We start from the raw sequence: 49,025 nt of genomic DNA, 5'->3' as shown, positions 1-49,025 counted from the left end.
CACCTGTAGGGTTCGCCTCCAATGCCGCTAACCTAGTCTCATGATTCTGCACAGTGGCAGCTAATGCATCGTGCAAATCCTTCAGCGCCTTACCTTGCCTGGCATCTAGTACCTTACCTGCTGTTGCCTGATCCAGGGCATTGTAAATAGCAGCGGTGCTGATCTTATCGGTTGTGATCGAATCAATCAGCGCCTTGTTTGCTTTGATGTAGTCGCTGATCTCCTTAATGCTGTCCAGGTTCAGGTCATCCCCGTTCAACAATGCCTGAAGCCCTACAATTTTGTTGTAGAGCTTCAGCAGGGTATCGTCTGGTGATCCGTCTATGATCTGTGCTTTGGCAGCATCGATGTCTGTCTTTGAAGCTTTACCTGCCAGTGTCGTTTGTAGGTTCTCAACAGCGGTGATGGGAATCTTATCCTCTGACTTGTGCCAGAAGCTGTCAAACCACTCTGAAAACTGTGCTGCCGTGGGTTTTTTGCCGGTGGCGAACCAGTCTTTTAAAACGTTTCTTAAAACCATTTTAACAGTCTTTAATTGCCTGTGTACTCAATGAACATCACCACTCTGTAAGGGTTGAGCAGCGAGAATGGCTGGTTGTTCCCGACAGGCGAGATAGTGCCGGAAGAGATCACGTTCGGCTCGTTCAGGTAATTGTCGTTATCAGTGCCTCCCACTGTCTGATTTCCTGACGAGGAGGCCTTTTTGAGCAGTTGGTTAAATGATCCGTTGGCATGGTCGTGAGCAGGGAGCTGGCCAGTGGTCAGGGTGTGCTGCTTGTTACCGCCTGTTTTGCCTACTGTGTCAAAATCTACCTGAGCCGGATCATAACCCATCGGCAAGCGGCCTCTCCAGTCCACTACTTCAGCCCAACCAGGAGGAATCAGATTCGCCGGTTTCTTCCAGAGCACCATGCCGCCCCGGTGCTCCACGCCGTTCACATCTTTAACCGCTAAAAAAGGGGCGGCTACTTTCTCCAGTCTTTCGAGCCTGGCCAGTACGCCTTCCGAAGTGTTCTTTTTGAAGTTAGCCCACAAAAGGTTTGTCACGCCGTCATCGCCAAACGTGGCATGCCTGCGCACGATGGCCGGGTATGCTGATCCATCTTCGTAGTTCAGGCTTTCAGCTGCTTCCACGATCACCACTTTGTCTTGCTTGGCACCACCGAGAAAAGGCAGAATCTCACCGTTGATCACGACTACGCCGCTATCCACGTTGCCGCCGTTCTCGGCACATCCTGAAAGCACGTAGGTCTGGCCGCCCAGGTGAGCACCGTTTGCCGCTGTAAGTATGGAGTCCTGAAGGAAGGCCAGTATACCCTGGTCAAAAGGGAAGCCGCCTTGCTGGGTGAAGTCTATCTGGTTCATATTCTGTAGATGGTGTAGCGCTTGCTGGCTAGTTTATAAAAATTAACAAGTGATCTGAGTTCGTACATGTTGGAGGCCGTCAGCGGAACAGCATTCGGCACCCAAACAATAAAGTCGACCCCGGTATCGGAGTAGTCGTTTCGGTTATGCAGGTGAAGGGTTCCCAGTGCTTTGGGCTTATCCTCTTCCTTTGTATAAATAAAGAGTCTGTCCTTTGTGTAGCCATCGGTAATGTAAATGCGACGCAAAGCATTGTCGAACCTGTCGTTGAGCACCTTTTGCATGCTCCACACTTCCGGGCCGTGGTTGATTTTATAGATACTGGCATCCCGGTACTTCAAAAACTGCTCTGCCAGCTGAATAACAGGAGCGCAAAGCGAACGGAGCCAGGCATAGATTTTAGCCTTCCTCAAAAAACTGGGAAGGAGCCAAAGGATCAGCTTATTAAAGTCAATGTTATACATACTCCCTGTAGGTTATCTTAAGGTCAGCGTCGTCTACTCGTAAATGCCCGGCATCAGGCACATACCGCTCATCTATCTGGGTGTAAGGGAGCAGGCCATACTTTGCCTGGGAGGTTTTGATAACAGGGAACACAACGCCGTCCACTTTCTTAAGCTCATCAACCAGGCGGGTATTGGCAAACTCCCCATTGAACTCAAGCGACTTTAAATACTGTTTAATGGCGTTTTTAACAGGCTGCTGATCAGCGCCGTCAATTCGAGCCCCATCAGCACGCAACACAAGCGGGTTATACCAGATTTCCAGTTCAAGCTTGAGAGAATCATGCTCCAGGCTCTCTGCCGTTACCTTAACACCAGCGTCCTTTCTTAATTCTATGTATTCCTTGAAGGCAGCCACCTGATCCGGGCTCATGGGCTCGAATTCACCGTTTACCTCTGTTACCGCTTTGATCCTTAACCTTCCATCTATTTCGGTCACAGCGGCCTGCTTCACGATTCTGCGCTCATCTATCTGCTGCTCTGTCAGGCCTGTGTTGTCATACTCGCCGGTGTCCGGTACCAGGTTCTGCCCATATTGAAACTCAAGGGCCATGTCTCGGTACCAACGCTCTCCATGTGGCTTTTTGGTGGCGATGATCTCATCCACTTCCTCCTTATGCAGGTCGAAGAGCTTCTCGAGCGACCAGATCACGACCGCCGTCACATAGGCCCAAAGCTTGTATATAGCCACTTTGCTTTCACTGGAGAGTGCGTCCAGTTCAGAATGAAAGCTTTTCTCCAGCATGATCGCCTGGTAAACCTGATCTATAGTCCGTGCCATTTTTAACTTACTCTAAATGTTTCTTCTATTATCCAGTAGCCAATGCCTTCCAATGTCTCCGGAAGAGGCTCACCGGTGTTTCCTATGTTTCCTGTGTTAACTCTGATGCTGTGTGCCCTGAAGTAATCCACCATCGGCTTCTTTGCGTCCAATATTTCGGGGTAAGGGAAAAGCCTTTGCCCTGGGGCGAGTTCCTGCGTGATCGGGAAACCGTTACTGTTTGAAAATTCAAAGAGCAGGTCCAGCGAGCCATACTCCTGCAGGCACAGGTCCAGCAGGCTTTGCCCTTCAGAAACTATTACTGTAAACTTGGGAGCCTTCTTATCAAGAGAATCCGAGTTGGGCAGCTTGATGTCGACAGGAACGGCCTGCACTTCCTGCCCTGGTACCAGCTGATCGGTAATGGAGAACCCGTTACCGTTGGCAAAGTCAAACAGCGCCTCCAGTGTACCATACTGCTGAAGGCATAAGTCTACCAGGCTCTGTCCTTCAATGGCTCTCATTCGCTCCCGTTGTCTTTGCTTCCGTCGAACTCAAACCACCGGTTGAACTTCCGGAGCACGAAGCCCGCGATAGTCTTTGTCTCTTTATAGCCCAGGCACCCAAGGTTCTCCATCCAGCTAATAAAGAGCTGGAAAACGATGCCCATAAAAACCGTATAATAAAGCCACAGGAAAGGGTTGATCTCAAAGCCGAGAATTTCCGGTACCAGCATCTTGATGGAAAAGGCGTGCAGTATCATCACGATCACCAGGTAAGTGCCGATCTTCAGCAGCATGCGTCCGAACTTCCGGGACTTGAATTTTTCCCCTTTTACTTTCATGGATACCTTGAGCCCGCTCTGAAACTCTGCCACGATGAGAAAGACAAAGGCAATGCACACTGTCAGATCCAAACCGGTCTGATCTTCGAGAAAGAGCCTGAGCCCTCCCAGGAGCATGCTTAGCTTTAGCCAGAACCCGTCTATTTTAAAGACTGTGGTGCCATAATCCGTCATGTTCTTGTAGCCAAAGCCCTTCAAAACATAATTAACCTTTTCCATTTACCTTGGTGTTAAACTTTATAAATTCCTTTATCTGCTCATAGTCTTTGCCATCCTGGGCTAAGCTGCCTTTGATGATGGTCTGTATTTCCTGCTCACTGGCCTTGGAGTTAATCAGCCGGACCAGGTTAGGGGCCAGCGTGGGATCACTTCGCAGATCACCCGTGTTCAGCCTTAGTATAATGCCCACTTCCTGCATGTCGCTTTCCCCGTCAGCAAAGTCCCCGTTCTGCATAAGAAGGTCATCATCCGAATCGAGCAGTATGTCGTTGTTCATGATATGGTGTGGTTAAAAACGCCTGTAACAGCTCCATTCGGAGCCAGCAATCCGTTGGTATACTTCACTTCCGCTGACTTCACATAGGCTTCCAACAGGTCGCCCATTCTATCAATGAAAGCATCAAGGGCCGCATCCTCGCCATCGTTGCTATCCCTGGCATCTTTGTAGAGCTGCTTTAAATCCGCTTTGAGTGTTTGCGTATCCAGTGCCATGTTAATTTGTTAAAAGGGTATTTAAACGCTGTTTTAATGCCAGCAAACCCGGCTTGTTCATGGGTGCGTAAATCTTGAGCACCTCATCGATCAGGCTGTCGAGTATCTTTTTCAGGCTCTCATTCTCCCGTGACAGCTCAAAGCCCTCCGGAGCCATGATCAGCTGAGAGCCGGTCGTAGCGAAAGCCACTTCCTCTATTTCCTCGGCATCGATCAGGAAGGTGGCCGCATCCTGGTTCTCGATCAGCCCGATCAGGCAGCTGGTGCCCGCTTTAGGCTTTCGGTAGAAAGAGCCCAGGCCCAAACTGATATCATGAAAGTCAAGATCATCGGTAAGGCCCTTAGCTGTCATCGTTTTCTTATCCCAGTCCACCGCGCCAGCCTCCACCCAGCACGTTTGCACCTTCACATGGCTCTTTGCTTTCTGGCTCAGTGCACTGGCCAGCTTATCTATGTTGCTGCCATTGCTCATACTGCTTTGTCCCCGAGTTTAATTTCCTGCCGAAAGCCTTCCTCATCAAAGAGTTTCTCCACTCCTTCAATGTAGTAGCTCCCGTTCCTGTCCGGATAAAGGGTGCTGGTCAGCTTTGCCTTCCAGCCATTCAGCACCCGAGGCTGGCCGAAGCCTGTGATGCTCCCATCAAACCCGTCCTGCTTTCTTTTCTCATAGTCAAGCTTTGCCAGCTTCTCCAGCTCCGCCTTCACTTCAATGTTATAGTAAGTCAGATCCAGCCGGTCCCCGCCGTCCTCGCCAATCTCAAAATCCAGTTTTTTGCCATTCTTCAGAATGCTGATGGCTTTGATTTTAACCAGGATATCCTCCTTGCTGCGGTAAGTAAGGCCGTTGCTGACCAGGTTGCGCTCCAGGTGAAACTTCACCAGGGGCCTGCCGGTGTTCCTGGCGTAGTACTTGCCGCAAACCAGCTCTTTCCCGTTCATGTAGGAGTACAGGTTGAATTCCTGCTTCAGTTTCTCCAGCACCTGGCCTACCGTTGTTTTCGCCAGACGAAGCCCCCCAAGCTGCACGCCTTCCAGTGCGTCGATCTGATAGCCCGGGCAAATGGCCTTCAGGAGACCGTCCAGTGTGACAGATGCCGCACTGAAGTTTACCGGTATGCGCTTCACCTTCCACATCTCATCCTCACATTTTATCACTATCGGGATGTCGGCAGAAACACTGGCCACATAACCCCGGAACTCTTCCTCTAACTGGTCATCGTAACCCAGGCTGATGATGACCGGATCACCAAGCCTAAAGACATTTTTCACGTTAAACCTGTCGAAGTAACTTACCTTTCTAGGCAGGGTTATCTCGGCTCTGCCGGTCAGCTCCTTAAAAGTGCTTTTGATGTAGACACTGCTAACTTTCCTCAATACAATCTCTTCCTTCCTGTAGGAACTGGCAGGGAAAACGATCTTGGTGACCATCACTCTCATAAGATCATCTTTAGGTCTTCGTCTGATTCGCACTCTAACTCAAAAGGTATCACGCCTGGCTTTCCTTCCAGCTGCTGAAAGCGCGCTTCATTGATGGAGAGAGCCAGTATGTTCTTTTCAAAGAAGAGTGATCCTATCACATTCACGCTACCTGCTACCTGCTCCCATTTCAACAGCTCCTGCTTTTGCTCCACGGCAGTCTTGGCGAACTTGCGGGTGTTGTCATCCAGGCAAAGGCCCCGGATACGGATTCTCCAGTCATCAAAGCTATAGAGCTCCTTCACAGAGCCATTGCCGCCATTGATGGGTGTTTTCTTGATAATTTTCGCCCTGCTGAAATCCACGAGTGTGGCAGCTGGCATCATAAAGTCTGACAGGTTAAAATTTTCTAGTTCACCACCGGGAGTGAATCTTTTATAGCTGCCCCCTTTGAAGGTGAAAGGGTACACGATAGGAGTTCCCATCCAGCTTATGGTTCTCTGCTCTGCCTTTACTACAAGTTCAGACTCTTCCTTCATTTTAACCCCTATAAAAGGGGAAACTTCATTTTGAAAGTTTTCGATAGAAGGGTCATAGCCTTTGCCCTCACCGAAAGTGAGCTTATCCAGGTTCACCGGGTTAGGCAGGAAGACAGGGCTGTTAACGCCGAATGCCAGGGAAAATAACTCAGATAAATAAAATCGTCCGTCCATTATAGTTCTATTGCGGCATCCCTGAGCCTGTCATTGATCACACCAGCCACCTCATCTGCTATCTTGCGCACATCAAGCTTGCTGCTCACGTTATTGAAGTAATTCTTTATTTCCAGGTTCATCGTGATTGCCTTACCGCCTCCTGATCCGGAGATAGAAAGGCCATCCTTTGAACCTTTGCCCTCGTCTGTGTTAACAATGCCATCCAGTACCGGGGAGTCTGTGGGGCCGAATGTCTGGGCGAGCAGGCTCTGATCGGAGCCCTTCTCCTGCTGCGAGTTGGCGAAGGATGCCACACCGTCTGCTTCGCCTTTTCTGTATTGCTCCACTACTCCCTTCGTCAGGCCTCCTTCTGCTATGTACTTACCTGCTGAAACAGCCATCCCAACAGGTGTGAGTTTTAGCACAGCCTTGGCGGCATCCATGTACCGGCCTTCCTGCACTGCTGAGATCGCCTCTCCGATGGGGGCAAAAACAGCTTTAAACAATCCTGCGATGTTGGTGAATACCTGCTTGAACGTTTCCCAGAGACCAAAAACAACTTTCCTGAAACCTTCCGACTTATCCCAGGCGACCATGATCCCGGCGACGAGCGCGGCCAAGCCGATCACCACCAGCCCGATCGGGTTGGCACTCATGGCGGCATTCCAGAGCCACTGGGCACCGGCTGCTGCCTTGGATGCCGCATTCTGTATCCAGGTGACGGAGCTCAGCATTTTAACGAGCTCTATCGTGCTGGTTAGTCCTACTGCCCCCATCGCAAAGCCCTGCACATAGGTTGTGGACTCACCAAATGTCGTGGCAATGCTGGTCTGCAGGTCGGCCAGAAAACTGTTCATCCCTTCGTTGGCCTGCTGCACCGACGGAATGTTCTCAGGATTCATATCTACTTCGCTCAGCCCCATGATAAAGCCTAGACCGGCATCTTCACCCGCTCCTTTAAAGATATCGGTTAGCGCCATTTGACGGGCTTGCACTGTTGCCGTTTGCATCGCCTTGCTGATCATCTGAGCAGCCTGAAACGATGTTTTATGAGCAATGTCTTCTACTTTTATGCCTATTCCCTCGAGAGCTTCAATTTGAGGTTTACCCAATTCATTCAATGATAGACCTGCTTCTTTGATTGCATCAAGAGCTTTGTCACTATAGACTCCATCCTGAGCGGCTTTTGCCATAATAGCAATACCCTGGGCTGCACTAATTCCAGCTTGCTTCATCTGTGGCCCATACTCCTTCAGCTGATCCAGCATGTCCCTGTTCAGGTTAGCCCCTTTCTGGAAGCCCTGATCAATCAGGTTCAGCGCCTCCTCAAATGGGATCTGCATTTGCTTGGACACGGCGTTTGCGGCCCTGGCGATATCCTCACCGCTTTCGTTATAGACTTTCGCCAGGCGGTGTGCCTGTCCGGTCATCTCCTCCAGCTCATCCCCGGTGGCCCCGGTCATCCGCTGGATATTGGTCTGCAGGTCCCGGATCTCATGGGCAAAGTTCAGAGCGTTCACCGCCTTCTCTGCCAGCTCCGCAAACTGGTTGATGCCAGTAATAGCAGTCTCCCAACCTTTTTTATTATCAAGAAATCTATCTTGCGCCTGCTCTAAATCTCGAATATCGGCCTCGGCACCCTCCAATGCCTGCTGGTAGCCTTCCAGTTTCCGGGTTGCCTTCGCCACCTCGGCACCTGCCTCTGCCCATAGTTTACCAGGAGCTATGCCACTCATGGCATCATCCAGGTCATGTACTACCTTTTCCTGCTCCTTTATTTTTTCAATAAGCTCTTTGCGGTGCGCCTTCTCTTTCTCCAGAGCTACTTTAGTGTCCCGCTCATTCAGATGAACGGCGGCATTCACGTCTTCAATGGCCTCTTCCATCACATTGGTGGCAGCCGTGATGTTTCGCATCGGTGCCGTGATGCGGTCCACCAGGTTCAGTATCCAGTTGGTTTCAGTGTTGGCCATGTTTATTCTTTTTCCCCGTAAAGCGCGGTGAGCAGCTCACCCAATACTTTCCTCAGGTTATTTTTAAAATTCGTGTTATCGATGTGGCGGACAAACTTGTACTCCTCCACCAGCTTTGCCCACTCCGAAAGAGAAAGCGACTCCGGGTCTACCTTGTAATGATACCTGAGAAGGGCATTCCACTTGGCATAGGCGAAGTCGCTTTCTTCACTGGTTAAGAGCCTGCTGGAGGTTAAAGCTTTTTTACAGAAACTTCCGTTTTCCTTACCAGTGTGTTGATCTCCTTGAGCAGGGCTGAGTAAACGCTGCCTGATTTCTGCATGATCTCCATATCACCACCCAGCACGCAGTTGGAGATAAGCACCTTGTTAGAGGAGATCACGTTCTTTGCCACCCCGTGCTGCCCCACCAGGTCCAGCACGGTACGGTCCGGCTCGATGATCACAAAGCGTGCGGTCGTACCGTCTTCGCGTTTGATAGTCGCCACTGCCAGGCTGTCCTGGCCATGTCTTGCCTTCCAGTCCTGAATCTGCTCAGGAGTGATCTCGGCATATGTCTGCGGTTTCGTCTCTTTCATGATTCTTAGATTACATTCCAGTCAATGTGTGAGCAGATCAGCTTGTACTCGGTGCTGATGGAACCGTCGCCGTTTTTCACGTCCACGCCTCGGTTGGTGAACTCACAGTTCCGGATGCGGTCCGTGGTGATCCTGCCGTCCGGCAACTCATACTGCACGGTGATGTCAAAGGGGGCGATGTCCTGAATCCGCTTGCCAGGAGGCAGGGAAAGCTGCAGGGCGTTTATCTCCTCTTTGTAAAGGCCCAGTGAGCACTGCGGCTCATAGTTGCCCTCCCCACGCCCGATGGGCATTCTGCCCGCACCCCGAATGTTCTCCTTGGCTACCTCATCGTCATACTTGATGGATGAGATGCCTTCCAGATCACGGCCCATCGCGTTGGTCGTGATGCTGTTCCACCCGGTCATGCGACCGAACTTGTTGATTATAGTAGGTTGATTCATCTGCTTAAACTTGCTTTGTTAATCCCAGGTCCACTTCAAACTCGTGCACAATGTCATCCGACACCACGCTGGCGGCTATCACCAGGGGGCTGCTCTCACTGAGCACCTGTTTCGGGTTGATGTACACGCCAAAGCCGCTGATCTCCTCTGCAGCAGTCATTTTCTCAAGTGCCGCGCTCAACAGGCCGCTCCAACGGGAGATCGTGGTTGACTTGATGTAGCCGGTGGTCGGGTCTTTCTTCACCACTCCCTTCACCTCTGGGAGCAGGGTGCTCCGGATAAGCCTTGCCGCCTTGTTCCAGACGCGGTTGCGCTCTATATAGGCGTAGTCGCTCGCCTTCTCAACGGCGGTAGGCGAGGAGTTGAAGAAGATGCCGTCATACCCGTCATAGCTGCCCGCATAGATATAGCCTTTGCCGGTAAGCGCTTTCCGGTCTTCCGGAGAAAGGGTGCTTACCTTTGTGCCGTCGCTCAGGGCTGCGGACTCCCAGCGCTTCAATGCGCCCGATGTCAGCGGATAGTCTGCTTCGCCTTTGCGGCCGGAAGGCTTCCGGATGATGTTCACAGAACCAAGGTTCTCGTTCACGCCCCTTACAGCCAGCATTCCCAGCACCGCGCCCATGTCCGCGTACTTTTCATAAGCGGGGTCAAGAGCCGCTATTCCCGGGTCCTGCGCAACGCTTACGCTCACATTTGGAGCGATCTCCGTGCGCAGGTCCGGGTAGTCCGCTATGGCTAGCGGGAGTGCGCCTCCAACACCCTGTAAAATAACGAAGTCCAGCAAACGGTGCTCTGCCCGGAAGGCATCGATCACGCCTTGCACAGGCTCTGCCTCACTGGCCAGTGCGGCTACGGTTTCCACCGTGCCTGCGATGCCCAGCCCTTTCACATCTTTTGCCTCACGCAGCGCAGCCTTTACGGCGGCATTCCCGATGATAGCGGACGGTGCGGCAACCGGTGTCAGGATCAGGTAGAGCCTCGCCTCCGGGGCAAGCCTGAAATACTCGGTGATGCTGTGATAAACCAGCACCCCGTTGTTGGCATCAAAGGACTCATTTAGCCCGAGTGCCTCGGCATCGCCCGGCTGCAACAGCTCGTAAGGCTTGTGATGCTCGACACCCACCGGCAGGCTGGCCAGGGCAATCGCATAGACCAGAGCCAGGATGTTATCCGTGCTGTCGTTGGTGCCGCCCAGGCCTCCGTTTCTCTTGTTTATACTTACTCCTTCGAAACTCATTATGCAGTCAGTTTAGCGATTTGCTCCTCGATTACTTTCACCGCACCCACGCGGTTCGGGCCTGCCACCTCTTCCAGCAGCAACGCCTGCAGCTCCTCCACGCTCTCCATCCCTGCCACAAGCTCAGAGAGCTGCTTGATCGTCAGGACAGGCGCTTTGGTTTTGCCGTTTGCCTCCTCTGTTTCAGGGGCGGCTTCATTCTCCAGCTTGTAAACTGTCAGGCCCTTTCCGGCATGCAGCTCGGCCCTGTTCTGCAGCAGGAAGAACTGCCCGTCGGAGGTGGCAAACAGCTTGTTTACCTTCAGTTTATTAAAGTGGCTTTTCGCTGCTTCCTGCAGCTCGGCTTTAGAATATCTTTTCATGGGATGGTTTGATAAAAATGAACACTGCTACAATTGTCGTCAGTCCCAGGGCTATGCCACCTATCGTGGCCAGTGCCTTCAGGTACCAGGGGGTGTACCTGACCCGCTCCGGGGGCAGCTGGGTGACTCGTTCCTTTTGCTCTTTTATTAAGGTGTCCCTGACCCGGGCCGCTATACTGAGCGAGTCGCACCGGCAGTCTACCTCCAGCTGGTCGTTTACCTTCCGGATCGTGACATTCGCCTGTCTGTTCCGGGCCGTGACGGGCTCTTTAAAAGCCTTTGCAATGTCGTTTAAAGGAACAGAGACAGTAGCAGCCGCACCAGGCGCCGTGATCGTCGTGTCCCGTTGGATGACGCTCTTTTCGATCGTCACCTTCTCGGTGATCTGCCGCTCCCGGGGCTCTGCCGAGCGGCACGAGAGCAGGCACATGGCCAGCGCCATGAATAAGAAGAACAGGTTTTTCATATAGTTAAAGCTTGATGTTGAGTTTAGCGGCTGTCTTTGGCCCGACGACCCCGTCTGCCAGCAGCCTGTTTTTACTTTGGAAGGCGATAACAGCCTCGTGTGTCTTTTGCCCGAACACCCCGTCTGCCACAAGTTTATAGCCATGCAGACTCAGGGCTTCCTGGATTACCTTTGCAGTGCTGTCCTTGATGAGCGGATAGTTGAGTTTGTAGACGATGCCCGTAGGCCTGACACTGAGTTCCTTGCCAAGGCTTTTGAGCCAGTCACGCACATCGAAGCACGGGCAGTGCTTTATCCACTCCCATTCCTCCAGGATGCCGTTGCCGTTCTTGTCGGTGCTGAAATCGCGGTGGCCCAGCACGACAGCGTTGGGGAACTGCTCTTTGTACTTCAGCACCAGTGCGAGCTGCGCCCGCTTCTGAGGCACGGTCCTGTTATCAACTGCCTTGCCCTTTGCATCCACACCGCCTATGTAGCTGATATGGATACTGGTGGCATTGTAGCCCGCCACGCCATTGGATGGCTGCTCCACCGGCACCAGGTCATGCACGGTGCCGTCAGCGGCTATCAAATGATGATAGCCCTTTTGCTTCCAGTTGAGCACCTGCTTCCAGTACCGCTCAATCTCGGCTAGCTTCTGGCTTTGCGGCCCTGCCGTGCAATGCAGCACGATGTATTTGATCTGTCTCATGTTTGCCTTTTAACAGGAAGGGCTGTGGCTATACCACCACAGCCCTTCCTATTTCCATTAAATCAAAGAACTACTAAGCCACAGCGCCTGATACAATGCCGCCGAAGCCTTCGTCTTTTATGGCACAGGCGATAAAGTACAGCCTGAAGCCGATGGTGTTGCGGCGGTTCTCCGGGTCTTTCTCCGCCTCACGGGCGTAACGCTTCACAGAGCCGGTGGCCTTCACCGCATTCTTGTTGTAGAATGCCACGGAAACCTGCTTGCCAGCGCCTACCGCTCCGTAAGCGTCTTTTTTCCAAACACCGCCCACGTCTTTCGTGTAAGTCGGGGAGTAAACCACGCTGTAGAGCTTGAAGCCAGCCAGGTTCGCCGTCAGCTTGCCTTCCGCCGGGTTGCCCCACACTTTCTCCCTGTTGGCATCCTCCAGCAGCAGGTCGTAGTAGTGCTCGTTTGAAAGCACCAGCACACGGCCAGCCAAAGGCACCTTCAAGTCAGAGAGTTTTTTGCCGAAATTGATAAGGTCCGCCGTGATCAGGCGCTTGCGACCGGTGCCATCGTCCGGGCCTGTTGTCTCCAGGATCGGGGTATCGGCCGTACCCTCAGCCACCGCTATACTGTATAAAGCATGTACCGCCGTCTGATCTTCCAGCTCCTCACGGTGCTGTACCTGCACGTCATTGAGCTTCTCGTAAGGCAGCGCGTACAGCTCGTCATCCGACACCGTGGTGTTGGTGGTGTCATACTTGTTCAGGGAGGCAACAATGAAGTCATCCTCACGGTTGTTGCTCACGATCGGGTACACCTGGTTGTTGATCAGCACCTCCGGAGCAGCGCCCTGGCGTGGTATCTTGATCACATCGTTGTTCACCCAGCCTTGTTTCGGCTTTAGCTCTCCCAGCCAGGAGGTATCATGTCTGAATTTCTTGATCAGCTCTTTTTCGGCCAGCTCATTCTGTAATTGTGCCATGCTATGTATCTATGTTATATGCGTTGCTAATTGATTTACTTGCCGCCGAAATAAGCCGCCTCCAGGCGCTTGGCCTGCTCTGGTTCGTCTTTCAGCATGTCCTGGTAGGCCTGCGGGTCTTTGTCCAGGTAATCTTCCAGCGTCCAGTTCTTGCGCTCCGGGCTGCCGCCACTACCACTCGGGCTCAGCTCCGCCGACAGTTTGCCGATCGGGGACATCGCCTCCAGAATAGCTTTGGTGCTGTCGTAGTCAGCCGTGGCCAGTTTCACGAAATGGTCCTTCTGGTCAGCCTTTATTTTCTTGTCCTCCAGAATGGCCTTGTTAACCAGCGCCTCTACTCTGGCGGCTTTCTGCTCTGCCTCTGTCTTGACAGCATCGGCGGAGGCATCGGCTGTTTTCTTTGCCGCCTCAGCCGCTTCGATGATCTGTTCATCGGTGGCATTTGCGCTCAGGCCCAATGCCGCGATTAGTTTTAGTCTATCCACTTCTTTATTGATTTTTATAGGTTGTGCTACTTGGGGGATCACCGGCGCGTCGCAGGCTTCCAGAAGGGCTTTGTCCTCAGCTGACACGGCAAGGTCTTCCGTGTCCTCGATCGCATTGATGAGGCCGCGCTTCAACGCTTCCTGCGCCGTGAGCCACAGGTCACCATTGGCCCACAGGGCCTCCACTTCCTCCTCAGTTATGCCCATCTTCTTGGCATAGCTGCTCTTGTAATCCGCCGTGGTATTCTCCAGCAGCACCAAATCAGCCTTGATGCTCACAAGGTCGCCGTATGTACCGAGTTTGGGGCGATGTAGCATGAACTGGCTGTTTGGTTTTGCTGTAGAATGAAAGCGGGCAAGCAGGTAGGTGGCAGCCGATGCGGCCACAGCCCCTACTTTTATTTCAACTGAGTCAAATCGTGCGAGCTCGTTGGCAATCTCAGCGCTCTCAAAGCAGTTGCCGCCCCGGCTGTTGATGTACACCTCGGCGGAGGTCACCCCGGCACTGATCCCCGTATCCACGATCTTCCTTACCTCATGGGAGCTCGCATCGCCGTAGTCGGAGATTGTATCCACTATCCTGATGAATGCCTTCCCCTCGCGGGATTCCGCTGTTACCTGTGTTACATATTTCTGCTTTGGTTTAGCCATTGTGCTTTGTCGCTTGTTGCTGTTCGAGAGTCCAAAAGTGGCAGCAGAAGGGAAGTAAAAAAAATCGGCATCCCATTTCAGTAAGTTTCACGGTCTGATTTGGTAGGATTCACGGTCTGATTTGGAATTGCGATTGGCGCAGGTCATGCCCCGTTTGCACCTTTGAATAAAAGAAAGGACAAATGGCAAAGGAAAAAGAGCGTCGCATAGCGCGTGACATGTTTGTCAACCGGGGCAAAAACGGTAAAGAAATAGCCCAGCTGCTGGAAGTGTCAGAGAAGACGGTTAGCAGTTGGGTATCTAAGCATGGCTGGAAAGCAGAGCGGGATGCCCGTGTTAACTCAGCGCCCAACGGCCTGGAGAACATCCGCCGGGTGATCTCTAACCTGGCGGAACAGCGGCTCCAGATCGATGAGCAGCGAAAGGAAGCGTTGGATGCCGGAGACCAGAAAACGGTGTTCCTGCTCGACAAAGATGCCGCCTCCCTGGCTGACCAGGTGAGCAAAATGAACAAAGCGCTGGAGAGTATGGATAAAAACAACCGCATCTCCCTGAGCGTGTACCTGGACGTGATGGATGACCTGTTTGCTTCTTTGCGTGCTTATGACGAGAAGCTTTACCTCCTGACCCTGGATTTTCAGGAAGGCCATGCCCAATTCATTAGTAAAAAGCTCGGCTGATGAAGAAGAAGGATAAACTGGCTTTAGAACAGTACCTCAAGAAGCTGGAATTAATACGCTCAGCTTCCTCTGTCAGCGCCTTTGAAACGGCAGAAGAGCAGAGAGCAGCCATAGAGCGGAGCAAAAAAGATGTGCCCTTTATGGTGAAAAGGTACTTCCCGCACTACGCGACATCTGAATCCGCTGACTTCCAGGTAAAGTTTGCCAACAAGGTAAAAGGTGATCCTACCATCAAGGCATTTGCCCAGTGGGGTCGTGGCCTGGCAAAATCCGTCTGGTGCGATGTGATCATCCCCTTCTGGCTTTGGATAAACGACGAGGCCCATTACATGGTGCTGGTAGGCCAGAACCTGGATAAGGGAAAGCAGCTGATCGGGGATTTGCAGGCAGAGTTCGAAGCAAACCCACAGATCATTAAAGACTTTGGCGAACAAAAGCTGGACGGTTGCTGGGAATACGGTGATTTCCGGACGAAAGGCTGTAGTAAGCATGGCCTGAAATCCTTTATAGGTAAAGGAGCCGGTATCGGGCAAAGTGTCCGTGGCCTTAGAATTGGCTCACAGCGCCCGAACCTGTGTGTCGTTGATGATATTGAGACCCAGGAAACCATTGCCAACCCGAAGCGACAGGATAAATATGTCAACTGGGTGAAGCGGGATCTAGGACCTACTATGGATGGGCCGAGGCGACGCTTGTTATACTCCAATAACAAGTTTGCGCCCCGAATGATCCAGACAGAGCTGCAGGCCCAGCAGCCGAACTGGTATGTGAGCCATGTGCCGGCCTATGATAAAGTTACCTATGAGCCCGCCTGGAAAGGAAAGTACGACAATAACTATTACCGCTGCCTGGAAGAAGAGTATGGCAGGTTAGCCGTACTGGCTGAATATGCACAGGAGCCGCATGTAGAAGGGAAGATATTTACCAAGGAACAGGTTATCTGGGACAAGCTTCCACGCCTTGACCATCTGAAGGCCATCGTGGGCCACTGGGATATTGCCTATGCTGGCAACAGCTCCAGCGACTACAACGCGGTAAGGATATGGGGACTTGATAAACAGAATATCTTTTGGTACATCCAGAGCTTTGTCAAGCAAACAAAGATGGCAGCAGCTGTGCGCTATATCTGTGATGTACAGAAGAACAAGCCGGACTCCGTGATCATACACTGGCAATATGAAGCCCAGTTCTGGAATGACGAGGTGCAACGCACCATTGATGAGGTTTCCAGGGAGATGGGGGTTATGTTCCCGATCATGCGGGTACCCACACCCAGGGGTAAAAAATATGACAGGATTCTGACCATGCAACCCCGGTACCAGAATAACCGCATTCGACATAATTCTAAAATGTATGCGGACAATGACACACAGGAAGGGCTAAACCAGCTTTACGGCATTGAGCCAGGCTATAATACGCATGATGACGCTCCGGATGCGGATGAGCAGTGCATTGCCTTCCTGGAAAAGCACATTAGCGTTGGTACCACTTCCGGAGGCTACCTATCAGGCAAAATTAAGCACCATAACGAACGGATATGAAATACATTACTCTCGATGACCTGACCACCGATGCCTACGAACGGCTGATTGATGAAAGTTCCCAGGATGCGGGAAACACCCTGGACAAAGCCGAGGAAAGAGCGGTTGAGCAGGTGATCACCATGCTGCAGGATAAGTATGACACGGGCCTGATCTTCTCGGAAAGCGAGCCTATCCGGAACATCGTGCTCATCGACATTATATGTAAGCTGACGCTTTACAGGGTTTTAAGGCGCAATGCGGCCCGGAAGGTAAGCAGTGATATCAAAGAGGATTACGCCTGGGCGGTGAAGGAGCTGGAGAAGATACACACCGGCAGGATCAAATTACAACTGCCGCTGCTTACCGATGCCAACGGCAGCGCCGTGAGCACCAGTATGTACGGCAACAACTCTAACAGGGACTTTTACATTTAACGGCCATGAACCCACTGAACAGAATATACCAAAAGATTGAGGAGCGTGTGATCAGCATGGCTCAGGACAGCAGAATACTGGTGGAGGCCGCCATGAGACGTGGCACCGAAAGCTACAGCAGCCAATTAACCTACCAGCCCAAAGACCTGAAGGCGCAAACCCTCCGGGAGTGGAAACAGGCGGTGGCCGCAGCCACCGACCCGGAAGAGCCGAACCGCATGCAGCTGGCCACGCTGTACGATAACCTGATGCTGGACAACCACCTTGCCTCGGTGATCGACAGCCGCATCCTGTATGTGCAGCGCTCCGCCTTCAAACTGGTGGATGACCAGGGTAAGGAAGACCCGGAGATCTCCTGGCTTTTCGAGCGCCCCTGGTTCGAGGACCTGATCCGGCTGGTGCTTATCAGCCGCTTCCAGGGCACGACGCTCATCGAGCTCTTTGAAACCACAACCGAAGGGGAACTGGCAGAAATAGCGGAAATACCGCAGGCGTACTTTAACGCCAGGAAAGGCATCATTACCAAAGAGCCGGGCGAGATCAACGGTTGGCCTTACCGCGAAGGGGCCTTTGCGGACCATTACGTGCAGGTAGGGAAAAACTATGACCTGGGCATGCTGGAAAAGCTGGCGACCATTGTCCTGGCTAAAAAGCTGGGTTTGGGCAGTTGGCTGGACTACATCGAGAAGTTCGGCATTCCCCCCATCTTCATCACCACCGACCGGGAGGATGACTCCCGCCTGAAGCAGCTCTTTGACGCGGCCACCAACTTCCGGAGCAACCACTTTATGGTAGGCCGGGGCCAGGAGAAGTTTGAGATCGGGAACACCGGAGGGGTGGATGCCTATAACACATTCGACAAGCTGATTGACCGGGCAAACAACGAGATCAGTAAGCGTGTGCTGGGTGGCAGCGGCATAGCGGATGAGAAGGCTTTTGTGGGCTCCGCCGAGATCCAGTACCGCCTGGCTAAGGACCGCTATGACAGTGATAAGCTGTTCTTCAAGTATATCTTCAACGCCCATATAAAGCCCCGCCTGATCAAGCTCAGCCCGGTGTATGCCCCTCTTGCCAACCGCTACTTCGAGTGGGATAACACCGAGAGCCTTTCCCAGAAGGAGATCATCGATACGGTCATCAAGCTGGGTACGCAGTATGATATTGATCCGAAGTATATTAGCCAGGTAACAGGCATTCCTATTCTAGGCATAAGGCAGCAAAGCGGCGGGTTTGGGGAGGAAAACCCCGTAAAAAAGTAGATGCCGCCCTGTCGGCCATCAGTCGTCGCTCATTCTGGGCTTCCGTTAGTGCCTGGTACAAAACGGAAGAGCACCATTGCGGCTGCACGCCTGCCCGGGTGGCCCTGCACGCCATTGACCTGACCCAGTGGCAGGAAGCATACAAAACTTTGGCCAGGCAGATGTACGAGGGAAAACTGAAACCGAAGGACCTTAGCCAGGAACTAATCCAGGGCACGTACCAGGAAATCAGCAAGGGTGCGGCAAAAGGGTACGGCAAAGGGTTTAAGGTGATAGGCGATGATGGACAGCCGAACGACACGGTGCTAAAGATGCGCCGGAACCTGTTCAGGTTTTCCGGGGCTAAAAGCTACGCCCAGCTGGTAGAGCTGAATGACAGGCTGGAGAAGGACGGGAAAGTGCGGCCCTGGGAGGACTTCCTGGCAGAGGCGCTGGAGCTGAACCAGGGCTATAATGTGAATTACCTGCAGGCAGAGTACCAGACAGCAAAACAGGCTGGCTACCATGCAGCCAATTGGGAAGTATACGAGCGTGACCAGGAGCGTTTCCCGAACCTGAAGTATAAGACGCAGCGGGATGACAGGGTGCGGGACGAGCACCGCAAACTCGATGGGATCATTGCTCCATTAGGGAGCAGGTTCTGGGACAGGTACTATCCCCCGAACGGCTGGAGATGCCGCTGTTATGTGGTGCAGAGTGCCGAAAGGCCAAGTGCAGAAATCCCCGATGACGTGCCTGAGGTAAAGCCTGAGTTCCGGATAAACGTAGGCAAGGGTGGCCAGGTGTTTAAAGAGAGTGGTAACAGCACCGCCCCATATTTTGCATTGGCCAAAGATGCGGGCATTGAGAAGGCTTTCGAGCAGACGAAGGCCTATGCTCCTTATGAGGTTGTGCACAAAGGCAAGAGCGGTGCCAAGGTAGAGGTGAGCATCTTTGCCGATACAGCTGACCTGGCGGAGAATTTCGAAGCAGCAAAACTGATCGCCGATGAGTTGGGCTTCGCCTCCAGGATCAGGCCCCATGTCAACCTTCCGAAGCACAAGAACCCGGAGTTTGAGATTGACGGCCTGAAAGGTGACCGGATCAAACCTAAAAGCAGGAACGGGGCACGCGCTGCGGCTAATGCCTTCGATGATAAACTGGGTAAAAAGGGACAGCTGCGTGATGAAGAGAAAACATTCCTGATCATAGACCTGAGCTTCCGACTGAGCTCCGGAAACGTGCAGGCCTTTACAAGACAGGCGTGGGCAAGGTTCAACCATTACCAGAAGGTGGAGTTCCTGATTCTCACCAACGGAGGCAAAGCAGCTAAAATAAGCAGGGATATTATAAAGGAAGGGTACTCAGCCTTTGAGAAGGAGGTGCTTAAAATAGCAACGGGCAAATAACCGAAGTCATCTGCCCATTGGATCGGGGTTGGATTGCTCCGCCCCCAGGAGCTCAAATATACGAATTATTTAAACAATAGTTAACCGGCATTTAAATGACGAACCATAGACCGCCTCTGCCTGACTTTGAAGCGCTCTCCAGAAGCCTTTTTGAATCCATCTCGCAGCATGTGGCCGGGCAGGCGATCAGCCATTTCAAAGGCAGTTTCCTGAAGCAGGGTTTCACGGACAGCAGCTTTATTCCCTGGCCAAATAGGCGGGACGACGCAGGCCATAAGCTGCTGCGCCTGTCCAATAGCCTGATGGATGGCATACATGCCAGAGAAGTTACAGCACAGCGGGTAGAGATCGCTGCTGGAGATGGTTTGCCGTATGCTGCCATACAGAATAATGGGGGTGTTATAACCGTGCGCGTGACACCCAAAATGAAAAAGTACTTCTGGTACATGTACAAGTCTACCGGGAAGCAGATGTGGAAAGGGCTGGCTCTTACTAAAAAGCAGGCGCTCACCATCAAAATTCCACAGCGCCAGTACATCGGCAACAGCGAAACATTGAACAAGAACATTGACAAAGCCATTGTGGCAGCCATCGAAACGAATCTCAAGAGCCTAAAATTTAAGTAGCCATGCAAAACTGGAAAGACCTATTCATTGAGTTATCCGAGCTGATCAGCGCTAACCTACCCTCCGTGGAGTGGGTGGACCTGTGGCACAACCAGGTGAACTTCCTGGATGAAGAGCACCCATTCCCGACACCCGCTGTTTTTCTCGGCTTCCGGATACTCAGCACAGCTGATACGGGCCTGAAGGTGCAGCAGGTAAGGCTCCAGGTAGATACCTATATTTATTACGAGACCTTTGCCGACACCTATAAAGGGAGCTGGAACCAGGGGAGCGCCCTTGGCTTCCTGGAACTGCTCAACGATGTGCATAAGTTACTGCACGGTGGCAGCGGTGAGAACTACAGTGAGATGCGGAGAACTGGGTTTGCGCCTGTGGATACGGGAGGAGCCGGTAATCTGTACCAGCAAAGCTTTGAGTGCCTGTTAACCGACTATGCAGCTCAGAAGCAGTACGCGGACGGGGCGATCAGTGACGTAGAGGTACAAAATGCAAAAGGCCCGGAGGTAGAACCATCCGAGCCTTTATTTAGGGTAGATTAGATACACTATTTAACAAACATTATCGATCCTTTTATTTTTAAATTAGGATTATAACGGTCAGCGAAAATAAAACCTAAAGTATCATTCTTATTAATAAAATAAATATCATGTTTTTTATTAGAACGCCATTGGGATAACTTATCTCCAAGTTTGATATCTAGGAATCTGACTGTGTTATTCTCTTCAACATAGAAAGAGACCTTCAGTTTATCCTTAGATTGTACTCCTGATATTTCATACAATTTCAATGCTGGGTCAACTTCCTTTAGGGAGAAACAATCATTTAATTCCTCTTTACTAATTAGGTCATCGCTACCTACGTATGCCGCTGTCATAGTGGCTGTATTGTAACTGCATGTATTATTTGCTTCAGACTCAGAGCAGCTGTATAGAACTATTGAAGCAAGAGCAAAAAAGGTTAATTTTTTTAAAAGTCTCATGTTATACACGGTTAAAGATGATGTTTTCGATTGTTTTGGGGCTTTTGTAAAACTTATCGGCCAGTTCCTGCAGAATAAACTCCTGGCTCCACAGCCTCACGCCATTGCGCTTAACGCCCATCATGCGCGTATACTCAGCCCTGATGGAGTCGTAAAGGCGGATGGTGCTTTCGCGGCGTTTGGTGCGTGTCTGTAGGGATTCCGGCATTGAAGACTGGGTATTAAACTGAAGGAGTGTTTGCATAGATGACTCGGACATGTATTAATATACTCAAATATATTATTATTTAAATTTATTTAAAAGTATATCCCTACATGCCCGAGCCGCTCTAGTACTTCTTCCTAAGCAACTTAACCACATCCCAGGCATCCAGGAGCGGGTCGTGCGTTACGGCTGTGTCTTCTATACCTGCCCGGCGCTTACACTCTTCCAGGCTTGGCGGCTCCTGGTCGTGGAGCAGGTCGGTGTAAAGCATCGCCGGGTCCAGCGTTCTCCGCTTCAGGCTGATCAGGTCGGTAAAGCCCGGCAGGCGCTCCAGAAAGAGCCTATCGAATCCGGAGAAGTTTTTGCCCGCTGCCAATACTCTCACTTTCCCTTTCTCCACCGGAAAACCGGTAGCCTCCAGGTACATGCGCAGCATCATTACCACGTTACCCGGGGTTTCGATAAAGGTCCTGCTCACCAGTGGATGCTCAAACTCCTGCATGAGCTTCTCGTTCATGGCCTGGGCCACCGGCTCCCAGTGCAGGGTATCATGTTTGATCAGCCACCTGAACTTTGGCAGCTTCTGATACGGTTTAGGATCCTGGCTGTCTTCGGTGATGGCCCCGATGGCCAGCACCTGGCATTTGTCCCAGTCAAGGCCGGTGGTTTCGATGTCGATGGATACGTATTTCATTTTTTGTCTTTATTTCCAGTCTATGATATGTCCTGTCTTGGCTTTTACCGGCGTGAAGCCCATCTCCCGGAGGTGCCTGAAGTAATCCTGCGCTACAGCACTGTCTATTCTTTTAAAGTAATCCGGGTCCCATTTATTGGGGTGTTTGGAAGTGGAGGAGTTAACAGCGCTCAGCAACAGCTCTACCTCATTGATCCGGCTCACGTAGTTGCCAACGCTCTTGGTTTTGCACCACCATTCCTCACAGTCAAAGTAGGCTGTCAAAAGCTGCTCCGAGACGTCAACATTTGACAGCATCCCGATCTCCTTTGGCATGATCTTGTAAGTGGTAGGAAGCTGATCACTGCCCTGGCATTTCTTCTTCACGTACCTGCTGTAATACTTTCCCCACAAAGCTACTTTATTGCCGTTGGTATATTGCTTTTTCATATCCTTTTCAATGACCTTGAAACCGATATTTCGGAAGTTATCCAGATCATCGACTTGAAACGGGAAATTAAGTTTAAACAGCTCTTTTTGCACAGCGTTTAAAGGTGATTTAAAGTTCATCTTCAGCTCGGTTAAGGTGCCTTCCATGAACACGAATTCGGCGTAGCCTTTCAGCTTTTCGCTCCTGATTTTAAAAATTGATTTCTCCTGATTCATTTTCTTTTCCTTTTTTGGATTGCAGTCTGTGCAGGAAGTTGGTGAGCGCCTCCAGGCCGTGCAGCATATCCGCTATTTGCTCAGCTGTCATGCCGCTGGTAACAGAAAGTTGTATCTGCTGCTCTCCTGCAGGCCCCGCTATAAACACGCTTGCCTCTGACATTTTCTTTATGTTTTGTTGATGCCGAGCAGGAAGCTCTGGTAAACCTGCTCGAACTGTGTCACCAGCTTGGTGAGCTCCAGGTAGGTGTGGTCGTTTAGCTTTTTGCCGTACAGCCCGTAGTGGGTGCACCAGCCATCCAGGCGCTTTATATCCACTTTGTCACTTACAAGCTGCCACTTCATTTTGTGGGCGTACATGATCATCTTTTTGCGCATCGCGTCCGAGGGGTCATTCTTTTCCGGTACCAGTTCTTCCAGGTGCCGGATCAGGCTGTTGGCTTCGTTGATCAGCAGGTCCTTGCTGCTCTCGGAGCTGATGCGGCTGTAATCCCGCACCAGCTCTTTTTTCTCATCTGCCAGGCCTGTTTCAGTTAGCAGCTGGTGGAGCCGCCTGTTTTGCCAGGGTAATATCTTTTGCATTGGTTTGATTGGTAAAATGGTTTGTAGTGGTTTTGGTGCCCGCCCCGGACTTGAACCGGGGAGTATGCCATCCGGGCAAAAAGTCCTATGTTTAAGCTGTCAAACTTTAAAATCATTAGGACTTATGAGTGAAAAAGAACTTTATGAGGTTGTAACCCAGAAAATTGAGGTTGTGCTTCCTCCGCTGTTAAAAGCCGTGCTAGAGGAGTGTTGTGAGCATGTGTCACAGTCAAGCGACATAGCCGAAACAGAGAAGCCATCGCATGTTTTCCTAACTTTCAAGATGGGACTTCCGCTTATGCAGTCCCTGCTCAGGGCTGGGTTGTCTCAGGCGGATACCGTAACGCTGAACTACCGAGGTCAGTCTTTTCTGGTTGGGCCTGATCACCCCATTCTGAAGCTGGAACTGTAATTTCCATCCCTGCCAGTATATTGTTGACTCCAGTAATAGCATTTCTGGCAATGGACTCCAGCTCTTCCCTTACAAGCTCTTTCACTATTGGTGAGAGAGCTTGCCTTAACTCATCAATGTTCTTGCCTTCTAGTGTTTTTTTGTTTTCGTTCATTTGATTGATCCTTTAGTTTTTGGTGAATACCCTGCCTAAACATTTAGGGCAGGAAGAATGAGATAAGTAGCTTTTCTTTTTATCGCGCACATCAATGCGCTCACTTACTTTGTGTTTGTTTCTACACCTGGTGCATTTCACAACTTCATCAGTTTCTGACATTTGATTGCTTGCTTTGTTTCTTCCTGCCGTGGCAGCCTGCCAGGGCAATTGTCAGCAGGAATTGATGTATAAATTTTCTCATGGGTGATTACTGTTCTTCGTTATCGGGTCTGTTGGTCTCGTACCAGGCGAAGAGCAGGGCTCCGGCAAGCATCCCGATCAGCGGGATCACCAGACCTGTCACGATCGGGTCATCGTCCTGGGGCCTGAGCAGCACCAGCAGGAGTACCGCGCCCACTACAACCAGCGCCATGGGGCTTACCTTCTGGTTATCGGGCCGTTTGGGGGTTGGGCGCCTGAGCATCATCGGCCTGCCATCCGTTTCTCGTACATCTTTCTTACTTTCTGCGTGTCCACCTCCCAATGCATGCCGGTGAGCTCCAGAAAGCGCTGAATGAAGGTGAGCCTGGCCTGCTCAGGGGAAAGCGGAACGATCTTTTCCTCCAGCGGCTCCGCTTCGTCCGGCCAATGCGCGATGCCAGAATTGAGCAGGTCCCTTTTCTCGGTGTGGAGCAGCACGCAATCGGCCTGTTTTACTGATGCCGGTTTCTGAAACGGCAGCCCGAAGCGCTGGGCTACGCAGTTCATCACTTCCCGCTCTATCTTGCGGTAGGGCACCATACCGGAGCTCTGCTTGATGGGGCTCGGCACGTCCACGCAGTATGCCTCCGATGCGTCGTGCAGCAGGCCCCACAGCGCGTCTTTCGGGTCGCAGGCTTTGCTTACCAATACCGAGTGCTGGGCTACGCTATAGAACGCGTTAGTGTGCCCTGCGAATCGGCAGATGTTGGAGAGCGCGTGGGCGATGTCGATGATGTTGATCTCCTCCGGGCGTGGGTCCAGGGGATAGAAAGGGATGCCGATATAGGTCTGTATCCACAGGCCTTCTCTGGCTTCGGTTTTAGTGTTCATGGTTTATTGATAAAAAGGGTGAAGATTGGAGCCCGGCAGCGGAGTCGAACCGCTGCTATAGACCGTCCGGGCTGTGGGTTAGGCAAGTACTGCGGCTTGCTCTTTTTTAGGTTCTACATAGAAGGTTTCGTCCTGCTTTACTTCTATGCCTATGTCTTTGAAATGCTTTTTCACCTCTTCATTGTCACGATCAGCGAGTAGCTTGTCCTTTGCTGGTTGCTCTTCAATTCTAACATAAGCAGGCAGGTGAATTTTAAGAAGCTTGGTAACAGAAGCCCAGGTAAACCCTCTCAGGGTTTTTAGTGACGGGGTGGCTGTCCTGAAGCCCAGCACACCGTGCGTAAATTCCAGGCTTTTCTTTTTGATGAAGTAATCCGGGTTGCTGGTGGCAAAGTGCTGGAGCTGCTCCATCTTCTGGTTCCTAACTTCGCAGAGCTGCGCTAGCTTCTCCTGGTGCTTCTCCCGTATCCTGGTGATCTCCCGGTCCATCTTTGCCTCTATCTGGCAGATTTCAGCATCAACCGATGCGTAGTCCCCGAAAATTGCCTCTGCCTTTTCTTTTGTGATCTCTTCCGTGATCAGTACTTTTTTAGCGCGTCCTTTGGCCATAATTGTATAGGTTTTAATAGTTGTAAAATGGTTTTAAATGGTTGTTAAACTTGTCTCATTATGGGCGAACATCCGCTCCAGCACCGGCTTGTCGGGCATGTTGCCCTGGATGATGAAGTTGCGGTGATGCGTTTTGTAGAACACCTCAAACTCACTCCAGGCAAGCCGGGCCAGCACCTGCTTTACCGGCTGCCCGTTGTCGCGGAAGTAGACGATGTGGCCGTCCTGCAGCACCAGTTGGCGGTTGAGCGCCACCTCGCGGCGGAACCACTCGTTGTGCCACCAGCCCCAGAATTCGGGGCAGGCCACCACGCCCTCGCGGGCTTTGCCCTGGTAGCGCAGCACCTGGTCGATGTACTCCAGTCCGAGCTCCACGCGGAGCCAGAAATGCCAGTCGACGTCTTTTCTCAAAAGGTAGAGGGCAGTGTCCAGCGCCATCTTGTACTCTCTCCGTATTTGGGCTATGTGTGACATGGCTAGGATAGTTTTTGGTGAAGTTTGATAAAGATGTTCATCAGTAAGTATGGCTTGTAGTTCAGCTCCTGGTGCACGCCCCAAAGCAGGATAGCCTCCGGACGGGAAAGCTCCAGCTTCATCGGGTCGGCTACCTTTCCTGCAGGGAAATGCTTTTGGTAGAGCTGGAAGAGCAGCGACAGGGCCGCATGGTCGTTGTAGTTCCGGAAGTTGATGTTGTGCTCCCCTCGCTCCATGCTCAGCTCCCGGTTGTAGTACTCCACGGCTTCGTAGAGGAACTGGCACAGCTCCACGACGGCATAGCCTTCGAAGGTGACCCGGATCTTACCCGATGCTTTCACCTGCACTGTTTTGTCTTCTTTTTCTTTAGTCTTGCCCATGATGATGGCTGTTTTAATGGTTCTTAGCTTTGACCGTGATACAGGGTGGCTCCCTCGTTCCAGATAGTGTAAATGCCGCCGTTAGGGCCGATGTAGCGGCCTTTTGAGAAGGCCTTGTAACCTTCCACCCATATCTTCAGGGAAGCGTCGAACATCACGCTTTTGGCGGCCCGGCCGGTGGGTTGCTTCCCGTCGGCGTGGCTGATGAAGATGATCAGTTTGTCCTTATGCTTTTGCTTGAAGGCTTTGTACTGGCTGTAGTTCATACCGGCGTACTGGAAGCTGTCGATCACCACGAACTTGAGGTTGTTCTCACTCGTCAGGCGCTCGCTCAGCTGGTCGATCGTCTCGTTGTGCAGCAGCTTCATCTTGCTTTTCAGGGTGCCCATGCCTGCCCGGTAAAAAGCGTCCTGCATGGTCATGTCATCGCCTTCCTCCAGGCTCAGGTATGCACCGCGCCCGTTCTTGTAGAGCAGCCGGATAGTACGGCACACCTCTTTGCAGAGCTGCAGTGTGAACGATGTCTTGCCGTTCCCGGAGTTTCCCCAGATGAACCACACGCCGTTAGCCTGTGGAGTCTTGAAAGCCTGGTACCACTCCCCGTTAAAATCCAGGGTTTTGTATTTCTTGTTCAGCAGGTTTACTATTGAAGTGGCTCCCATCTTATGCTCCTTTCATGATCAGCAGTTCTCTTTTCACCAGGCGCATCAGGCGGCGGAAGTCCTCCACGTAATCAATCATCACATCCCTGGACCCGGAGGCCGTGCGCACGACCGTCTGTTTCTTCACCTTCTCCAGTTCGCCCCACACCCGTACCTGAGCCTCCTGATCCGTCAGGCCGTTGGCTGCGCAGATCTCGTACACTTCCTTCTCCACGGCACCGCGCAGCTCAATGTAAGTGCGCCCGAAACGGCTCTCCACTTCGTCATAGCCTTTCTTGCTCAGGCGCACGCCTGCTTTCATTTCCTTCTTGAAGTTTTCGGTACCACTCAGGATCACCCCTAAACGGTTCTCTGTGCGGTTATAGAGCGGGATCAGGGTGCGCAAAGCAGCAGGTCGAAGTTTGTCGGCCTCATCGATCAGGAGCACCGGGCGCTCCAGGCTCATGTCATTAAAGTAACCGGCAACCAGGTCCATCAGCTGGGCAATGTTCTTGTAGCCCCCCTTCAACTGACCTTCGCCCATCGTCTTCTCGATCAGTTTGATCAGGAACTGCCTGCCGCTCCATTCCTCTGCCTGGATAAATACCACTGTGCCGGTCGTGTCGCGGTTGAAGATATCTTCCATTGCGCCAGTCTTGCCGCTGCCCGCTTTGTTGCTGATGGCAAACCACATGCTTTCCTGCTGTGCATCCTGAAACACCGTTTCGATGCGGCGGTAGTTGGCGATGCTGCGCACCAGCTGCCAGCTGCTCTCGCGGTAGCCCAGCGAAGAGGCGATCTTCTGTAGCATCTTCGCCTCGTTTGCGCCGTACTTACCGGCCATGATGGTGCTCAGGGCCCCTGTGTTGATACCGCATTTCTGCGCCACTTTGGAGTAGCTACCGAGCTTGGTTTTCCAAAGGTCTATGTGCCTGATGAGTCCGTTTCTGTTCATATAGAGGGTGTTTTAAAAGCTGTTTAAACTATTTGATAAGCTCTATTGAGATGATGTTTTTATACTTCTTAGCTGCTGCTTTTCGAGCTAAGGGTTTTGTGAGTGCCTTAACTTTGTCAATGGCTATCCCATATTCTGAACTATATGTTATCTGGTATTTTTTCATGGCTGTTTAAAAGGGTTAGTAATTCTGTCTTATGTTCTCCTCCACGATCTCGTAATTAAGCGGAGGCGGTACGTTTTTCTGCTCTATCCTGGCGGAGTTGCGCTGGTTCTTGTGCTGACCTGCGCTGTCGCAGAGCACGAGCTTGGTGAGCGTGCCGTCCAGCTGCGGGTTTGCTGCGAAGATGCCCTCGAGCACCTCGCGGTTCTGGTTGCCCCGCTCGATGATGCGTTGCTCCAGGTCCTGGTTCCAGTCCCGGACGCGCTGCAGTTCCAGCATGTCGCCTTCCTGCCGCTCATGCAGTGCCATTGGCTGTTCGTACTTGGCCTGTAGCGTAAAGCGCATGGTGTCCAGCTCTCGCACCAGTCTGCCGTCTTTGGTCTCGGCATCCACTACCAGGATAGTGCTCAGGTCGGCAGGGTCATACTTTACGGCCCAGTCGATGTGGCGCAGCTCGTGGAAGCGGATATCGAAGCAATCGTAGAAGCGTTTCTCGCCAAGGATGGTAGGCAACAGGCCAGCACCCTGCAGGCGGTTGGTGAAACCGGTTGTCTCGCCGAACAGGCTCAGGTAGTCCTTGTCGCTCAGTGGCAGGCGGTCCGCCTCCGGCATTCGCTGCCATTTAGCCACGTAATCCTCGTGCTTTGCCAGGCGCTCCATCATGATCATGTGCTCGATCTGTGCACGGCATCCCTGCTCGTCCGGGAAGGAGTGGCGTATTTTGTTCAGGTAATCCGCGTTTGGCTGATTCTCCTGGCGTGCCGTGATGTTGTGGCCGGACCAGTTAGGGAGCAGCTGGCAGTACTTCTTGTTGATGCTCCCGAAATAAGGCTCCACCACTTTAGATTTAGCATTCTTCACGCGGGCAGGCGTAAAGTGCTGCGTCATGGCCTCATACAAGGGTGTAAGGGTTTTTATCGCGTAATGGTCACTCTGAAGCTGCAAAGGCTTATAGCGTGCACCAAACAGTTCTTTGGTGTGGTTGGCAGCGTTGCGCAATGCCTCCTTTATCAAAGCGGGAGTTTCGTGGGTGCCAATGGCGTAGCCGATCGGGTACTTGCAGCAAGGGTCCAGCACCACGACAGTAGTCAGTCGGTTATGGTATGTGGTAACACTGTGGCCTTTATCGTTGGTGGTAGGCTGCTGGTAGAGTAATTCCACATCCCAGCCGTCCAGTGTCCAGTAGTACAGCGGGTAGGCGGGAGCCCGGCGCTTCACCTGCATGCTGCGGGTGTTCCGGAAGCTCGTTTCGCCTCGCTGGCCAGAGTAGGTATAGAGCCCTAGTTCGGTACGGTAGTTTGCGACGGTGCCTGCGCTGATGGTTTTCCAACCCAGTCGTTCAGCGGCCATATTATAGAGGCTCCTGATCTGCTCGTTGTCCAGGTTGTTGTGCTTTTTAAGAAGCTCTTCCAGCATAACCAGATGTTCACCGGTCTTTACTTTGGCGGTGTTCTGGTTGCCCAGCTTGCCACTGATCAGGGAGGCGTAGCCATGCTTTTTATACTCGCGCACGGTGCGGCGAAGGCTAGGTATCTTCAGGGTATGGCCTGACTGCTCCCGGAACGCTTCCACCTGCTCGCCTATCTTCTCCCAAAGCCCGGTCGCGTTACCGCCCAGAGCCTTGCAGTAGCTCTTGCGCTTGGAGGTGATTGCGATGACAGCATTCAGCACGGAGGCGTTTGTCGTGTACTCCTTGATAAGCTCAGGCTTTAGCCGGTTGCCCCCTGGCAGCACGTTGTCGCCGGAGTAAAAGTCAGCGGCCTTGGCATCCCGCACATAGTGCTTCTCAAAGAGGCTCTTCCTGGCTTCGGTAACCGGGTCGCCGAACTTGGCCAGCAGTTGCTGACGCCAGTCGTGTGGCAGGTGCTCCCAACACAACAGCACTTCATTTCCCTGGCCTTTTCCTGGACGAAGTTTAAAACCTGGATTGCGCCGGGCTCTTTTTTCATAGGCACTGTACCCGATCAATGCAAGGCTTTTCTCTACACGCAACGCCTCATCAGCCACCACGTAGCTCAGGCGCACGCCGATCTGGTTATTGTGGGTTTCGTAGGGTGTGTACATGATTTCTTGCTTGGGTATTTGTTACTTGGCTGATTCTATTTCTTGGCTTGCTCTTTCAGGGCCTTCTGCAGGAGAGGCACAATGTTCTCTCCCTTATAATTGCCGTTGATGGTGTTGCTCACCACCTCGCGGCTGTAGCCTATTTTATCTGCCCAGTAACCCACCGTCTCTCCCGACATGGCTATCTGTCCTTTCAAGGCCAAATTCTCAGGGTATCGCCTTTTTTTGTTTGTCCTTTTCATATTTCTTTTACATTTGTGAATACACACAAATATAATTCACAATTTGTGATAAAAACAAGCTGAAGGACTGATTATATACACAAAATGAGTGAAAAAACTGATAAGTCATTGATACTTAATGATATTAAAACACATTACAATATTGATACAGATACGGCTTTTGCTCATTTTCTAGGTATTAAACCCAATACACTGTCAAACTGGAGAGCTCGCAACACGATCGACTATGATGTGATAATCACAAAGTGTGAAGATATAGATGCGAATTGGCTACTTACAGGAAAAGGTGACTTGCTAAAAAAGCAACAGGCAGTAGCAGATCAGCCAGGGGAAGCTACTTTGATACCCCTGTATGATACCCTGGCTACGGCTGGCTCTTTAAACACTGCGGAGATGTCGCCGGTAACAGAACCTGTTGAGATGATCAATGCTGGTGACTGGTTCCGGGATGCGACTGCTGCCATGCGCGTGCACGGAGACAGCATGTACCCAGCCTATACATCCGGAAGCATCGTGGCCATAAGGGAAGTGAAGAATAAGCGCCTGGTCATGTACGGCGAAGACTATGTGATAGAGACCAGCGAGTACAGGGTAATTAAGAGACTACAGCGAAGCGAAGACAAAAACTGCTGGCTTGCCTACTCTGTTAATAATGAAGCATGGCAAAGCGGTCCGCTTGCGGGAAAGCCCATTTACGAACCTTTCGAGATTCACAAAGATGACGTGACCAGGTTATATATAGTGCTGGGCTCAGTGAAACGCAACCACAGCAGCCGGATCGTTTACAACCATTCCCATCACTAGGCATAAATTTATTTACACACGCACATCTTTTAATACAATACATACGTAATACACTTATTATCAATACCTTAATCAGAATTTCATACTAAAAGAACGTGTATTATGGGGGGGGGTAAAACAGGTATATTTACCTTAAACTACTACTAGGCTATATCTTATCGGCAGTAAAAACGGCTGTTTCCCATGTGCAAAATGTCCGCCTAAGTGTCCGCCTAAACGTCCGCCTAATGTTTGTTTTTGTCAATTCACCCGTTGTTATTTCAGGAATTACCGCGCACACAAAAGTGCATAAAAAAAGCCCCGTTTCAGGGGCTGCTGGTTGTTTAACATGTCTTGCTTTCCGCCTTTTTAAGCGATTCTGACGCGTTTTACAGGTATTTGTGTGCTGTAATGGAAGATGCACCGGGAAATGGAATTAAACAGGCCGTATTAATTAACCTTTAATGGAAGTAGATTCACCTTCTGGACATTTCGTTTAAGGTCGCCAGTAGCCAGCAAACTGACTGAAAACCGCATTATCTCTGCAAAAAACGCCTTTTTTGCCTTTTTGCCTTTTTATTCTTTTTAACATTTCATTTTAACCCCCATATTATCAACTGCTTTCGCCCAACAGCGGGCTTTCCGCGTAGAAGTGATCGGCAAAGGCAAACCAGTTATACTTATACCGGGCTACAGCTGCAGCGGCGAAGTATGGCAGGAAACAGTTAACCACTTAAAGGATAAGTATGAGTGCCATGTGCTGACCTTAGCAGGCTTTGCAGGCGCACCAGCTATAGCAACACCTGTTTTGCAGACAGTAAAGGACGATATTATCCAGTATGTAAAGCAAAACAAACTAAAAAAACCAATGCTGGTTGGCCACAGCTTAGGTGCTTTTATGAGCCTGTGGGTTAGCAGCGAGGCGCCCGATTTATTTGGCAAGATAGTCTGTGTAGATGGCGTTCCTTTTATCTCGGCCATGAACGACCCAAGCGTTACGGCAGAAGCCATGCAAAAAAACCCTTACCTGAACGCCGAACTGGTTGTAAAAAACTTTGAGGCCCTGCCAAACGAAGGGTTTATTGATAGAACCGCCCTTGCCATGAAAGCCCAGGTGGAAGACAGCCTGCGCGCACGCCAGATAGCAACCTGGCAGATTGACGAAACAGCCACTCCCCGCAAGCACCTGGCCCAATGGGAGGCTTACTTTTCCTTTCGTCAGCGCCAGCTGTACTGGAACAAGCCGCTATACTTTGTGCTGCTAAACCTGGCCATGGGCTTGTATTTGACAGAAGTGCTGGCCGGGGCATCAATCAAGTTCCTACTAACATTCGGGGTGGTATATGTAGGATGGATGGTGTACGCTTACTTTATTATGGCCAAACGTATACTACGAAGAGAAAAGAGCCGCATAAAGCAGATCATGGAGGAGCTGCACGATTTAAACCTGCAGTTGTCTGAGTAAGTTAGTGGTTTACGTTTTCCGTGGCTATGTTTTGAGGCGTGTGTAGCCTCTTAAAAATACTTAGCCTGTGGTATCCTGCTTCAGGATCAACTGGGCCGCCTCCCATAAATCCTTTACCTGATATTCATGCGCACCCGGGCCATACTTGTCCCCTACTAACACAGAACGCACGCCAACTTTGGCAGCTGCCTGCAAATCGCGCGCCGAATCGCCCACCATCCAGCATTGGGCAGGAGCTAGCTGGTACCTGGCGATGGCGCGCTCCAGCATCAGGCTATCCGGCTTACGGGAGAGCGACTCAGAAAAATTTGGATGGCCTGGCGCATAGTAAATTGCATCGATCAGGGCGTTACAGCTTGTCTGCAACTTCGTGTGGCAGGCCAACACATCTTCTTTCCGGTACAATTTTTTAGTGATCCCACCCTGGTTCGTAACCACGATCAGCAGAAAGCCGTTCTTCTTGAGCAGCGCCAGTGCTTCCGGCACGCCCGGCAGTACTTCAAACTCATCCAATTGATACGTGTAATCGCCCCGTTCGCGGTTTAGAACCCCGTCGCGGTCCAGGAAAACACATTTTTGCTTTTGCATGAGATACTTTGCCGATGAAGATGCGAATTTAACGAAAACTTCGTTTGAACCACGCAGCGCTTTTAGTAAAGAGCGAAACAGAAGTACAAAAAAACTGTAAACTAATATAGGCCTGAGCCAGAGGAGTCTGATGGTTTTTAAGTGATTGATTTATGAGAGTTGCAATTGTAGGGGCAGGTATTTCAGGCTTAGCTTTGGCGTATCACCTTCAGAAACTAGGAGTGGCATACGACCTTTTTGAAGCCGGCTCGCAGGTTGGCGGAGAAATGCGCACCTTAAAAATAGCGGGTTACCTGTTGGAGTTAGGCCCCAACGCCTTAACACTGACACCCGAGTTACAGGAACTGATTCGGGAATTAAAACTGGAGAAAGAAGTAATGACTGCCGCGCCTGCCGGCAAGTTCCGCTACGTGCTCCGGAACGGAAACTACCATAAGTTACCCTCAGAGCCTTTTGCGCTTTTATCGGATAATTTTTTCTCCTGGAAAACAAAATACCGCATCCTGCAGGAGAGAAAAGTGCCCCACGCCGACATCGATTACGAAACGATTTCGCAGTTTTTTGAAAGGCGCTTCGGAAAAGGCGTGTTGGAGTATGCCTTAAACCCACTGGTAAACGGCGTGTATGCCGGCGACCCCGATCAGCTTCTGATACACAAAGCCATGCCCCGGCTCAAAGCCTTCGAGAAAGAATTCGGCTCCGTTTTAAACGGTCTGATCCAACAGAAGAAAGACAGCAAAACCCGCGATGTGTTTACCTTTGCCGATGGCGTAGGCACCCTGTGCAATGCGATAAGCGGCAAGCTGGTTTCCTTGCACACGGAGCACCGCGTGGAAATGATTACCCGGAACCAGGGCAAATACGTGGTTTCGTGCGCCTCTGCCGGCGACTTTGAAACCGAGGAATACGACATGCTGGTACTGGCCATACCGGCTTACCAGGCCGCCGACCTGATGCACTTTACTTTTCCGGGCATGTCTGCGGCTTTACTGAATATCAATTACCCGCCCTTGGCCATGGTGTATTCCGTTTATAACCGGCGCGACGTGGGCCAGCCCCTGGATGGCCTGGGTGCGCTTCACCCCAAGGTAGAGGAGACCTTTGCTACCGGATCTTTTTGGAACAGCTCTGTTTTTGATGGCCGGTGCCGTCCGCATGAGGTGCTGCTCACAACGTTTGTAGGAGGCACTCAGTTCGCAAAAAACGCCCTGACCGAGCGCACCGAACTCATGCAGCGGGTACACACCGAACTTAGCAGCCTTTACAAGATAAGTGCCGATAAACCGATATTCCAGTACACACACCTGCAGGAGCGCGCGATTCCGCAGTACGACATGCACATAGAGGACGCCCATAGTATGGCCAAAGAACTGGAGCAGGACGGCATGTTTATCGCGGCAAACTGGAAAGCAGGGGTGTCCGTTTCAAACTGTATAAAGCATGCCAAAGAGCTTGCCCATAAAATTTATTTAAAGCGGCCCTTACTCGTGAATAGCTGATTAACTATATTTGGGGTATGAAAGACGCACTTGTCATCATCCCAACGTATAATGAGCGGGAGAACATAGAGGCAATGGTTCGGAAGATAATGTCGCTTAACCATCCGTTTGATCTCCTCATCATCGACGACGGGTCTCCGGATGGCACTGCTGACATTGTGCGCAGCCTGCAGCAGGAATACCCCGAACGCCTGCACCTGGAAGTGCGCGCCGGGAAACTGGGTCTGGGCACAGCCTACATACATGGCTTTAAGTATGCCCTCCGGCATAACTACCAGTTCATCTTCGAGATGGATGCCGATTTCTCGCACAATCCCAATGATTTGATCAGGCTCTACAACGCCTGCGCCCTCGAAGGGTACGACATGGCCATTGGCAGTAGATACATACAAGGGGTAAATGTTGTTAACTGGCCCATGAACAGGGTGCTGATGTCATACTTTGCCAGCCATTACGTGCGCCTGGTTACCGGCATGCCTATACAAGACACCACTGCCGGCTTCAAGTGTTACCGCCGTAAGGTTCTGGAAACCATCCAACTGAACAGTATCCGCTTTGTGGGCTACGCCTTCCAGATCGAGATGAAGTTTCTCACCTACAAGTATGGCTTCAAGATAAAGGAGGTGCCGATTATTTTCACTGACCGCACCAAGGGGGTTTCCAAAATGTCGAGCGGCATTTTTAAGGAAGCTGTTCTGGGGGTTCTAAAAATGAAGATCAACAGTATTTTCCGCCACTTCGACAGGTACGAGGTATAGGTTGGGCAAATAAAGCCATATGTTTTCCGCCTTCTCGGTTTTACAGAAACTAATACATATCTTAGTAGTTACAGCTACGAATTTCCAACTGATTTATAGATCTTGAGATAGTCTGGTTTCCCTGGCGCACGTTATATACCCGAAGTAATACTTTTTATGAACGACATTATTTTTTGGGTAATATTTAACGCTTTCATACTCCTGCTGCTGGGCCTGGACCTTTTTGTGTTTCATAAAAAAGAGCATGAGGTGAAAATAAAGGAGGCCTTGCTCTGGAGCGGTTTCTGGATTTTACTTTCCCTGTCGTTTAATGTACTGATCTATTTCTGGCTTGGCCCCGCTCCTGCCCTCGAGTTCCTGACGGGTTACCTGATAGAGAAATCGCTGAGTGTCGATAACCTGTTCGTGTTTATCATGATCTTCAGTTATTTTCAGGTACCGCTCAAGTACCAGCACAAAATCCTTTTCTGGGGTATTTTAGGCGCGCTTGTGCTTCGCGGAACATTTATCCTGGTGGGAGTGGCCTTAATAGCCAAGTTTCACTTCATCATCTATGTTCTAGGCTTGTTCCTGGTGTTTACCGGTGTCAAAATGGGTTTTTCGCGCGCCGAGGAAGAGCTGGACCCCGGAAACAATCCGCTGGTAAATTGGGTAAGCAAGCACATCCGGGTTACAAGAAAACCAGTCGGCGGCAAGTTCTTCGCTAAAATAGACGGAAAATGGTTTGCTACGCCCCTGTTCCTGGTACTGGTCATGGTGGAGAGCACCGATGTGGTATTTGCCGCAGATTCTATCCCAGCCATCCTTGCTATTTCCAAAGATCCCCTGATCGTGTATACCTCCAATGTTTTCGCCTTACTTGGCCTTCGTGCTTTATACTTTGCTTTGGCAGGTATCATGCAGCTTTTCCATTACCTGCATTACGGCCTTTCAATTATTTTGGTATTTATTGGGGCTAAGTTGCTGTTAAGCGATGTAATAGAGATCGAGATGGGATATGCCCTTTTAATAGTGGGCGCCATTCTGGCTATTTCCATCATTGTGTCCCTCATATTTCCGAGGCAGGAGAAAGAAATCACAGAGGAGCAGCCTACCGAGGAGAACCAGATACCAAAATAATAAACAAATAATTTGCAAATATCAAAAATATTAATTTACATTACAGTTCAAAACGACGAAAACATGTATCTATCTTACGCCATTTTATTTACCAATCGTATGAAGGTTCCTCCTGCGGGGCTTCTGTGGTAATTATATTGTGCGTTTAGAAAGTACGAAAATATACCGAAGGGGCCCCGCAGATTGCGGGGCCCTTTTTTTATGATCAACAGGTAGCTAAAATTGAAAATAGTATAGCCATGAGAGCGAGTAGAGACACCATCCAGCTAGCACCACAAGGAAGTTTCCGACAGGCAAACGGCCAGCTTGTGCTGATTGCTGGTCCGTGCAGTGCCGAAAGTGAGGAACAGATGCTGGCAACAGCCCATTTGCTGAAGCAGGTAAACGGCGTTTCAGTTTACAAGGCGGGAATCTGGAAATCGCGTACACGCCCCAACAGTTTCGAGGGGGTAGGCACCGTAGGTTTGGAGTGGCTGCAACTGGTAAAGCAGCATACAGGTTTAAAAACCGCCTGCGATGTAGTGAGTGCGCAACAGGCGGAGGAAGCACTGAAGCATGGCGTTGACATCCTTTGCATCAGCGGGCGGGCCAGTGTAAACCCTTTCGCCATGCAGGAACTTGCCAGCTTGCTTAAAGGGTACAATACACCTGTGTTGGTAAACAACCCGGTATACCCGGATCTGCGCTTGTGGATAGGCGCACTGGAGCGCCTGCAGCAGGCAGGTGTATCGGACCTGGGGGCCATACACCGCGGCTTTGCCGCCGATGAACAGCATCCTTACCGCAACCATCCGAAATGGGACCATGTGCTGGAATTAAAACAGCTGCTTCCTACGCTTCCTATCCTGTGCGATGCCAGCCACATTGCTGGCAAACGAAGTATGCTGTACCCGGTAAGCCAACGTGCTGTGGAGCTGGGCACCGACGGCCTACTGTTCGAGTCGCATGTGCACCCCGCTGCAGCACGCAGCAGCCAACAGCAGCAGTTAATGCCCCAGGAACTTGGCTTGCTGGTGCATGCGGTTGTAACAAAGGTAAATCTGACTGAAACTACCGGCATGGTCGACATGATGGATGAACTGAGCAAGGAAATTGACCATCTGGATGACGAGCTGCTGGAACTGTTGCTGCGCCGGTCTGCGGCCAGTAAAAAACTGGGCACCCAAAAAGGGCTGAGCAACGCGCCGGCAAAGCAGGCATCGCGCTGGCAAAAGCAACTGGAAGGCTGGCTGCAGCAGGACCATATTTCCGGGCTGGATGAAAACCTGGTTAAAACCGTGGTCAGGGCCCTGCAACAGCATTCCGCCGAAACGCAGCATACTGCACAAAGCACTACTGCGGTAGCTTAAAAAAAGCCTCTCTGCCTTGTAAAGGGCGGAGAGGCTTTTTTTGTATTCCCGCTAACTTACCAGGCACGATTTGTAACTTTGCTATGTTACTCAAACTGAACAATTCTTATCTACTTTACTTCTTAATATGAAGACCCCCATTTCGCGGTTCCGCACTATCGGTTTTTACGAGGGCCTGTCTTATCTGCTATTGCTGGGCATTGCCATGCCTGTAAAATATTTGCTGGGAGTGCCCGAGCTTGTAAAGTATGTCGGATGGGCACACGGTGTCTTGTTTATACTTTACATGGTTAGCCTGTTGCAGGTAACCCTGGTCCATCGCTGGTCTTTTTGGAAAGTGGCTGCCGGGGTGCTGGCTTCTCTTTTACCCTTTGGCCCTTTTGTACTGGATAAAAAACTGCTGCAACACGAAGAAAGGGCTGGCAAGCCGGAAAAAGCAAAACAAGCGGCTTAAATACTCTTATTACAGGTAGGTGTCATCTTCCGGAGGGCACCACACAAAACGGCCTCGCGAGCAATGCTTGCGAGGCCGTTTTGTGTGGGTATGTTAATAATCCAACAGGTCTATCGTTTTTAATTCAAACTCTGTGGTATCCTGTTCCAGGGTATCAGGGTTGGTCACGATCAGGTCGCGGGCCCGGCCATAAAGCCTTACGTTCGGGTACAGGTTATCGTATTCTTCTTGCGAGATGAGGCCCCGGCGGCGCATGTGTCCGCCGATTAACCTGTAGTACCCCCCCTTCCAGCTACGCAGGTGGCCGGCGCTGTCAAAAGAAGACCGGTACCTTTTAGGGCTTGGGATGATACTTGTCAGGAAAATGGCCTCAGCCAGGTTCAGTTCCGATGGTTGCTTGCCAAAATAAAAGCGCGAGGCATCTTTTGCTCCGTACACATTCGGCCCCCACTCTATGATATTGAGGTATACCTCAAACAGGCGGTTCTTGGAAACCAGATCGAGGTTCTCGATCATCCAAACGATGATCGCCTCTTCTACCTTTCGAGCCACAGTTTTTTTCCGGGACAGAAACACGTTTTTAACCAACTGCATGGAGATGGTGCTTCCGCCCCGCGCAAACTCCCCTTTCTTAATGTTCTGAATGATCGCCTGCCGAAACGCCTCCTCATGAAAGCCCTTGTGACGGTAAAAACCGGCATCCTCGGCTGTAAGTATGGCATTGCGCAGGTAAGGTGATATTTGGCTGATAGGGCTGTAAAAGGCATTGGCCGGCCCTACGGTAAAGGTTCTTACAGGCTTGCCGTACTCGTACACGGTATGCGTAAACGACCCATTTATTTTCTGAATGTTGGTATTGCCCCATTTCGTTATCTTGAAATCTTTGGAGGCATCCAGGTCAGAGTCGAACATCACCTGCTCCACACTATCCATGTTCAGGTGAAACTTTAAGTCGTACTGCAACTCGCCCTGCGCCTGTATCCCCTCCAGGTTCTCGAACAATCCCGCTGGCAACGAACTGAAGAAATCGTTTGCAGGCATCACTTCCGTATTTACTCTCAGGTCGTATATCTTGGCATCTTTGTTCTGGTAAGCGGCATACACCTTTGCTGTGGCTTTGTTAACGCGCACTTCTGTCAGGCTATCGATCACGAACAAATCAGGCCCCAGTGTAACGGCATAGTCCACCGCGCTTTCCCGTACGTTAATGTCCTGGTCAGATAGCTTCGGGTGGTTAAGGGTCAGGTTGTTCACCATAGCACGGCCCTTTACTGTAAGCTGGTCGTTTTTAAACTTTTTATCGGTCAGGCTAATGTGCAGGGTGTCGAAAGCCACCTGCCCGTCGAACTTCTCTTTAATGTAAGGGATGCGCATGCCCTTATCGTCAAAGGCATACAAACTGGCGGAAATCCGGTAGTCTCTTGGGTCAATGGTGCCGCGCATCCTCAGGTTATTCTCTACAGAATCTGTAAGCAGTGTTGCCTGCGCCTCTATGTAGCCGTCATCCATGCGGAGGTAAGGCATTTTAACGCTGATGGTTCTATTGGAGGAAACGTAGGAAGCGTTGAGGTTTTTAAAATCGACTTTATCCGGTACGTTATCAAAGGCAGTTTCAATAAGGCGGTTCAGCAGCTTGCCATAGTTGCGCCCCTGCGTGGTATCGACAGGTTCCTGTGCTTCCTCATTTTTAAACAAAAAGCCAAAATTGGTTACATCGCCTTTTTTCCGGGCTGTCAGGTAGCCATCGGTAACCATAAGCTGCTTAAAAACTATCCGGCCCTTAAAAATAGAACGAAAGCTGATGCGGGCATACACACTGTCTGTGGTAAAGAGCGTATCGAGGCCATGCGGCACGAACGAGATATCCGTTAAAACAACTGAGTTCCAGTCGTCAAACGCGGCACTCCCGATGCGCAGGTCCGCAGGGTATTTATTTTCTACTTTCGCCTCTACGCGATTAAGGGTATACTCCAGTACCCGGCTTCTAAAAACAAACAGAAGTACTACTACTATCAGAAGAAAGGCTAGCATGCCGCCAGCCCATACAAGAATTTTCTTTTTCAAACGCTGGTCCAAAATATCCGGTGCGAATTAACTAATAAGATTTGTATCTAAAAAAGGAAGCACATGCAAAATTTACCTTGCATCGATACACATGTTGTATATATACTAATTACAATACACTATCCTTACGGCAGTTTGCCCTTTTAGATATTCAATTTAAAGTTTAGCTGGCAAGGGCCGTGCCAGGTTAAAGAACATGTTTTTCTTGTAACGCGTTAAAAAACGCTACAGTTCAACAACTTAAGCCTAATAAAACAAAGTAACAGGTATCAGAACAATAGATTCATCCTTTCTGAAGTTTGCCTTTATTGGCTAAAGAAACAATCCTGCTTATCTTTGAACAAAGAACTTCTACGCACATGAACCTAACATCACTTACAGCTATTTCGCCGGTTGATGGCCGCTACCGTCGCAATACGACTGAACTTGCCAGTTATTTTTCAGAATTTGGCCTAATACGCTACCGGGTGCTGGTCGAGGTCGAGTACTTTATTGCTCTCTGCGAGCTTCCATTGCCTCAGTTAGCACAGATTAAGCCGGAGGTGCATGCGCAGCTGCGCGCACTTTACGAAAACTTCTCAGAAACCGATGCCCTGGAGATCAAGGAAACCGAGAAGATCACCAACCACGATGTAAAGGCAGTCGAGTACTTTATCAAAAACAAGTTTGATGCGCTTGGCCTGGACGCTTACAAAGAATTCATTCACTTCGGCCTTACCTCACAGGATATCAACAACACGGCTATTCCGCTCTCCATACGTGAGGCTGATGCGCATGTGCTACAACCCGCCTACCAGCGCCTGCATCAAACGCTGCACGAACTGGCACAACAGTGGAAAGATGTTCCGATGCTGGCGCACACGCACGGGCAACCGGCCTCCCCCACCCGCCTGGGCAAAGAGCTGATGGTGTTTGCGGAACGCCTGGAGCTGCAGATGGACCTGCTGCGCCAGGTGCCTTTCTCGGCTAAGTTTGGCGGGGCAACGGGAAATTTCAATGCCCATCACCTGGCTTACCCGGCTATTAACTGGCCAGATTTCAGCAACCGTTTTGTGCAGCAGGCACTGGGTTTGCGCCGCAGCCAGTTTACCACGCAAGTGGAGCATTACGACAACCTGGCTGCCTATTTTGACGGCCTCAAGCGCCTGAACACCATCTTGATCGATTTCTCGCGGGATGTTTGGCAGTATGTGTCCATGGGCTACTTTAAGCAGAAGATAAAAGCCGGGGAAGTAGGCTCTTCCGCCATGCCGCACAAGGTAAACCCTATCGATTTTGAGAACGCCGAAGGAAACCTGGGCATGGCCAACGCTATTCTGGAACACCTGTCGGCCAAACTGCCTATCTCACGCCTGCAGCGCGACTTAACCGACTCGACAGTGCTCCGGAACGTTGGGGTGCCCCTGGCACATATCCTGATCTCGCTGAAGTCGTTGGAAAGAGGCATCGGCAAACTGGAGCTTAACCAGGCAGCGATTAACAAGCACCTGGAAGACAATTGGGCCGTGGTGGCAGAGGGCATTCAGACCGTTCTGCGCCGCGAGGGCTATCCGCAGCCCTATGAGGCGCTCAAAGCGCTTACCCGCAAAAATGAGCAGATGACGGAAGCGCGCATCCATACTTTTATAGATTCACTGCAGATCAGCGACCCGTTAAAAGCAGAATTGAAGAACATAACACCTTTCAACTACACGGGCGTAGAGCTGCTGTAACGGCACCGGTTGCCGCAAAATAAAGATGCCCGATTGCCTGCCGATCGGGCATCTTTATTTTGCATGAACCTGATCTGCCAGCTGCCAAACCTCTTGTACAAAAAGGCTCCAACTGAACTGCTGCTTAAAGGTCTTTATATTTTCGGTAAAGGAAGGAGCATCATCTGAAGTATAAAACTGATCTATGGCCTGTGCTATTGCCTGTGGTTCTGGCGCTACCACGTATCCCACCTTGCCATGCGGCACAAGCTCTGCCAGGCCTCCCACATCGGTAACCACCATGGGTTTGTTAAAGTGGTAGGCTATCTGGGTTACACCACTTTGGGTGGCGTGTTTGTAAGGCTGTACCACCAGATCGGCGGCACAAAAGTAATGACGCACTGCTGCATTGGGTATAAACTCCGTGCGAAGTATGAGCTTATCCTGCAAACCAAGCTCCTGTATTTGCCGGAGGTAAGGCGCCTCATCTTCGTAGAATTCACCTGCTATAATTAACCTTAGCTCCGGATGCGACTGAAGCTGTTGACTTGCCATCGCTCGGAGCAGTAGGTCCAGCCCTTTATACGCCCTGATAAACCCGAAGAAAAGCAGGTATTTATACTTGGTGTCCAGGCCCAGTGCGGCACAGGCCGCCTCCCTGCTTTCGGCTTGCCCAAAATTATCATAAAGCGGGTGTGGCAAGTATAAACTTGGCTTTCCGGGTGCAAACTGTTGCAGGTCCTGCTGCACCGCCCGCGACATGGTGATAAAACCGTGACAGGCGCTCAGAAAATACCTGGTAAGCCAAAGGTCACCGGGCCGCTTTTCATGCGGCACCACATTATCGGTTATGGCCAGCACCCTGCTATACCTGTTTCTGCGGATGATGCGGGCAATAGTGCCTAAAGCCGGGCCCATGAACGGAATCCAGAACCGAAAAATGACCAGATCAGGCTTTTGCTTACGTATATAGGTGCCCGCTTTTAACCAGCTAACCGGATTGATAGAGTTGATCAGGACTTTGATGGAAAGTCCTTTAGGAGCCGGTTCCACCGCGTACTGGCTCTTGCCCGGAAAAAGGAAACTTGGATATTGCAGGCTGAAGGTCACGATTTCCACTTCAGCACCATCCTCTTGAAAAGCATAGGCCAGGCGCTCATTAAAGGTAGCCATCCCTCCGCCGCGTAGCGGATAGGCCGGGCCCACAATCACGACCTTTCTTCCCATTACTTTTTAAGGGCGCCTACCTTATCCCTGATGAGGTATTCATTATTCTTGTTGGAGGCGAGCGAGATCATCTCGGCCAGAAATCCGGCCAAAAACAACTGCACCCCAAGTATAACGGCTACAAGCGCAAGGAAGAACAAGGGCTGGTCCACCACATCTCGCACGCGTCCGTTAGAGGAGATGTCAAATATTTTCTGGGCGATCAGCCAAATGGTTATCCCCAGACCTACCACGAACATAACGGTACCAAGTGTGCCGAAAAAGTGCATGGGCCGCTTTTTAAAACGACTGACAAACGTGATGGAGAGCAAATCGAGGAAGCCGTAAACAAAGCGTTCCAGGCCGAATTTGGTGGTGCCATACTTCCGTTCCTGGTGCTGTACGGGTTTCTCCGCGATTTTCGTGAACCCATTCCATTTGGCGATCACAGGGATATACCGATGCATCTCACCGTGTACTTCAATGCTCTTTACCACCAACTGGCGGTAAGCCTTCAGGCCACAGTTAAAGTCGTGCAGCTGAATACCAGACAGTTTCCGTGTTGCCGCATTGAAGAATTTAGTTGGGATGGTTTTGCTCAACGGGTCAAAGCGCTTCTTCTTCCACCCGCTCACCAGGTCAAGTTTCTGGTTCTTGATCATGTCATACAGCGCCGGTATTTCCTCGGGGCTGTCCTGGAGGTCCGCATCCATGGTAATGACCACTTCGCCGGAGCAGCGTTTAAAACCCTCGTTAAGCGCAGCAGACTTGCCATAATTCCGGTTAAAGCTAATGCCTTTCACAGCATTGTCTTCGGCACAAAGCTGATTGATCACATCCCAGGAGTGGTCGGTGCTGCCATCATCCATCAGCAGGATTTCATAAGAAAGCTCGTGCGCATGCATAACGCGTTTGATCCAGCGCACGAGTTCCGGTAAGGATTCCTCTTCGTTGAAAAGAGGAACAATTACCGAGATGTCAAAAGGGTATTGCATGTTTTATTCAAACTCCGGACGGCTGTTCTTCATTACGGCTGCAATGATCAGCGACAGAATAAAGCCTATAATTAACGTTATAACGGCAGCGCCCAGGATCATGGTAAGTGGTCCCTGGAAATTTTCAGCCATTTTCATACCTGCATCTATCTGCTCATCAGACATGCCTTGCTCCAGCATTCTAACACGCTGCTTCTCCATCATGTTGCTCATGTAGTTCGGATCAACAAACGTAGTGTACAGCCAGGTGAACAAACCTGACAGGAAACCGAATACCACCGAAACGATAGAACCAATGCCCAAGCCCTGGCCATACGACATGTAACCGTAGTTTATCGCTTTATACTGCTTCATGGCCAGCACAATGCCTGCAATTAATATAATATAAGCCGCGCTGCTCAGCCAGCGGTTGTCGCCGAGGTCAGTCACCATCAGAATCAAAGAGTAAACTACTCCTACCAAGGCTGTCAGTAAGCCATACTTCAGGGCTACAGATGTTACGGAAGGTTGCGTTTCAGTCATGTTTTTATTGTTTTGGTTATAGGTTACTTGCGAAAAAAAACGGCTGCTATCAGCGCAAAAACCCCTCCCACAAAAATCCTCCGCACAAAATCATCGGCTGCCAGCATACTCGGTGTAATAGAACTTAAGGCTTTGTATCCTTCGTCGTACATATGCTGCCCTAAAAGTTTAATCTGCTCCTCACGGGTCTCCTCCAGTAAGGTGCGCATCTCGTTCACATGCGTTTGCAGCAATTCGGGACCAGCGACATATAACAGCAAAAAAACAAGCATGGCTGCACTCAGCGCCGTGTAAAACGAAACCGAAAGCCCCACACGCAATCCTTTTAAGAAGCCGATACTGCCTTCTACAAAGAATTTATAGTACTTGATAGCCAGGAACATGAAGATCGGAATCGGGATATAAGATATCCGGCCCAATTCACCGAACGGATTCACACCTGACACATACAACACCAGCACTAGTACAAAACAAACTACACCGCACAGCACACCATACCTTACCCCTACCCTTGTTATTGTCTGATCAAACATAGTGTTCCTGTAAATTGCCCGTATTTAGCAATATCAACTAAATATAGGTATAAATATATTAAAAATGATTAATGGAGTACAAGTTGTCCCTTGTGTAATATCCCGATAACCTTACCTTTTAGCTCCATTCCAAAAAAAGGACTGTTTTTAGACTTGGATAAGGATTTTTCAGCGGATGGGCTCCAATGCTGGTCGGGCTGGAACAAGGTTAGGTTGGCAGTCTGCCCTTCGGTAACAGACGGCTCCGGAAGCCCCAGCACACGGCGTGGGCCTTCAACAAATTTCCGGAGTAACTGCTCCAGCGGCACGCAATCTGAAAGAGAGGTGCAGGCCACCGAAAAAGCTGTTTCTATACTACTGATTCCAAAATCGGCCAGGTCAAACTCCAGTTTTTTCGCCTCTGTGTCGTGGGGCAAATGTGCTGACACCAGCGCATCGATCGTTCCATCCAACAAGCCCCGCTTGATGGCCGCTACATCCGTTGCATTCCGGAAAGGTGGTGCCACCTTAAAATTAGTATCGAATGGTAGAATGGTTTGATCCGTGAAGGCGGCCTGGTAGCATGCCACATCACACGTCACCCGAAGCCCTTTGGCCTTTGCAGACCGGATTGATTCTATGGCGGCAGCAGTAGACACGAGCGAGAAGTGAATTTTTCCCCCGGTATACTGGAGGAGCTGCAGATCGCGGGTCACCACTATTTCTTCTGCCAACGACGGAATCCCTTTCATTCCTAAGCGTGTGCTTACCTCTCCTTCGTGTATTTGCCCATTCTCAGTCAGGCGTGTATTCTCCAGCTTATTAATAAACAAGCCGTCAAATAACTGTACATACTGCAGTGTTTTTAAGATCACATCAGCCCCTTGCAGCGGCTTGCTCCCATCAGAGAATGCTATGGCTCCCGCCTGATGCAGATCTATCATTTCTGTCAGATCCTGGCCCAGCGTATCCTTGGTTACAGCTGCAATCGGGTGAAGCGTTACTGGCAAGCGTTCGGAACGGTTGATCAGGTACTGTACTGCGCCCTTGGTTTGAACCACTGGCTCCGTATTGGGCAGGCAAAGCACTTCCGTAAACCCGCCTTTGGCAGCGGCCGCGGCCAGGCTCTCCAGGTCTTCTTTGTACTCCAGCCCAGGCTCACCGTTAAACGCGTGCAGGTCTATCCAACCGGCAGAAACCCAAAGACCATCCAGTGCTATCACCTTGTCAGCCTCCTTCTTTTCAGAACCAATGTACACAACCATTCCACTGTCAACAAGTATATTCTGCTCCTGCAGGTGATATGCTGATTCCGGACTATAAACTGTTACAGCTTGAAGAAGTACTTTCATGTTAGAGTAATCTAATAAGAGCTATTTCGGCCATTAAGAATACCAGACACAATATTAGACAATATTTCCAAAGCTTTACGCCAAAATATCTCTTTTCGAACTCTCCTCTCACTGAAAATGCATCTCCGTAATCATAGACATGCACATTAGCGCGGTTTGGGATCAGGGCACGTAGTTCATCAGGACTATACTGTGCTAACCTGGACTCTGCGTTACCATAGTTAAAAGCCAGCGTTGCCACGTCCTGCCCATGTCGTCGTAAAGTGTAAAATCCGGCCTGTTCCGTTTCCGCAGGAATTTTAAAGTATAGCTGCCCCCCACGAACCTGTTGCTCCGGTATAAAAGTTAAGCTGTCCTGACGCAGTTCAAAGACACCATCCTTCAATTGCTCTGTTTGCACAGGAAACTGTATAGTTCCCCTGTCCAGTGCATAGGCCATCTGTCTTTCTTGCTTATAGCCGGAAATGACCATCTTATACATGATTGGAACAAAAAGGGCATGGTTAACCAAAGAGTTAGACGCTTGCTCAAGCGGTGCCGCCATGAGATACACATGCCCTTCGCCCCTGTCAAATCGGGACAAGAAAGCGGCACCACCTCTAAATTTAAGGATATCTTCAGAAGCTCTTGACCAGGCTAAACTTTTAATAGCCGAAGGCATATCCATTTTGGGGTTATACTCTGAAAATATGGTTCGGAAAAAGGGGTTATTTGCTTCTGGAATAGCCAATGCACTGCTTTGACTGCCCTTGGCATTTCCAGTAAAGTCTGCCGGTATATTTAAGATATCAAATAAAGACTTGTAACTGCTACGCTCACCTTGAGCAGGAGGAAACAGAATAAGTGTGCCTCCGCCTTTTACATAATTTGCAACAGTACCCGCAATTGCTGGAGTGATGGTTTGCAAACCATTCAGAAGCAGCGCATCTGCTTTAGCGAGGGTAGCGTAATTTATATTACCTGTTTGATAAGCGGTAAATTTAAAAAGGGGCTCACCGGCATACAGCTTTTGCAGTTTACTTTGCGGCGCATCAGAAATCTCAACGATATTTATCTCTGTGGAAGGATCCAGAACAAAATAATAGGTATTGTCAAAATCAACGGGAAAGTCTTCTACCTGCACATAGGCTTTCTGGGTACCACTTCCATCAAACTTAAAATTTAGGACAGCCTCGGTAGTTTGTTGCGGTGGAAGATCCAGGCTAAGGGCTGCCACTTGTTTGTTATTGATAAAAAGCTTTACGGGAACATCTGTTACAGTTTCCGTTCCCGCATTCAGCAGGCGGATGTGTAAAGCGTTTTCAGCCGACGTCCTAATGAACTCATCGTCCAGGTAAACCGAATCAACGGCTATGTTTTGTGCGTCAGTGGCAGCAATAGGTACCAGGTGTATCTGGGTCAGGGAATCATATCCCGTTAGGAGTGATGGGTTAAAGGTAGATTTCTGAAAATCTGAGACTATAAACAAATGGGCAGGGTTCTTTCTAGCAGAGAAGGGTTGCGAGGAAAGGGGAGTAAAAGCTAAATCGTCCAGCATACCATAAGCTTCAGCAGCCTGTAAGGCTGCTCCGTGGCTGGTTCTATTATTCGAAGTGACAGTAAAAGAAGTAGTGGCGGGAAATAACTTTAAAATTGATTTTGCGCGATCAGTGGCTGCATTCAGCATGGATATATCCTGCACAGCATCCATGTTCTGCATACTAAAAGAATTTTCTATACTTATAACAACATCCCCCTCGGTATCAACAGCTGCATGCTGCAAAGCAGGAAAATATGGCTGAGCAAAGGCCAGCACTAAAAATACAATAAATAAGATGCGCGATAGAAGGATGAGAAGTTGCTTGAGGTTGCGTTGGCTGGCAGTCAGATCTTTAGAAGCCTGAATAAACTTCACATTACTAAATACCAGTCGCTTAGCTCTTCTGAGTTGCACCAAATGCAAAACCAAAGGAATGGCAATAGCTGCCAGGGCAAACAGGAAGGTGGGATACAGAAAAGCCATAGCCCAAGTTAATGATGAAAAAAGATAAAACAAAGCATTGACCTACGCCTGCAGCGCACTAAAGTGAGCACGAAAAACACCATAGGATACATTTCTACGGTTACCTTGCTTTAAAGAAGTTTCCTACCCTGCGCCAGTCGGCGTTGCCGGTTGCTGCTGTTTGGGGGCTGGCGTAAACGCAAAGCGGGGCAGGCCCTGTTGGACCTGCCCCGCAGTGTGTGGGGTTGGCGGCCACCTACTCTCCCGGGTGTGACCCCAGTACCATCGGCGCGTCCGGGCTTAACTTCTCTGTTCGGGATGGGAAGAGGTGCTCACCGGAGCCATAGCCGCCATTCTC

General features: G+C 50.6%; 60 protein-coding genes and 1 rRNA gene. 17 read left to right on the top strand and 44 right to left on the bottom strand.

All coding sequences use genetic code 11. The features are described 5' to 3' along the window. The 16 genes from AC4BAN_RS16380 to AC4BAN_RS16305 form a co-directional block, all read right to left on the bottom strand. Positions 1-520: hypothetical protein (locus AC4BAN_RS16380; protein WP_490565495.1), on the bottom strand; the 520-nt coding region annotated here is incomplete at its 3' end. Positions 521-531: 11 nt separating this feature from the next. Next, positions 532-1,365, bottom strand: coding sequence for a phage baseplate protein (locus AC4BAN_RS16375; RefSeq protein WP_490565494.1), 834 nt, complete (start codon positions 1,363-1,365; stop codon positions 532-534). Continuing rightward, positions 1,362-1,778: a hypothetical protein gene (locus tag AC4BAN_RS16370; RefSeq protein WP_490565493.1), complete on the bottom strand. Its 417-nt coding sequence runs from the start codon at positions 1,776-1,778 to the stop codon at positions 1,362-1,364. Before AC4BAN_RS16370 ends, AC4BAN_RS16375 begins: the two co-directional genes overlap by 4 nt. Positions 1,779-1,821: 43 nt before the next feature. Next, positions 1,822-2,649: a hypothetical protein gene (locus AC4BAN_RS16365; protein WP_490565492.1), complete on the bottom strand. Its 828-nt coding sequence runs from the start codon at positions 2,647-2,649 to the stop codon at positions 1,822-1,824. Between the two features lie 2 nt (positions 2,650-2,651). Continuing rightward, positions 2,652-3,152, bottom strand: coding sequence for a hypothetical protein (locus tag AC4BAN_RS16360; protein WP_490565491.1), 501 nt, complete (start codon positions 3,150-3,152; stop codon positions 2,652-2,654). Continuing rightward, complete coding sequence (locus AC4BAN_RS16355; protein ID WP_490565490.1) at positions 3,149-3,691, bottom strand: phage holin family protein; 543 nt, start codon at positions 3,689-3,691, stop codon at positions 3,149-3,151. Before AC4BAN_RS16355 ends, AC4BAN_RS16360 begins: the two co-directional genes overlap by 4 nt. Beyond that, complete coding sequence (locus AC4BAN_RS16350) at positions 3,678-3,968, bottom strand: hypothetical protein (RefSeq protein ID WP_490565489.1); 291 nt, start codon at positions 3,966-3,968, stop codon at positions 3,678-3,680. Before AC4BAN_RS16350 ends, AC4BAN_RS16355 begins: the two co-directional genes overlap by 14 nt. Further along, complete coding sequence (locus tag AC4BAN_RS16345) at positions 3,965-4,183, bottom strand: hypothetical protein (protein ID WP_490565488.1); 219 nt, start codon at positions 4,181-4,183, stop codon at positions 3,965-3,967. The genes AC4BAN_RS16350 and AC4BAN_RS16345 overlap by 4 nt, the downstream gene beginning before the upstream one ends. A 1-nt stretch (position 4,184) precedes the next feature. Continuing rightward, positions 4,185-4,655 (bottom strand): hypothetical protein, encoded by a 471-nt coding sequence (locus tag AC4BAN_RS16340; RefSeq protein ID WP_490565487.1) that lies wholly within the window; start codon positions 4,653-4,655, stop codon positions 4,185-4,187. Next, on the bottom strand, positions 4,652-5,620 hold the full coding sequence (locus tag AC4BAN_RS16335) for a hypothetical protein (protein ID WP_490565486.1): 969 nt from the start codon (positions 5,618-5,620) through the stop codon (positions 4,652-4,654). The genes AC4BAN_RS16340 and AC4BAN_RS16335 overlap by 4 nt, the downstream gene beginning before the upstream one ends. Then, a complete protein-coding gene (locus tag AC4BAN_RS16330; RefSeq protein WP_490565485.1) occupies positions 5,617-6,312 on the bottom strand; it encodes a DUF6046 domain-containing protein in 696 nt (231 codons plus the stop codon). The genes AC4BAN_RS16335 and AC4BAN_RS16330 overlap by 4 nt, the downstream gene beginning before the upstream one ends. Next, positions 6,312-8,267 (bottom strand): phage tail tape measure protein, encoded by a 1,956-nt coding sequence (locus tag AC4BAN_RS16325; RefSeq protein WP_490565484.1) that lies wholly within the window; start codon positions 8,265-8,267, stop codon positions 6,312-6,314. Before AC4BAN_RS16325 ends, AC4BAN_RS16330 begins: the two co-directional genes overlap by 1 nt. Positions 8,268-8,499: 232 nt before the next feature. Then, complete coding sequence (locus AC4BAN_RS16320; protein ID WP_490565483.1) at positions 8,500-8,844, bottom strand: hypothetical protein; 345 nt, start codon at positions 8,842-8,844, stop codon at positions 8,500-8,502. A 5-nt stretch (positions 8,845-8,849) separates the two neighbouring features. Further along, on the bottom strand, positions 8,850-9,287 hold the full coding sequence (locus tag AC4BAN_RS16315; protein WP_490565482.1) for a hypothetical protein: 438 nt from the start codon (positions 9,285-9,287) through the stop codon (positions 8,850-8,852). A 4-nt stretch (positions 9,288-9,291) separates the two neighbouring features. Further along, positions 9,292-10,524, bottom strand: a complete 1,233-nt coding sequence (locus AC4BAN_RS16310) for a DUF2586 family protein (protein ID WP_490565481.1) — start codon at positions 10,522-10,524, stop codon at positions 9,292-9,294. Next, entirely contained in the window at positions 10,524-10,886 is a 363-nt protein-coding gene (locus AC4BAN_RS16305) for a hypothetical protein (RefSeq protein ID WP_490565480.1), read from the bottom strand. Before AC4BAN_RS16305 ends, AC4BAN_RS16310 begins: the two co-directional genes overlap by 1 nt. A 17-nt stretch (positions 10,887-10,903) precedes the next feature. Between AC4BAN_RS16305 and AC4BAN_RS16300 the strand changes: the two genes are divergently transcribed. Beyond that, the gene (locus tag AC4BAN_RS16300) at positions 10,904-11,356 is read left to right on the top strand and encodes a hypothetical protein (protein WP_490565479.1); all 453 of its coding nucleotides are present in this window, start codon (positions 10,904-10,906) and stop codon (positions 11,354-11,356) included. Here the strand turns inward: AC4BAN_RS16300 and AC4BAN_RS16295 are convergent, their stop codons facing one another. The 3 genes from AC4BAN_RS16295 to AC4BAN_RS16285 all read right to left on the bottom strand — a co-directional run bounded on the left by AC4BAN_RS16295 (position 11,357) and on the right by AC4BAN_RS16285 (position 14,146). Next, positions 11,357-12,043, bottom strand: coding sequence for a peptidoglycan recognition protein family protein (locus AC4BAN_RS16295; RefSeq protein ID WP_490565478.1), 687 nt, complete (start codon positions 12,041-12,043; stop codon positions 11,357-11,359). It lies immediately after the preceding gene. Positions 12,044-12,116: 73 nt separating this feature from the next. Beyond that, on the bottom strand, positions 12,117-13,010 hold the full coding sequence (locus AC4BAN_RS16290) for a hypothetical protein (protein WP_490565477.1): 894 nt from the start codon (positions 13,008-13,010) through the stop codon (positions 12,117-12,119). Positions 13,011-13,045: 35 nt separating this feature from the next. Then, positions 13,046-14,146 (bottom strand): ATP-dependent Clp protease proteolytic subunit, encoded by a 1,101-nt coding sequence (locus tag AC4BAN_RS16285; protein ID WP_490565476.1) that lies wholly within the window; start codon positions 14,144-14,146, stop codon positions 13,046-13,048. A gap of 182 nt (positions 14,147-14,328) precedes the next feature. On the opposite strand from AC4BAN_RS16285, the gene AC4BAN_RS16280 reads away from it, so the two are divergent. The 7 genes from AC4BAN_RS16280 (at position 14,329) to AC4BAN_RS16250 (ending at position 20,595) form a co-directional block, all read left to right on the top strand. After that, the gene (locus AC4BAN_RS16280; protein ID WP_490565475.1) at positions 14,329-14,826 is read left to right on the top strand and encodes a DUF1804 family protein; all 498 of its coding nucleotides are present in this window, start codon (positions 14,329-14,331) and stop codon (positions 14,824-14,826) included. Next, on the top strand, positions 14,826-16,367 hold the full coding sequence (locus AC4BAN_RS16275) for a hypothetical protein (RefSeq protein WP_490565474.1): 1,542 nt from the start codon (positions 14,826-14,828) through the stop codon (positions 16,365-16,367). The genes AC4BAN_RS16280 and AC4BAN_RS16275 overlap by 1 nt, the downstream gene beginning before the upstream one ends. After that, positions 16,364-16,783, top strand: coding sequence for a phage protein Gp36 family protein (locus tag AC4BAN_RS16270; protein ID WP_490565473.1), 420 nt, complete (start codon positions 16,364-16,366; stop codon positions 16,781-16,783). The genes AC4BAN_RS16275 and AC4BAN_RS16270 overlap by 4 nt, the downstream gene beginning before the upstream one ends. Before the next feature lie 5 nt (positions 16,784-16,788). Beyond that, positions 16,789-18,042: a phage portal protein family protein gene (locus AC4BAN_RS16265; RefSeq protein ID WP_490565472.1), complete on the top strand. Its 1,254-nt coding sequence runs from the start codon at positions 16,789-16,791 to the stop codon at positions 18,040-18,042. A gap of 98 nt (positions 18,043-18,140) precedes the next feature. Beyond that, positions 18,141-19,430, top strand: coding sequence for a phage head morphogenesis protein (locus AC4BAN_RS16260; protein ID WP_490565471.1), 1,290 nt, complete (start codon positions 18,141-18,143; stop codon positions 19,428-19,430). A gap of 95 nt (positions 19,431-19,525) precedes the next feature. Further along, a complete protein-coding gene (locus AC4BAN_RS16255; protein WP_490565470.1) occupies positions 19,526-20,056 on the top strand; it encodes a phage virion morphogenesis protein in 531 nt (176 codons plus the stop codon). 2 nt (positions 20,057-20,058) lie between these two features. After that, entirely contained in the window at positions 20,059-20,595 is a 537-nt protein-coding gene (locus AC4BAN_RS16250) for a hypothetical protein (RefSeq protein WP_490565469.1), read from the top strand. Positions 20,596-20,600: 5 nt separating this feature from the next. Here AC4BAN_RS16250 and AC4BAN_RS16245 read toward each other — a convergent pair whose 3' ends face one another. From AC4BAN_RS16245 to AC4BAN_RS16220, 6 genes are all read right to left on the bottom strand, one after another. Further along, entirely contained in the window at positions 20,601-21,035 is a 435-nt protein-coding gene (locus tag AC4BAN_RS16245; protein WP_490565468.1) for a hypothetical protein, read from the bottom strand. A gap of 1 nt (position 21,036) precedes the next feature. Then, entirely contained in the window at positions 21,037-21,243 is a 207-nt protein-coding gene (locus tag AC4BAN_RS16240) for a hypothetical protein (RefSeq protein ID WP_490565467.1), read from the bottom strand. 121 nt (positions 21,244-21,364) lie between these two features. Continuing rightward, positions 21,365-21,934 carry a hypothetical protein gene (locus tag AC4BAN_RS16235; protein WP_490565466.1) on the bottom strand — a complete coding sequence of 190 codons (570 nt, stop codon included), beginning with the start codon at positions 21,932-21,934 and terminating at the stop codon, positions 21,365-21,367. Between the two features lie 9 nt (positions 21,935-21,943). Beyond that, positions 21,944-22,579, bottom strand: a complete 636-nt coding sequence (locus AC4BAN_RS16230) for a hypothetical protein (RefSeq protein ID WP_490565465.1) — start codon at positions 22,577-22,579, stop codon at positions 21,944-21,946. After that, positions 22,554-22,742 carry a hypothetical protein gene (locus tag AC4BAN_RS16225; protein WP_490565464.1) on the bottom strand — a complete coding sequence of 63 codons (189 nt, stop codon included), beginning with the start codon at positions 22,740-22,742 and terminating at the stop codon, positions 22,554-22,556. Before AC4BAN_RS16225 ends, AC4BAN_RS16230 begins: the two co-directional genes overlap by 26 nt. 5 nt (positions 22,743-22,747) lie before the next feature. Then, positions 22,748-23,161 carry a hypothetical protein gene (locus AC4BAN_RS16220; RefSeq protein ID WP_490565463.1) on the bottom strand — a complete coding sequence of 138 codons (414 nt, stop codon included), beginning with the start codon at positions 23,159-23,161 and terminating at the stop codon, positions 22,748-22,750. A 124-nt stretch (positions 23,162-23,285) separates the two neighbouring features. On the opposite strand from AC4BAN_RS16220, the gene AC4BAN_RS16215 reads away from it, so the two are divergent. Next, positions 23,286-23,573 carry a hypothetical protein gene (locus AC4BAN_RS16215; RefSeq protein ID WP_490565462.1) on the top strand — a complete coding sequence of 96 codons (288 nt, stop codon included), beginning with the start codon at positions 23,286-23,288 and terminating at the stop codon, positions 23,571-23,573. A gap of 404 nt (positions 23,574-23,977) precedes the next feature. On the opposite strand, the gene AC4BAN_RS16210 is transcribed toward AC4BAN_RS16215, so the two are convergent. From AC4BAN_RS16210 to AC4BAN_RS16165, 10 genes are all read right to left on the bottom strand, one after another. After that, positions 23,978-24,196 carry a hypothetical protein gene (locus AC4BAN_RS16210; RefSeq protein ID WP_490565461.1) on the bottom strand — a complete coding sequence of 73 codons (219 nt, stop codon included), beginning with the start codon at positions 24,194-24,196 and terminating at the stop codon, positions 23,978-23,980. Beyond that, positions 24,193-24,801: a hypothetical protein gene (locus AC4BAN_RS16205; RefSeq protein WP_490565460.1), complete on the bottom strand. Its 609-nt coding sequence runs from the start codon at positions 24,799-24,801 to the stop codon at positions 24,193-24,195. Before AC4BAN_RS16205 ends, AC4BAN_RS16210 begins: the two co-directional genes overlap by 4 nt. A gap of 78 nt (positions 24,802-24,879) precedes the next feature. Beyond that, positions 24,880-25,410, bottom strand: a complete 531-nt coding sequence (locus tag AC4BAN_RS16200; protein ID WP_490565459.1) for a host-nuclease inhibitor Gam family protein — start codon at positions 25,408-25,410, stop codon at positions 24,880-24,882. A 33-nt stretch (positions 25,411-25,443) separates the two neighbouring features. Next, positions 25,444-25,884 (bottom strand): hypothetical protein, encoded by a 441-nt coding sequence (locus AC4BAN_RS16195; RefSeq protein WP_490565458.1) that lies wholly within the window; start codon positions 25,882-25,884, stop codon positions 25,444-25,446. A gap of 2 nt (positions 25,885-25,886) precedes the next feature. After that, on the bottom strand, positions 25,887-26,264 hold the full coding sequence (locus AC4BAN_RS16190; RefSeq protein WP_490565457.1) for a hypothetical protein: 378 nt from the start codon (positions 26,262-26,264) through the stop codon (positions 25,887-25,889). A gap of 23 nt (positions 26,265-26,287) precedes the next feature. Further along, positions 26,288-26,926: an AAA family ATPase gene (locus tag AC4BAN_RS16185; RefSeq protein WP_490565456.1), complete on the bottom strand. Its 639-nt coding sequence runs from the start codon at positions 26,924-26,926 to the stop codon at positions 26,288-26,290. Between the two features lies 1 nt (position 26,927). Continuing rightward, a complete protein-coding gene (locus AC4BAN_RS16180) occupies positions 26,928-27,860 on the bottom strand; it encodes an ATP-binding protein (protein WP_490565455.1) in 933 nt (310 codons plus the stop codon). Between the two features lie 28 nt (positions 27,861-27,888). Further along, positions 27,889-28,026: a hypothetical protein gene (locus tag AC4BAN_RS16175; RefSeq protein ID WP_490565454.1), complete on the bottom strand. Its 138-nt coding sequence runs from the start codon at positions 28,024-28,026 to the stop codon at positions 27,889-27,891. Between the two features lie 15 nt (positions 28,027-28,041). Then, complete coding sequence (locus tag AC4BAN_RS16170) at positions 28,042-30,087, bottom strand: hypothetical protein (protein WP_490565453.1); 2,046 nt, start codon at positions 30,085-30,087, stop codon at positions 28,042-28,044. Positions 30,088-30,122: 35 nt separating this feature from the next. Continuing rightward, complete coding sequence (locus tag AC4BAN_RS16165) at positions 30,123-30,284, bottom strand: hypothetical protein (protein ID WP_490565452.1); 162 nt, start codon at positions 30,282-30,284, stop codon at positions 30,123-30,125. 129 nt (positions 30,285-30,413) lie between these two features. On the opposite strand from AC4BAN_RS16165, the gene AC4BAN_RS16160 reads away from it, so the two are divergent. Both AC4BAN_RS16160 and AC4BAN_RS16155 read left to right on the top strand, forming a co-directional pair. After that, a complete protein-coding gene (locus AC4BAN_RS16160; RefSeq protein WP_490565451.1) occupies positions 30,414-31,133 on the top strand; it encodes a LexA family transcriptional regulator in 720 nt (239 codons plus the stop codon). 631 nt (positions 31,134-31,764) lie between these two features. Further along, entirely contained in the window at positions 31,765-32,577 is an 813-nt protein-coding gene (locus AC4BAN_RS16155; RefSeq protein ID WP_490565450.1) for an alpha/beta fold hydrolase, read from the top strand. Between the two features lie 60 nt (positions 32,578-32,637). On the opposite strand, the gene AC4BAN_RS16150 is transcribed toward AC4BAN_RS16155, so the two are convergent. Next, positions 32,638-33,165 carry a D-glycero-alpha-D-manno-heptose-1,7-bisphosphate 7-phosphatase gene (locus AC4BAN_RS16150; RefSeq protein WP_490565449.1) on the bottom strand — a complete coding sequence of 176 codons (528 nt, stop codon included), beginning with the start codon at positions 33,163-33,165 and terminating at the stop codon, positions 32,638-32,640. A 152-nt stretch (positions 33,166-33,317) separates the two neighbouring features. On the opposite strand from AC4BAN_RS16150, the gene hemG reads away from it, so the two are divergent. The 5 genes from hemG (at position 33,318) to AC4BAN_RS16125 (ending at position 38,344) form a co-directional block, all read left to right on the top strand. Next, on the top strand, positions 33,318-34,664 hold the full coding sequence (gene hemG, locus AC4BAN_RS16145) for a protoporphyrinogen oxidase (protein WP_490565448.1): 1,347 nt from the start codon (positions 33,318-33,320) through the stop codon (positions 34,662-34,664). A gap of 17 nt (positions 34,665-34,681) precedes the next feature. Continuing rightward, positions 34,682-35,422 (top strand): polyprenol monophosphomannose synthase, encoded by a 741-nt coding sequence (locus AC4BAN_RS16140; protein ID WP_490565447.1) that lies wholly within the window; start codon positions 34,682-34,684, stop codon positions 35,420-35,422. Between the two features lie 156 nt (positions 35,423-35,578). Next, complete coding sequence (locus AC4BAN_RS16135) at positions 35,579-36,541, top strand: TerC family protein (RefSeq protein WP_490565446.1); 963 nt, start codon at positions 35,579-35,581, stop codon at positions 36,539-36,541. Between the two features lie 239 nt (positions 36,542-36,780). Further along, entirely contained in the window at positions 36,781-37,890 is a 1,110-nt protein-coding gene (locus tag AC4BAN_RS16130; protein WP_490565445.1) for a chorismate mutase, read from the top strand. Between the two features lie 127 nt (positions 37,891-38,017). Next, a complete protein-coding gene (locus AC4BAN_RS16125) occupies positions 38,018-38,344 on the top strand; it encodes a DUF3817 domain-containing protein (RefSeq protein ID WP_490565444.1) in 327 nt (108 codons plus the stop codon). A 93-nt stretch (positions 38,345-38,437) separates the two neighbouring features. Here the strand turns inward: AC4BAN_RS16125 and AC4BAN_RS16120 are convergent, their stop codons facing one another. Next, on the bottom strand, positions 38,438-40,408 hold the full coding sequence (locus AC4BAN_RS16120) for a transglycosylase domain-containing protein (RefSeq protein ID WP_490565443.1): 1,971 nt from the start codon (positions 40,406-40,408) through the stop codon (positions 38,438-38,440). A gap of 359 nt (positions 40,409-40,767) precedes the next feature. Between AC4BAN_RS16120 and purB the strand changes: the two genes are divergently transcribed. Next, positions 40,768-42,120, top strand: a complete 1,353-nt coding sequence (purB, locus tag AC4BAN_RS16115) for an adenylosuccinate lyase (RefSeq protein ID WP_490565442.1) — start codon at positions 40,768-40,770, stop codon at positions 42,118-42,120. Between the two features lie 54 nt (positions 42,121-42,174). Here the strand turns inward: purB and AC4BAN_RS16110 are convergent, their stop codons facing one another. The 7 genes from AC4BAN_RS16110 to rrf form a co-directional block, all read right to left on the bottom strand. Then, the gene (locus AC4BAN_RS16110; RefSeq protein ID WP_490565441.1) at positions 42,175-43,326 is read right to left on the bottom strand and encodes a glycosyltransferase; all 1,152 of its coding nucleotides are present in this window, start codon (positions 43,324-43,326) and stop codon (positions 42,175-42,177) included. After that, positions 43,326-44,300: a glycosyltransferase family 2 protein gene (locus AC4BAN_RS16105; RefSeq protein ID WP_490565440.1), complete on the bottom strand. Its 975-nt coding sequence runs from the start codon at positions 44,298-44,300 to the stop codon at positions 43,326-43,328. Before AC4BAN_RS16105 ends, AC4BAN_RS16110 begins: the two co-directional genes overlap by 1 nt. A gap of 3 nt (positions 44,301-44,303) precedes the next feature. Continuing rightward, on the bottom strand, positions 44,304-44,822 hold the full coding sequence (locus AC4BAN_RS16100; RefSeq protein ID WP_490565439.1) for a DUF4199 domain-containing protein: 519 nt from the start codon (positions 44,820-44,822) through the stop codon (positions 44,304-44,306). Positions 44,823-44,845: 23 nt separating this feature from the next. Further along, positions 44,846-45,355 (bottom strand): DUF4199 domain-containing protein, encoded by a 510-nt coding sequence (locus AC4BAN_RS16095; RefSeq protein WP_490565438.1) that lies wholly within the window; start codon positions 45,353-45,355, stop codon positions 44,846-44,848. 68 nt (positions 45,356-45,423) lie between these two features. Next, complete coding sequence (locus tag AC4BAN_RS16090) at positions 45,424-46,686, bottom strand: dihydroorotase (protein WP_490565437.1); 1,263 nt, start codon at positions 46,684-46,686, stop codon at positions 45,424-45,426. A gap of 1 nt (position 46,687) precedes the next feature. Next, positions 46,688-48,688: a BatA domain-containing protein gene (locus tag AC4BAN_RS16085; RefSeq protein WP_490565436.1), complete on the bottom strand. Its 2,001-nt coding sequence runs from the start codon at positions 48,686-48,688 to the stop codon at positions 46,688-46,690. A 222-nt stretch (positions 48,689-48,910) separates the two neighbouring features. Continuing rightward, positions 48,911-49,022 (bottom strand): 5S ribosomal RNA (rrf, locus tag AC4BAN_RS16080). Between the last annotated feature and the right edge of the window lie 3 nt (positions 49,023-49,025).

It is taken from the genome of Pontibacter sp. GD13, assembly GCF_058216355.1.
This window is presented reverse-complemented; position numbering and strand designations above follow the sequence as displayed.

Excerpts from the sequence above, each read along its gene's own strand:
- AC4BAN_RS16315 (WP_490565482.1), bottom strand. The coding sequence starts at position 9,287 with ATGAATCAACCTACTATAATCAACAAGTTCGGTCGCATGACCGGGTGG.
- AC4BAN_RS16085 (WP_490565436.1), bottom strand. The coding sequence starts at position 48,688 with ATGGCTTTTCTGTATCCCACCTTCCTGTTTGCCCTGGCAGCTATTGCC.
- AC4BAN_RS16220 (WP_490565463.1), bottom strand. The coding sequence starts at position 23,161 with ATGCAAAAGATATTACCCTGGCAAAACAGGCGGCTCCACCAGCTGCTA.
- AC4BAN_RS16215 (WP_490565462.1), top strand. The coding sequence starts at position 23,286 with ATGAGTGAAAAAGAACTTTATGAGGTTGTAACCCAGAAAATTGAGGTT.
- AC4BAN_RS16105 (WP_490565440.1), bottom strand. The coding sequence starts at position 44,300 with ATGCAATACCCTTTTGACATCTCGGTAATTGTTCCTCTTTTCAACGAA.
- AC4BAN_RS16335 (WP_490565486.1), bottom strand. The coding sequence starts at position 5,620 with ATGAGAGTGATGGTCACCAAGATCGTTTTCCCTGCCAGTTCCTACAGG.
- AC4BAN_RS16175 (WP_490565454.1), bottom strand. The coding sequence starts at position 28,026 with ATGAAAAAATACCAGATAACATATAGTTCAGAATATGGGATAGCCATT.
- AC4BAN_RS16245 (WP_490565468.1), bottom strand. The coding sequence starts at position 21,035 with ATGAGACTTTTAAAAAAATTAACCTTTTTTGCTCTTGCTTCAATAGTT.
- AC4BAN_RS16235 (WP_490565466.1), bottom strand. The coding sequence starts at position 21,934 with ATGAAATACGTATCCATCGACATCGAAACCACCGGCCTTGACTGGGAC.
- AC4BAN_RS16360 (WP_490565491.1), bottom strand. The coding sequence starts at position 3,152 with ATGAGAGCCATTGAAGGACAGAGCCTGGTAGACTTATGCCTTCAGCAG.
- AC4BAN_RS16160 (WP_490565451.1), top strand. The coding sequence starts at position 30,414 with ATGAGTGAAAAAACTGATAAGTCATTGATACTTAATGATATTAAAACA.
- AC4BAN_RS16210 (WP_490565461.1), bottom strand. The coding sequence starts at position 24,196 with ATGATGCTCAGGCGCCCAACCCCCAAACGGCCCGATAACCAGAAGGTA.
- AC4BAN_RS16325 (WP_490565484.1), bottom strand. The coding sequence starts at position 8,267 with ATGGCCAACACTGAAACCAACTGGATACTGAACCTGGTGGACCGCATC.
- AC4BAN_RS16365 (WP_490565492.1), bottom strand. The coding sequence starts at position 2,649 with ATGGCACGGACTATAGATCAGGTTTACCAGGCGATCATGCTGGAGAAA.
- AC4BAN_RS16135 (WP_490565446.1), top strand. The coding sequence starts at position 35,579 with ATGAACGACATTATTTTTTGGGTAATATTTAACGCTTTCATACTCCTG.
- AC4BAN_RS16190 (WP_490565457.1), bottom strand. The coding sequence starts at position 26,264 with ATGGGCAAGACTAAAGAAAAAGAAGACAAAACAGTGCAGGTGAAAGCA.
- AC4BAN_RS16295 (WP_490565478.1), bottom strand. The coding sequence starts at position 12,043 with ATGAGACAGATCAAATACATCGTGCTGCATTGCACGGCAGGGCCGCAA.
- AC4BAN_RS16305 (WP_490565480.1), bottom strand. The coding sequence starts at position 10,886 with ATGAAAAGATATTCTAAAGCCGAGCTGCAGGAAGCAGCGAAAAGCCAC.
- AC4BAN_RS16280 (WP_490565475.1), top strand. The coding sequence starts at position 14,329 with ATGGCAAAGGAAAAAGAGCGTCGCATAGCGCGTGACATGTTTGTCAAC.
- AC4BAN_RS16340 (WP_490565487.1), bottom strand. The coding sequence starts at position 4,655 with ATGAGCAATGGCAGCAACATAGATAAGCTGGCCAGTGCACTGAGCCAG.
- AC4BAN_RS16330 (WP_490565485.1), bottom strand. The coding sequence starts at position 6,312 with ATGGACGGACGATTTTATTTATCTGAGTTATTTTCCCTGGCATTCGGC.
- AC4BAN_RS16290 (WP_490565477.1), bottom strand. The coding sequence starts at position 13,010 with ATGGCACAATTACAGAATGAGCTGGCCGAAAAAGAGCTGATCAAGAAA.
- AC4BAN_RS16355 (WP_490565490.1), bottom strand. The coding sequence starts at position 3,691 with ATGGAAAAGGTTAATTATGTTTTGAAGGGCTTTGGCTACAAGAACATG.
- AC4BAN_RS16150 (WP_490565449.1), bottom strand. The coding sequence starts at position 33,165 with ATGCAAAAGCAAAAATGTGTTTTCCTGGACCGCGACGGGGTTCTAAAC.
- AC4BAN_RS16200 (WP_490565459.1), bottom strand. The coding sequence starts at position 25,410 with ATGGCCAAAGGACGCGCTAAAAAAGTACTGATCACGGAAGAGATCACA.
- AC4BAN_RS16225 (WP_490565464.1), bottom strand. The coding sequence starts at position 22,742 with ATGTCAGAGGCAAGCGTGTTTATAGCGGGGCCTGCAGGAGAGCAGCAG.
- AC4BAN_RS16310 (WP_490565481.1), bottom strand. The coding sequence starts at position 10,524 with ATGAGTTTCGAAGGAGTAAGTATAAACAAGAGAAACGGAGGCCTGGGC.
- AC4BAN_RS16170 (WP_490565453.1), bottom strand. The coding sequence starts at position 30,087 with ATGTACACACCCTACGAAACCCACAATAACCAGATCGGCGTGCGCCTG.
- AC4BAN_RS16320 (WP_490565483.1), bottom strand. The coding sequence starts at position 8,844 with ATGAAAGAGACGAAACCGCAGACATATGCCGAGATCACTCCTGAGCAG.
- AC4BAN_RS16250 (WP_490565469.1), top strand. The coding sequence starts at position 20,059 with ATGCAAAACTGGAAAGACCTATTCATTGAGTTATCCGAGCTGATCAGC.
- hemG (WP_490565448.1), top strand. The coding sequence starts at position 33,318 with ATGAGAGTTGCAATTGTAGGGGCAGGTATTTCAGGCTTAGCTTTGGCG.
- AC4BAN_RS16300 (WP_490565479.1), top strand. The coding sequence starts at position 10,904 with ATGAACACTGCTACAATTGTCGTCAGTCCCAGGGCTATGCCACCTATC.
- AC4BAN_RS16270 (WP_490565473.1), top strand. The coding sequence starts at position 16,364 with ATGAAATACATTACTCTCGATGACCTGACCACCGATGCCTACGAACGG.
- AC4BAN_RS16265 (WP_490565472.1), top strand. The coding sequence starts at position 16,789 with ATGAACCCACTGAACAGAATATACCAAAAGATTGAGGAGCGTGTGATC.
- AC4BAN_RS16345 (WP_490565488.1), bottom strand. The coding sequence starts at position 4,183 with ATGGCACTGGATACGCAAACACTCAAAGCGGATTTAAAGCAGCTCTAC.
- AC4BAN_RS16375 (WP_490565494.1), bottom strand. The coding sequence starts at position 1,365 with ATGAACCAGATAGACTTCACCCAGCAAGGCGGCTTCCCTTTTGACCAG.
- purB (WP_490565442.1), top strand. The coding sequence starts at position 40,768 with ATGAACCTAACATCACTTACAGCTATTTCGCCGGTTGATGGCCGCTAC.
- AC4BAN_RS16095 (WP_490565438.1), bottom strand. The coding sequence starts at position 45,355 with ATGTTTGATCAGACAATAACAAGGGTAGGGGTAAGGTATGGTGTGCTG.
- AC4BAN_RS16230 (WP_490565465.1), bottom strand. The coding sequence starts at position 22,579 with ATGAATCAGGAGAAATCAATTTTTAAAATCAGGAGCGAAAAGCTGAAA.
- AC4BAN_RS16130 (WP_490565445.1), top strand. The coding sequence starts at position 36,781 with ATGAGAGCGAGTAGAGACACCATCCAGCTAGCACCACAAGGAAGTTTC.
- AC4BAN_RS16185 (WP_490565456.1), bottom strand. The coding sequence starts at position 26,926 with ATGGGAGCCACTTCAATAGTAAACCTGCTGAACAAGAAATACAAAACC.
- AC4BAN_RS16140 (WP_490565447.1), top strand. The coding sequence starts at position 34,682 with ATGAAAGACGCACTTGTCATCATCCCAACGTATAATGAGCGGGAGAAC.
- AC4BAN_RS16205 (WP_490565460.1), bottom strand. The coding sequence starts at position 24,801 with ATGAACACTAAAACCGAAGCCAGAGAAGGCCTGTGGATACAGACCTAT.
- AC4BAN_RS16285 (WP_490565476.1), bottom strand. The coding sequence starts at position 14,146 with ATGGCTAAACCAAAGCAGAAATATGTAACACAGGTAACAGCGGAATCC.
- AC4BAN_RS16090 (WP_490565437.1), bottom strand. The coding sequence starts at position 46,686 with ATGAAAGTACTTCTTCAAGCTGTAACAGTTTATAGTCCGGAATCAGCA.
- AC4BAN_RS16110 (WP_490565441.1), bottom strand. The coding sequence starts at position 43,326 with ATGGGAAGAAAGGTCGTGATTGTGGGCCCGGCCTATCCGCTACGCGGC.
- AC4BAN_RS16255 (WP_490565470.1), top strand. The coding sequence starts at position 19,526 with ATGACGAACCATAGACCGCCTCTGCCTGACTTTGAAGCGCTCTCCAGA.
- AC4BAN_RS16275 (WP_490565474.1), top strand. The coding sequence starts at position 14,826 with ATGAAGAAGAAGGATAAACTGGCTTTAGAACAGTACCTCAAGAAGCTG.
- AC4BAN_RS16180 (WP_490565455.1), bottom strand. The coding sequence starts at position 27,860 with ATGAACAGAAACGGACTCATCAGGCACATAGACCTTTGGAAAACCAAG.
- AC4BAN_RS16350 (WP_490565489.1), bottom strand. The coding sequence starts at position 3,968 with ATGAACAACGACATACTGCTCGATTCGGATGATGACCTTCTTATGCAG.
- AC4BAN_RS16240 (WP_490565467.1), bottom strand. The coding sequence starts at position 21,243 with ATGCCGGAATCCCTACAGACACGCACCAAACGCCGCGAAAGCACCATC.
- AC4BAN_RS16125 (WP_490565444.1), top strand. The coding sequence starts at position 38,018 with ATGAAGACCCCCATTTCGCGGTTCCGCACTATCGGTTTTTACGAGGGC.
- AC4BAN_RS16100 (WP_490565439.1), bottom strand. The coding sequence starts at position 44,822 with ATGACTGAAACGCAACCTTCCGTAACATCTGTAGCCCTGAAGTATGGC.
- AC4BAN_RS16195 (WP_490565458.1), bottom strand. The coding sequence starts at position 25,884 with ATGTCACACATAGCCCAAATACGGAGAGAGTACAAGATGGCGCTGGAC.